We start from the raw sequence: 55,275 nt of genomic DNA on the forward strand, positions 1-55,275 counted from the left end.
CAGCAACCGTGGCGTGTGGTCGGGCGCCAGCAGGCGGCCGCCGAGCGCGGCGGCGAGCGCCAGCGCGAGCAGGCTGCCGGCGAACGCCAGCGCCGACACCCACGGCCAGGCCAGGCCGGCCGCCATGCCAAGCAGCGCGAGCAGGCCGGCGCCGCCGGACACGCCGAGCAGGTAGGGTTCGGCCAGCGGGTTGCGGAACAGCGTCTGCATCAGTGCGCCCGCCAGTGCCAGCAGGCCGCCGCAGGCGAACGCTGCCGCCACGCGCGGGCCGCGCAGTTCGGCGAGGATCTGCATGGCCAACGCGTGATCGGCCGGCAGCGAGCCGGCCATCAGGCCGAGCGCGATGGCGAGCGGCGCGGCCAGCCCGAGCAGCAGCAGTCTGGTGGTGGGGGTCAGGGTTTAGCCGCCTCGGGCAGCACGCTGACGCGCTGCATCACGATGGGCTCAACGGGGACATCGCCATGCGGGCCGCGATTGCCGCGCGGCACCGCGACGATGGCGTCGATCACGTCCATGCCGTCGACCACCTGGCCGAACACGGCGTAGCCCCAGCCCTGGGGCGTTTTTCCGCGATGGTCGAGAAAGGCGTTGTCCGCCACGTTGATGAAGAACTGCGAGCTGGCCGAATGCGGGTCGCCGGTGCGCGCCATCGCCAGGGTGCCGCGCAGGTTTTTCAGGCCGTTGTCGGCCTCGTTCTGGATCGGCGCGTTCTTGGGCTTTTCTGCCATGTCCGCCGTCATGCCGCCGGTCTGGATCATGAAGTTGGGGATGACGCGATGGAACACCAGGCCGTCGTAAAACCCGGTCTTCACGTAGTTGAGGAAGTTGCCGGCCGATTGCGGCGCCTGACTTGGGAACACTTCTACCGTGATGTTGCCCTTGCTGGTTTCGATCAGCACGCGCGGGTTGGCCGGCTGGCTGGCGGCAGGGGCGGTGGAGACGGTCTGCGTGGTGGGTTCGCTGGCGCCGCAGCCGGAGATGCCGAGCATCAGCGTGCCGAGAAAGAAGGTGGAGAGAAACAGGGACAGGCGGGTCATCGGAAAGGCTCCTGGCAAAAGGTGGGGGGATTCTACCGGCGAGCGCGCGGCGGCATAAAAGATTCGAACAGCTGTGCCGCATTGTCGTGCAGCAGATTGTCTTTCAGCGGCTGCGGCAAGGGGTCGACCCAACTGCGGATTTGCGCCACCACGGTTTCATACTGCTGCCAGCGGTTGACGCTGAAGGTGTCGACGGCGACCACGAAGCGCTCGGGATGGCGCTCGAACAGTGCGCGCCATTCTGGCAGAAGGTGTCCGTCCGGGGCGATGCGTTCGTCACGCACCGAGGTGTCGATCCACAGTCCCGGAAAACGTGCCAGCATCGCGGCCAGCAAATCGGGCTGCGGTTCTGTGCCGAGATGCGCCCACAGCACCCGCACCTCGGGCGCGACGGCAAACGCCCGCTCGACCACTGCGGCATTACCGTGAATCATCACGACCAGCTTGCGTGCAGTGGCCAGCCGCAGCAGTTGCTCGAATACCGGCTGACGCGCGTCACGGGCAAAAAGATGCAGCTCGCCGATGCCTGCCCACTCGCCCTCTTCCAACTGCGCAGCGACCCGCGTCGGCAGGCCGGTGTCATGCACCCAGTGGGCTTTATTCAGATCCGAGCCATACACCCCGAGCAGGGGAATCACCCGGTCGGGCGCGTATTGATACAGGCGCTGCGCCAGTTGCGGCGGCGAGCTCGTCAGCACCAGCCGGCGCACCCCTGCGGCATCGAGTTTGGCCAGCATGGCAGCGGGTGACAATGCGGCCGCATCGGGCGCGGCGTAGTGCGCGTGGGCGTCGATCATCGCGGGCAGGGGATTCGCGACAGTGCCAGCGGCGGACAATCCGCCGAGCACGGCAAGCAGGAAGAGGATGGGCGGCCTCATGGGGACAGGGCGGCGTCGATTGCCGCGCGCACCGTGTCCAGTGGCTGGCAGCCGTTGCTGACCGTCTGCAGCCGGGTGTCTTGCTGAAGGATCAGCGCGGGGAAGCCGCGCACGCCGGCCTGGCGCGCCTGCCGGAAATGCGCCTGGGTGTTGGCGCGGGCGGCGTCGCTGTCGAACGCCTGCAGAAACGCGGTGGCATCGACGCCGAGTTCCACCGCCAGATCGGCGAGCACGCCGGACTGGGTGACGTCGCGCCCTGCGGCATAAAAAGCGCTTTGGATCGACTTGAACAGCGGGAAGATCAGCGTGGGATCGAGCCCGCCCACCGTCACCACCGCGCGGCTGGCGGGCTCGGTGTCGTACACGAAGCCTGGCGGAAGCGCATTGTCGAAACGGAAGGGCTGGCCGGTGCGGGCGTGCACCTGATGCCAGTGATGCAGGATGTCCTCGCGCCCGGCTGCCGTCAGCGGCGAGGTTTCGTGCCGCAGGCCGCCCAGCACCAGCGCGATTTTCGTGCGCTCATGGTATTCGTCGCGCAGTGTCTCGATCACCGGCGAAAAACCCCAGCACCACGAACACATCGGGTCGGCGAAATACCAGAGGAGGGGCGCGCTCATGGGAAAACCGGCCGTGACGCGATGGGTAGGCAATTCATCCGCATACGCGATCGGGTTTCAGACCTTGGGCACGTCGTCCCGCTTGGGCGGGTTGTCGTCGTCCATGATGACACTGTGCGCCGGGCCTTCGAGATCGTCGAACTGGCCGCTTCTGGCCGCCCACAGCATGACCCAGGCGATGACGCCGACGAGGACGAGGCTGAGGGGAATCAGCAGAATAAGGATGTCCATTTCAGAGGCTTGCCTCTTGCGACTTGAGTCTTGAATCTTGCGCCTTGAGGCTGCTGCCATCGGCGGGTTGTTTGAAGTCGGACAGCCGCAGCGCGTTCAGCACCACCAGCAACGAACTGGCCGACATGCCGATGCCGGCCATCCACGGCGTGACAAAGCCGAGCGCGGCGGCAGGGATGGCGATGAGGTTGTAGCCGAGCGCCCAGCCCAGATTCTGGCGGATGATCTTCTGCGTTTTGCGGGCGAGCGCAACGCCCTCGGCCAGGGTGCCCAGCCGGCTGCCGAGCATCACCATGTCGGCGGCGGCCTGCGCGACGTCGGCGCCTTCGCCCATGGCGATCGACACCTGGGCACCGGCCAGCACCGGGGCGTCGTTGATGCCGTCGCCCACCATGGCGACGATGCGGCCCTGCTGCTGCAGCGCCTTGACGTAGGCGAGCTTGTCTTCCGGCAGCGCGCCGGCGTGCCACTCGGCGATGCCGAGCTGCTGTGCCACCGCCTTCACCGCAGGCTCGGCGTCACCCGACAGCAGGTGCAGGCGCACGCCCAGTTCTTGCAATGCGATGAGCGCGGCGGGGGCGTCCGCGCGCAGCGTGTCGGCCAGCGCGAACCAGGCGATGGTTTCGCCGCCTTGCGCCAGCGCTACCCAGCTCGCGTGCCCGTTTTCTGGGTGCTCGCCGCCATCGGATTCCGGCGGCGTCTCGCCGGCGGCGGCGTAGCGCGGTGAACCCAGGCGATAGGTCCGGCCGTCGATCGAGCCTTCGACGCCGCGTCCCGGGGTGTTGCGAAGGTCGCTGGCGCTGAGGCTTGCCGAGCCGGCTTCGCGCAGTGCGCGCGCAATGGGATGTTCGGAACCGGCTTCGAGCGCGGCGGCGATCCGGCTCACCTCATCCGCGCTGCGGCCGCCCAGCGGCAGCACGCGGCGCACGGACAGGCGGCCGTGGGTGAGCGTGCCGGTCTTGTCGAACACCAGGTCGGTGGCGCGCGCCAAGGTTTCCAGCGCGTGGCCGCGCGTGGTCAAGAGGCCCAGCCGCGTCAGCCGGCCGGTGCCGGTGGTCAGCGCGGCGGGGGTGGCCAGCCCCAGCGCGCAGGGGCAGGTAACGACCAGGATCGACACCACGATCCACAAGGTGCGGGAAGGCTCGATGAAGTACCACGCCAGTCCGACGAAGAACGTGATCACCAGCAGCAGGCCGACGAACCAGGCGGCGGCGCGATCCGCCAGCTGGCCGATGCGCGGCTTTTCGCTTTGCGCACGGTCGAGCAGGCGCACAATGGAGGCGAGGCGCGTGTCGGCGCCGAGCTTGTCGACCCGCACCACCAACGGGCTGGCCTGGTTGAGGCTGCCGCCGACCACTTTCGAGTGCACGCTTTTCGACACCGGCAGCGATTCGCCGGTCAGCAGCGCCTCGCTCACCGCGCTGTCGCCTTCGATCACTTCGCCGTCGGCCGGCAGCGTCTCGCCCGGGCGCACCAGCACGTGGTCGCCCACCGCCAGCCTTGCCACCGGCACCTGCTCCTCGTCGCGCGCCGGCCAGTGGGGCAGCCGCGTGGTGGCAGCGGGGATGAGCTTCACCAGTTCCTCTACCGCGGCGCCGGCGCGGCGGCGCGCGTTCATTTCGAGAAAGCGGCCGGTGAGCAGCAGGAAGACGAACATGGTGACCGAGTCGTAATACACCTCGCCGTGGCCGGAAAAGGTGCTGTAGACGCTGGCGACGAAGGCGGTGCCCACGCCCAGCGCGACCGGTACGTCCATCCCCAGCATGCGCCGCTTGAAATCGCGCCAGGCGCCGATGAAGAAAGGCCATGCCGAATACCCCACCACCGGGATGGTGAGGATGAGGCTCGCCCAGCTCATCAGCAGCCGGATGTCGTCGGTCATGTCGGTCGCGGTGTAGGCGGGCAGCGCGTACATCATCACCTGCATCATGCCGAGGCCGGCGATCGCCAGCCGCTTGATCGCGGTGTTGCGCTCGCGCCGGTGAATGTCGTCGGAGCGGCCGGGGTCGAACGGATGGGCGATGTAGCCGATGTCGGAGACGGCCTTGAGGATGGCGGAGAGCTGGATGCGGCTGTTGTCCCAGCGCACCCGCGCGCGCCGGGTGGCGTAGTTGATCTCGACCGACAGCACGCCGGGCAGGCCGGCGATGTGGCGCTCGTTGAGCCAGATGCACGCGGCGCAGACGATGTTCTCCAGGATCAGCGCGGCCTCGCGGATGTGCTCCGCTTCTATGCGGACGAAGCTTTCCTGGATTTCAGGCAGGTCATAGAGGCCCATCTGCGCCAGTTCGGCCTCGGCCTGCTGGGGCGTCGCGGGCAAGGCGGTGCGGTGGGTGTAGTAGGCGCCCTGGCCGCTGTCGATGATGGTCTGCGCCACTGCCTGGCAGCCGCGGCAGCACGTCTGTTTGGTTTCGGCTTCGAACTGGATCGGGTAGTGGGCGCCGTCCGGCACCGGCAGGCCGCAGTGAAAGCAGCCCGAAAAAGACGGGGCGTCCGTGAGCCCAGGAGAGTCGCTCATGAATCGCCCCGCAGAAAAACGCGGCAACGCAGGCCCGGGAGAGAGGTCGGGCCGGTTGCCAGCGTCAGGAACAGCTTGTTGTCAGAAACGGAACCCGTAACCGATGCCCCAGACCACGGGGTCGATATCCAGCGTGGTGAGCTTGACGCCACCGGACTTGACGTCGGTGTCGATCCAGATTTTCTTGACGTCGAGGTTGATATAGCCATTTTTGGTGACAGCGATGTCCACGCCTGCCTGCAAGGCGCCGCCGAAGCTGTTTTTGTCGATGCTGAGACCGGGAGCGAGATCGACATTATAGAAGCGGGTGTAGTTCACGCCCGCGCCAACATAAGGTTTGATCGTGGGTGTGGGTTGGAAGTGGTACTGCAGCGTCAGGGTGGGTGGCAGGTGGTTCAGCTTGCCGAGGCTGGCGCCGCCCAGGGTGACTTCATGGCGGGCGGTACCCAGAATCAGTTCCACGCCGATGTTGGGCGTGACGAAATAGGTGAAATCGACTTCCGGCACCCATTCGTTCGACACGTCGAGCCCGGCCAGTGTGGGCGAAGTGGAAACGTCCGGCACGATATCGATGGCGCGCACACGCATCATCCAGTTCTCAGCCAGGGCAGTGGCGGGAAGGGCGGCAATCAATGCCAGGGCAAGCAGGTTTTTTTTCATGTCCGGGTCTCTCTTTAAGTAAAATCAAGATAAGAATATCTTAATTCTATTTTTGTATCGAGCGCAACTGAATTCGAATCCGTTACCATGACGGCATGAGCGAACGTCTCCAAAACGCCACATTCTTCCCCCCGGTCGAGACCGCGCTCGCCGACCCCAACGGTCTGCTGGCAATGGGCGGCGACCTGTCGGTGGAGCGCCTGCTCGACGCCTACCGCCACGGCATTTTCCCCTGGTTCAACCCCGGCGAACCGATCCTGTGGTGGAGCCCGGACCCGCGCATGGTGCTGGTGCCGGACCAGATCCGCGTCAGCCGCTCGCTCGCCAAGCGCATCCGCAATGGCGGCTTCGAGTTGCGCATGGACACCGCGTTCGCCGAGGTGATGCGTGCCTGCGCCGGCCCGCGTGAAGACGCGATCGGCACCTGGATTTCGCCAGCGATGGTCGCCGCCTACACTTGCCTACACCAGCTCGGTTACGCGCATTCGGTCGAAACCTGGCGCGACGGCAAACTGGTTGGCGGCCTCTACGGCGTGGCGATCGGCCGCATGTTTTACGGCGAATCGATGTTCAGCCGCGAATCCGACGCCTCCAAGGTCGCGCTGGTGAGGCTGGCTCAGCAGTTGCAGCGCTGGGACTTCGGCCTCATCGATTGCCAGATGGAAACGTCGCACCTCGCCAGCCTGGGCGCGCGCACGATGCCGCGCGCGGCATTCATCGCGCGGCTGGCGGAGTTGGTAAAATTGCCCCATCACCCCGGGCCGTGGACGTTTAACCCCTAATGCACCCGACTGAACCCCCTTTCCAGCGCATCCAGTTCTACCTGACCGCGCAATACGACTGCAGCTATCTGCCGGGGCGGCAGGCGCGCTCGCAGGTCGCCACCCCCACCCACCTGATTGATGGCGATGCCTACAGCGCGCTGATCCGCGCCGGATTCCGCCGCAGCGGGCAGTTCACCTATCGCCCGCACTGCGAGCAATGCCACGCCTGCGTGCCGGTGCGGGTCGAAGTGGCCGATTTTGTTCCCAACCGCACCCAGCGCCGCTGCTTCAAGCGCAATCAGCACCTCAGCGCCCGCTTTTTGCCGCTCGATTTCAAGGAAGAACACTACGCGCTGTACCGCAACTATCTCGGCAGCCGCCATGCCGGCGGCGGCATGGACCGCGACGGCCCTGACCAGTACACACAGTTCCTGTTGTCGTCCAACGTCGACAGCGTGATGGTCGAATTCCGTGACGGCGACACGCTGATGATGGTGTCGGTGGTCGACCAGGTCGACGATGGCCTCTCTGCTGTCTACACCTTCTTCGACCCCGAGCGCGACCGTGACAGCCTCGGCGTCTACGGCGTGCTGTGGCAGATCGAACTGGCAAAACGGCTGGAACTGCCCTATCTCTATCTCGGCTACTGGATCGCTGAAAGCCGCAAGATGGCGTACAAGAAACAGTACCCGCCGCTGGAAGGGCTGGTCGACGGCCGCTGGCAGCTGATGGAGCCTGCATCGACCGACGGTGCCTGATGGGTTAGCGCCCCGCTTCGATTTTTGAAGCGGTTCACGATATGACCCAACGCGCGGCAAAAAAATGGCCCGTAGCACGCGAGCCGTCGTGTCACCAAGTTGCTCAGTGGCGGATGCCCGGTGCGTTCACTTTCTCTCCCTGATTGAGGGCTGCCAGGGCGAGTTCAATGTCGCCGTATTCAACAGCATCAGGCGGAAGTTCGTTGGCACGGATGGCGACGTTGCACCATTGGAAACGTTTGCGCAAATCCCAGATTTCGCTGCGACTGGTGCGAAAAGTGGGGAAGTGGGCAATCTGTCCCTTGGTTCCGGTCAGCCACTGGCCGCGGACCCACTTGTTGGCGCCCAGGCTGTGGCAGTCCATGCAGGCAAAGTTGAGTTGCCCGATTTTTCGCGTCATCAAGGCGTTGCCGCGCTTGATCGCGGCGGCCGCGTCCTTCGACGTGGTATCGACCTTGATCGGGGTGCCGTTGGCGAGGTGTCGCAGATAAATGGACAGGTCGATATTGTCCATGCTTTGCATCAACAGGTTATCCCTCGTTGTGCTGCGTGCGTGGCGCGTGATGAACTCCTCGACACCGATGACTTTCTTCAGACGCGCTTCATATCGGGGCATGGTGGCGGCCCAGGTCTTGAAGCTTTTTTCCGGCGCGGCATGGCACGAAGCGCAGGATTTGCCGCGGGCACCGACACGCGAATAAATCAACCGGGCGCGCTCCACTGCAGCCATGCCGTCGTTCACAAAGGGGTCCAGGTTGTCACGGGTTTCGACTGGAACGGGGCGCGTGGCAGGGTTTTCCAGCTCATCCTTGAACGTGTGGGGTTCCTTAAGGGTTTTCAGGAACGCCACGATGTCATGGATCTCTTGTACGTTGAAGAGCTTGTGGGTTCCCCAGGGCGGCATCATGGAATTCGGGTTGACCTTGCGCGGGTCGTAGACATAATCGAACAGCCACTGGTCGGTTCGTCCCCAGGTGCCGACCGTGGACAAGTCGGGGCCGATATTGCCGGGCAGCGCGGGGGTGGTCTTGCCCATGATGTGACACGCCACGCAACTGCCGCCTCGCCCCCGATCGTAAGCCAGTTTCTCGCCGTTTTTGGGGTCGCCGGTAATCGGGCCATCCAGTTTCGGCGGCGGGGCATAGACTGGCGATGCGATATTGGCCAGCGTGTTGTAATCTTTCCAGTCGGTGACAGGCCAACCGCTGTAGCGTGACCAGGGTCTGGCGGACGCCGGCTGCTCCAGTTCCATCGGCACGGCTGCCGGCGCGGCTTTCTTCTGCTGGGCATCGCTGTCGAGCGGAAACGCGACAAACGCCATCGCCCCGAGCAGGGTGGATAATGAAAGGCGCGCGGCCTTGGCGGGCGGGAAGGCTGAATTCTCCATTTGAGATTCCTCCTGGGCGACGATTGAATGCGAATTCGGATAAAACGTGCCTGCGTGGCAAATCTAAATATAGACAACTTTCCGGAAGATGAACTACCCGAATTCCAATACGAGAGGGTCGCTTCAAGGCGTGTTTCTGACCGCTGTATGCATGCTGCTTTCAGGCTGCGCCCTGACCGTCAGCCATCCCAGGGCGCTGCATCCGCTTGAAAACTTTGTCCCCCTCCCGGCCGATTCGCGTGTCCAGGTCGAGCCCGGTTACGAGGCGTATGGCGAGCGCGTGGCGGCGGCGCTGCCGGATGCCATCGCCGCGGTCGAGGCGGCGCATTACCTGCCATTTGCCCATGCGCCGCGCGTGCATGTGTGCGGCAGCGACGACTGCTTCAGGCGCTATGTGCTGACCCCAAAACTCTCGGCTGCGGTGGTGCCGGACAACCGCCTGATCCTGTCGCCCAATCTCGACGGCCGCGAAAAGCACCGGCTGTCTGCGCTGCTGACGCACGAACTCGCGCACCTGCATCTGGGCCAGCGCATCGGCCACTATCACAGCACCCTGCCGATCTGGTTCCACGAAGGCTGGGCTTCGCTGACAGCCGACGGCGGCGGCGCCGACTACGCGACCGATGCCCAGGCCTACGCGGCCATCCGCGCCGGCCGCCGGGTCAATCTCGGCGCGCGCGACACCCCCGACAAACGCCACCGCGCGGGCGCATCCCAGCTCAATATCTTCGAGTTCTACCGTCAGTCCATGCTGCTGGTCGGCTGGCTGCGTGCGCAGGACGAATCGCGCTTCAAGGCGCTTGTGCTCGCCGTGCAGGACAACACAGACTTTGAAATTGCCTTCTGGAATGTTTACGGCCAGGGGCACGCCACCCGGCTCGCGGGGTTTTTCGACGGCGTTCAGAGCGACCCCATATTCAACGATAATCAGACGGTCCAGGCCGCGCCCGCAAAACCCTAACCCCAACTCGCCATGAAACCCTACCTCGACCTGATGCGCCACGTGCTCGAGCACGGCACGAAAAAAGACGACCGCACCGGCACCGGCACCCTGTCGGTATTCGGCTGGCAGATGCGCTACAACCTCGCCGAAGGCTTCCCGCTCGTCACCACCAAGAAATGCCACCTGCGTTCCATCCTCCACGAACTGTTGTGGTTCCTGCAGGGCGACACCAACATCAAATACCTGAAGGAAAACGGCGTCTCGATCTGGGACGAATGGGCTGACGAAAACGGCAACCTCGGCCCGGTCTACGGCCACCAGTGGCGCAACTGGCCGAAGCCCGACGGCGGCACCATCGACCAGATCAGCGAAGTGGTGAACACGCTCAAGACCAACCCCGATTCGCGCCGCATCATCGTCTCGGCGTGGAACGTCGCCGACCTCGACAAAATGGCGCTGGCGCCGTGCCACGCCTTCTTCCAGTTCTACGTCGCCGACGGCAAGCTGAGTTGCCAGCTGTATCAGCGCAGCGCCGACATCTTCCTCGGCGTGCCGTTCAACATCGCCTCCTACGCGCTGCTCACATTGATGATGGCGCAGGTCACCGGACTCAAGCCGGGCGATTTCGTCCACACCCTGGGCGATGCCCACCTGTATCTGAATCACCTCGACCAGGCGCGCGAACAACTGAGCCGCGACCCGCGCCCGCTGCCGACGATGACGCTGAATCCCGAGGTAAAAGACATCTTCGCGTTCCGCTTCGAGGACTTCAGCTTGAGCGGCTACGACCCGCACCCGGCGATCAAGGCGCCGGTCGCCGTATGAGCAAACCCTTTAACCACGAAGGCACAAAGATATGTCCCGCAGGGACGGTATCCCTTGGGATACAAAGGAAAAAACCTGTCCCGTTTTTATTGGTGCCTTTGTGTCTTTGTGGTGAGATGTTTTATGACCCCAGCTAAGCACCCCCGCATCAGCGTCATCGCCGCGCTCGCCAAGAACCGCGTCATCGGCATCGAAAACCGCCTGCCGTGGCGGCTGCCGGAAGACCTCGCCCACTTCAAGGCACTCACCCTCGGCCACCCCATCCTCATGGGTCGCAAAACCTTCGAATCGCTCGGTCGCCCGCTGCCCGGGCGCACCAACATCGTCATCACCCGCAACCCAGACTACTGCAAGGATGGTTGTCTGGTCGCCGCTTCCATTTCCGCCGCGCTCGCGCTGTGCAAGGACGCCGACGAAGTCTTCTTCATCGGCGGCGCCGACCTCTACGCCCAGGCCATCCCGCTCGCCGATCGTCTATACCTGACCGAAGTGGATATCGAAGCCGAGGGTGACGCCTGGTTCCCCGACTACGACCGCAGCGTGTTCAGGGAAGTCTCGCGCGATTCGCACACTGGCGAGAAAGGCGATGTGTTGGGGTTTGATTTTGTGGTGTATGGAAGAAGGTCGCGGTGAATTTCGCGAGGGGTGTTGGGCTTGGCAGCCCAACTTATGATGCGGCCCCTCATGCCACGTTAGGTGTTCAAAAGGGAGCAAATGGAACTCTTTTCAAAACAAGATCCCGCAGTCCGGCAGAGCCTCAACGGCCATGTAAATCAGCCCGCGTAGGTTGGGCTGAATGAAATGAAGCCCAACACAACCCCCGCATGACATGCACTATCGGCGAGCGCTGATTCCGGGCAGCACTTATTTCTTCACTGTTGCGCTTGCGGACCGTAAAAGCGCATTGCTGATCGATCAGGCAGACCGGTTGCGCGAAGCCATCCGCGTCGTCAAACTCCGTCACCCGTTCGAGATTGTGGCCATGGTGGTGCTGCCGGATCATCTTCATGCGGTCTGGCGGTTGCCGCCCGGGGACGCGGACTATCCGACGCGCTGGTCGCTGATCAAGGCGGGCTTCTCGCGCAGCATTCAATCAAAAGGATGAGCGCATTCGCCCGAGCCGCACCGCGAAACGGGAGCGCGGTATCTGGCAACGCCGCTATTGGGAGCATCTGATACGGGATGATGAGGATTTGCAGGCGCACGTTGATTACATTCATCACAATCTGGTCAAGCATGGTTATGTGACGCAGGCATCGGCGTGGCAGCATTCGAGTATCCACCGTTATATTCGAATGGGGTGGATGAAGGAAGACTGGGGTGTTGGGATCGAGGTGAGCGGGGGGTATGGCGAGTGAGACGGGAGGCGTTGGGCTTGTCAGCCCAACCTACGAGTTTGATGAGGGGTTAAAGGAACGCATTATGGATCTGAAAGACAGCAACGCAACTTTGCAACGGAGTGCAGCATGAGCGGTTTGCCTAAATGCCCCCAGTGCGGTTCGGAATACGCTTACGAAGACGGCACCATGTATGTGTGCCCGGAATGCGCGCATGAATGGGCCAAGGATGCGCCGGCGGGCGCGGATGACGCACGTGTCGTGCGCGATGCCAACGGCAATGTTCTGCAGGACGGCGATACGGTCACGGTGATCAAGGACCTGAAGGTCAAAGGCTCGTCATCAGTCGTCAAGGTGGGAACCAAGGTGAAGAATATCCGCATCGTCGAAGGCGATCATGACATCGACTGCAAGGTCGATGGCATTGGCGCCATGCAGTTGAAATCGGAATTTGTCAGGAAGGCGTAATGGATGGCGCCGCCGGACCGCTATCGGTCCGGCAAACAAAAACGGGGCCGTGGCCCCGTTTTTGTTTGCCCCCTCAACTGCAATCAGCTCAGTACTTCGGCCCAGATGTTCTTGGCCCAGGACGCGTTGTAGGAAAAGTTGAGTTCGTCGCCCTTGCCGGTGGCGCCGCCTTCGGGCTGGTTGACGTAGCCTTTGCCAGCCTCGAAGCGGTACACGTTGGCGACATAGCCGGAGGTGGTGCCGGAGGTGGCCGAGTAGCAGGTGTTGGCGACGACCGGGATGGGGTCGGGCTGACGGCCTGCCAGCAGTTCGACGATGGCGGCGGCGCAGACCTTGGCCATGTTGGTGGCCATGTGCCCGGACTTCGGCAGGCTGGACAGCACCGAGTCGCCGATGATGTGGACGTTGGGCACAGTGGTCGACTCGAACGTGGCGAAGTTCACCGTGCACCAGTTGCCGGCGCTGTCGTTGCGTGCGCCGGCCAGGGCGCAGAGTTCGCCCGCGCGCTGTTTGGGAACGACGTTCAACACGTCGCCCTTGACCGCGTCGAACTCGGTGGTGACGGTCATCGTGCCGCCGTCCACTGCGAGCGGGGCGTTGTTGGGTCGGTAATCGATCATGCCTGGATAGAAGGTGTTCCAGGCATCCATGAACAGAGCTTTCTTGGAGGCGATGTCGGGGTTGCCGTCGAGCAGGGTGATCTTGGACCTGGGCTTGGCCTGCTTGAAGTAGTGGGCGACCATGCAGGCGCGCTCGTAGGGGCCGGGCGGGCAGCGGTAGGGCGCGGTCGGCACCGACATGACGAAGGTGCCGCCGTCGGGCATGGCTTCGAGCTGCTTGCGCAGTTGCGCGGTCTGTGCGCCGGCTTTCCAGGCGTGGACGACCTTGCCGGCGGCTTCGGCTTCCTTGAAGCCTTTCACCGTGTCGGTGAGGATTTCGATGCCGGGGGCGAGCACCAGGCGGTCGTAGCCGATGCTGGCACCGCCGCGGGTCTTGATGGTGCGCTTGGCGGGGTCGATGGCGACGACGGTGTCCTTCACCATCTTGATGCCGTGCCTAGGCAGCTTGTCGTAGCCGTGGGTGATGTCATCCATGCTGCGCAGGCCGCCGATCACCCAGTTGGAAATCGGGCAGGAGACGAACTTGTCGTTCGGCTCGATCAGGGTGACGTCGATGTTGGGCCCCCACTGGCGCAGGTATTTGGCGCAGGTGGCGCCGCCGAAGCCGGCACCAACCACGACGACGCGGGCACGGGCTGCCGAGGCGCCGGGCTGGGTGGCGCAGCCGGTGAGCGCTGCCGCTGCACCTGCGCCGGAAATTTTCAGAAAACCGCGACGATTCAGAGTCATGTTATCGGTCTCCTAGAGGGGATTACTTCAGGCTGGCGAAATAGGCAGCCATGGCCTCGATTTCGGCGTCGGTGTAGCCGGCTGCGTGGCGTTTCATGATGGTCGCGGCGCGGGTGCCGGCCTTGAAGTCCTTCATGGACTTCACGAAGTAATCCTTGTCCAGTCCGGCCAGGCTGGGGATAGTGCCCAGGCTCTTGCCGCCGGGGCCGTGGCAGGACATGCAGGTGGATGAGATCGATTTAGTATGGATATCCGCAGCGCCGGCGATGCCGGAAAGCGCGAGGCCGACGAAGCCGGCAAGCGCCAGGGTGGTTTTCTTGTACATAGACTCCATCCATGGAATTGAGGGACAGAAACGGGGGGGATGCCCCGGAAGCCTCTAAACTAGCCCGCCTTGGAGGCTGGTAGTTTATATATACTATGCTTGGGTAGTGGGAAAAGCTTGCCAACAAGCAGGCGCTTATATCGCTTATATAGCGCGGTTATCCAGCGTGCTGAATGGGTATTTCTTTAAGACTAGTATATTGACACAATAATTACGAGACATAATGTCGAGCCATTTTCTTGTCTGCGTCCTGCCGGGTGAACGACCATGCGATGCCTCGCTGGTCGGCATTCCTGCGCTGCTGCCAGGCATCGACCTCGGCAACGAGTACGGCGCGGTTGGGCAAGCGCCGATTCAGGCACTGGCGATCCAGAATGCCGATTTCGATTTCCGCCATGTTGAGCCAACTGGCGTGTTTCGGGGTGTAGTGAAAGACGACCCGGCGCAGAAGTGCTTGCGCCTCCTTGACGCCGAGCACTTCCTCGAAGCACTTGCGGAAATGGGTATTGAGGTTGTCCATGACCAGATGGACGCGACGCGCCGTGGCATAGACCTGTTCGAGCAGATACCGGACGAAGGCCACGAAGTCGGGCTTGGCGCGGCGGTCGGTAACCAAGACCGTTCGCCGCCCGCCCTTGGACTCCACTGCCACGAACAGATTGCAGGTGCCGGCGCGCACATATTCGTAATCTTGCCGGACAGGGGTTCCCGGATGGATCGGCAAAGGCGCGCGGGAGTCCCCAAGCAGTTGTTTGCTTTTCTCGTCCAGGCAAACGACAGGCTCTCCCGGCCTGAACGGACGGGCATAGAGATCGAGCAGATCGTACATCCGTTGCCGATATTCCTTCGTCATTCTGCCGATGCACCACATCAGTTTGCGCCACGGCTTGAGGCAGTTTTTTTTAGCAGCCGACGGACGGTTTCGCGGCTGATCGAGTCAATCCCCGGCTGTGCTCGCGCGGCTTGCTCCAGCAATGCAATCGTCCAGCGCCGGGCACCCGCTGGAGGCGTCGAGCAAGCCAGGGCGGAGATTTGCGCTTCGACATCGGTGTCGTACTGCCGGGGCTTGCCCGGGCGCGCAGCATCGCGCAGTGCGTATTCCGCACCGCCCTCCAAGTATGCGGATCGCGTCCGCCAGACAAGCATCCGCCCAACGCCGAGAACCGCCATGATCTGGGCCTCCGGAATGCCGCGATCAAGCGCGGAAAGAACATGCGCCCGATTGACCTCTCGTGCGTGGTGCAAACCCTTGGTCCGGTACGACTCAATCAACTCGCGTTCCTCATCGGTAAGATGCAATTCGGTCTGTCGCATGGCCAACTCCTCAGCTCTGGATGGATATGCAACAGCATAATACATGTATCGTTATTTATGTGTTCTTATACTAGACTATTTAGCGCCGCGCCAGGTTCAGGGCCAGATTTTTGCTGGTCTGGCGCGCCTGTTCGTCGGCGTCGCGATCCCAGGTTTCGCTGACCCAGCCGCCCAGATTGTCCAGCGCGATTTGCCCCAGCGCGGCGATCCATTGCGGATGTTCGTTGAGCGCGGGGATGTAATGAAATTCCTTGCCGCCTGTCGCAAGAAAACCGGCGCGGCCTTCCATCGCCAGTTCTTCCAGGGTTTCCAGGCAGTCGGCGGTGAAGCCGGGCGCGACCACGTCGACGCGGCCCACGCCCTCGCGGCCGAGCGCTTCCAGCGTCTTGTCGGTGTAGGGCTGTAGCCATTCGGCGCGGCCGAAGCGCGACTGGAAGGTGAGGCGGAACTGGCCGGGTTCGAGGCCGAGCGCCTCGCTCAGCAGACGCCCGGTCTTCTGGCATTCGCAGTGGTAGGGGTCGCCCTTGTCGAGCGTGTAGCGCGGCACGCCGTGAAAGCTCATCAAGAGCACATCGGGGCGGCCGTGCATCTGCCAGTAGTCGCGGATGTTGGCAGTCAGCGCGTGGATGTAGGCGGGGTGGTCGTGGTAGTGCTTGAGTGTGCGCAGTGCCGGCTGGTTGCGCGTTTTCAACAGCCAGGCATAGGCGGCATCGAACGCGGTGGCGGTGCTGGAGGCGGCGTACTGCGGGTAGGACGGCAGGATCAGGATGCGGTCACAGCCGGCGGCCTTCATGCGCGCCAGCGTGGCGGACACCGACGGCTTGCCGTAGCGCATGGCATATTCGACCATCAAGGGGCTGGCGACTTTCTCGCCGAGCCAGCCTTTCAACAGCTTGGCCTGTTTCTCGGTGTGGACTCTTAATGGCGAGCCGTCGGTGGTCCAGATCGCGGCGTATTTCGCGGCGGATTTTTTCGGCCGGGTGTTGAGGATGATGCCGTTGAGGATCAGCCACCACACCGCGCGCGGGATTTCCACCACCCGCGGGTCGGACAGGAATTCCTTCAGGTAGGGCCGCAGTGCCTTGGCGGTGGGCGCCTCGGGCGTGCCGAGGTTGACCAGCAGGATGCCGGTTTTGGACTGCTGGCCGTGGCTGTAATCGGGTTCTTTTAAGTATTTCATTAGTGGTGGGACAGCGCGCTCGATAAAAGTTTGGCGGTGATGTCAACAATCGGCACCACGCGTTCGTAGGCCATGCGGGTGGGTCCGACGACGCCGAGGGTGCCGACCACCTGACCGTTGACCGAATAGGGCGCGCTAACCAAGCTGCATTCGTCGAATGGCAGCATGTCGGATTCGCCGCCGATGAAAATTTGCACGCCGGTGGCATTGCGCGAGCGGTCGAGCAGTTGCAGCAGTCCGGTTTTCTGCTCGAAGGCGTCGAACAGACGGCGCAGGCTGCCCATGTTGCTGGAGAGCTCCTGCACGTCGAGCAGCTTACGGCTGCCCGACACCACCACGCTTTCCTGGCTACCGTCGAGCGCCTTGCTGCCGGCGTCGACCGCGGCGGCCATCAGCTGGGTGATGTCGTCGCGCATGCGGCCGAGTTCGTCGCGCAGCTTGCCGCGCACCTGGTCGAAGCTGTGGCCGGCAAAATTCTTGTTGAAAAAGTTGGCGGCCTCGGTCAGCGCGGAGGCGCTGTAGGGCTGGTCGGTGAGGATGACGCGGTTTTCGACCTCGCCTTCCAGCGTGACGATGATGAGCAGGATGCGCTTGTCCGACAGGCTGAGGAATTCGATCTGGCGAAACGCCGGATTGCGGCGCGGCGTCATCACCAGCCCGGTAAACTGGCTGAGGTCGGACAGCAGAGTCGACGCCGCAGTCATCAGCCGCGCCGGGTCGGATGGCGTCAGGCTGCTTTCGAGTTGGCTGACCGCGCTCTGCTCCAACGGGCGCACCGTCAGCAGCGTGTCGACAAAAAAACGGTAGCCGAGCGTCGTCGGCACCCGTCCGGCCGAGGTGTGCGGGCTGGTGACAAAGCCGATTTCCTCGAGGTCGGACATGATGTTGCGGATGCTGGCGGGCGACAGATCCAGCCCGGCGTGCTTCGACAGGGTGCGCGATCCCACCGGTTCGCCGTCGGCGATGTAGCGTTCCACCAGGGCTTTCAGCAGGATTCGGGCGCGGTCGTTGAGCATGTCTGGATTATATAGGGGTCAGGGGGCGCATTGGTTTGATCAAAAAACGCGCAGCACATTCCCTGAATCCCGAATCCTGGCCCCTGACCCCTTTATAATCGTCCCTCATGCAAACCCCTTTCCACACCATCGGCCTCGTTGGCAAATACGATAACCAGGACATGGAAGCATCCGTGCGCGCGCTGGGGGAGTTTCTGCGCGCGCGCGGGCATGCGGTGCTGCTTGCCAGCCAGACTGCGGAGCATCTCGGGATCGAGGATTTTCCCCGGCGCGCCCTGCACGATCTGGCGACCGAAAGCGATGCCGTCGTGGTGCTGGGCGGCGACGGCACCATGCTGTCGATCGCGCGCGAACTGGCGCCCCACGGGGTGCCGCTGATCGGGATCAACCAGGGGCGGCTGGGCTTTCTCACCGACATCATGGTCGATGACATGTTCGACGCCGTCGCCGAAATCCTCAGCGGCCAGTACGTGGCGGAAGAACGCATCCTGCTGAACGGGCAGGTCCGCCGTGGCGGCGAGTGTGTGTTCGAGGCCACCGCGTTCAACGATGTGGTGGTGGGCAAGGGCGGTTCGGGGCGCGTGATCGATCTGGAAATCGCCATCAACAGCGAGTTCGTCTACAGTCAGCGGGCCGACGGCCTGGTGGTCACCAGCCCCACCGGCACCACGGCGTATGCGCTGTCGGCTGGCGGCCCCATCGTGCATCCGACGCTGGAAGCCGTTGCGCTGGTGCCGATCTGCCCGCACACCCTGTCGGCGCGCCCCATCGTGGTCAGCAGCCATTCGCGCATCGAACTGCACCTGACCTATGCCGACGACGCGCGCGTGCATTTCGATGGCCAGCATCATTTCGACCTGATGAGCGGCGACCATGTGTGGATCACCCGCGCCAGCCGCACGGTTACCCTGCTGCATCCGCATTCCTACAGTTACTACGATACCCTGCGGCAGAAGCTGCACTGGGGCAAAAAGCTTTGAAGCGGGAAATCGAAAACCCTTCACCACAGAGATATGTCCCGCAGGGACGGTATCCCTTGGGACACAGAGGCACAGAGAAATCCCCTGTGCAGCGTTTTTCCTTGCCTGCCAATGGGGCTCGACCGGCGCGATCACAATTTGATGTTTCTCCTCTGTGCCTCTGTGCCTCTGTGGTTAAACGGTTTTTTCCAGGTTGAGCAGTTCATGCTCGTTCATCTGTCCATCCGCAATTACCTGCTGGTCGAATCGGTCGAGCTCGATTTCGCGCCGGGGCTCACCGTGCTCACCGGCGAGACCGGCGCCGGCAAGTCGATTCTGATCGACGCGCTGGCGCTGGCGCTGGGCGACCGTGCCGAGGGCGGCGTGGTGCGCCAGGGTGCGCCGCGCGCCGAGATCGCCGCCGAATTCATGATCGACGGCCTGCCGCAACTTGCGGCCTGGCTTGAAGAAGCCGGCTTCGCGTCGGACGACGGCGCGCTGATCCTGCGCCGCGTGATCGACGCCGGCGGCCGTTCGCGCGCCTTCATTAACGGCAGCGCCGCGCCGCTGGCGCAGCTGAAGGATGCCGCCGAATTCCTGCTCGACATCCACGGCCAGCATGCGCATCACGCGCTGCTGCGCCCGCAGACCCAGCGCGAAGTGCTCGATGCCTATGCCGGCGCGCAGCAGTCGGCCGCCGCGGTTAGCGCTGCCTGGTATGCCTGGCAGGTGGCGCGGGCGCAGCGCCAGGACGCCGAATCCCACAGCCAGGCGCGGCAGATCGAACGCGAGGGTCTGAATCTGGCGGTGGAGGAATTGCGCGCGCTCGGCGACGACCTCGCGCGCTGGGACGAAATCCAGATCGAACATGCGCGGCTGGCGCACGTCACCACCCTGCTCGAAGGCAGCCATGCGCTGATTCACGGGCTGGACGAGGGCGAGGCGGCGGTGTTCGGCCGGCTCGGCGAGATGAGCGCGCGGCTCGACGCCATGCAGGCGGTGGACGACAGCTTGAGCGAAGTTTCCACCCTGCTGAATTCGGCCAGCGCCGATCTGGCCGAAGCGGTGCATGCACTACGCCGCTATGCGGGCAACCTGAACCTCGACCCCGAGCGCCTCGGCGAACTCGACCGCAGCTTGAGCGACATGCACCGGATGGCGCGCAAGCACCGGGTGCAGCCGGACGCGCTGGCCGCGTTGCTGCAGCAGTTCGAGACACGGCTGGGCGAACTCGCCGCTAGCGACGACCTCGACGCGCTGCAGGCACATGAAGCCGCCGCCTGGACGCAATATCAGGCCGCCGCCAAACAGCTCAGCGCGCTGCGCCGCAAGGCTGCGACGGCGCTGTCGAAGCAGGTGACGGTGGCGATGCACGAACTCGCGCTGGCCGGCGGCAAGCTCGACATCCAGTTGCAGCCGGTGAGCGAGCCGCGCACGCACGGCCTGGAAGACGTGGGCTTTCTCGTCGCCAGCCATCCCGGTCTGGCGCCGGGGCCGCTTGGAAAGGTGGCCTCGGGCGGCGAGCTGTCGCGCATCAGCCTGGCGATCCAGACCGCGCTGTCCGGCGTGGCCGGGGTGCCGACGCTGATTTTCGACGAGGTCGATGTCGGCATCGGCGGCAGCGTGGCCGAGGCGGTCGGACGGCGCCTGGCGAAGCTGGGGGAAACCCGCCAGGTGCTGGTCATTACCCACCTGCCGCAGGTGGCCGCGCGCGGCACCCAGCACTTGCGGGTCGCCAAGCAGGCCAGCGGTGGCTTCGTGTCGTCCAACATCGAATCACTCGATGCGGACGCGCGGGTGGAAGAGCTCGCGCGCATGCTGGGCGGGCTCAAAATCACCGACACGACGCGCCAGCACGCCGCAGAAATGCTCGCCGGGTGAGCGTCCTGCCCGGGCTGTACCTGCAAGGCGTACGCCGCCAGACACTGCGGAAGGGTCGCTGCGCAGCAGCGGGGAACCCTCCGGCGTACCCCTTGCGGGTGCTGCGCCAAGACCGCCTGCAGGGCGAGTGTCTGGCGGCGTACCCCTTGCGGGTGCTCGCCCTTCGGGCGGTCTTGGCGCTGTGCCTGCTGTTCGCGCTGGCTGCCGCAGCCGGCGCAGCCCCGGTCGCGGGCGTCGTCTTCGTGGTGATCGACGGCGATACCGTACTGTTCAAACCGGACCACTCTTCCCCCGGATCGCGCGCCTTCCTGAAACTCCGCCTGGCCGACATCGACGCGCCGGAACAGGATCAGCCGCATGGCAAGGCTGCCACGCGTGCGCTATCGGCGCTGCTGCTGAATCAGCGGGTTGAGGCCGACACGGTTGCCATCGACACCTACGGCCGCACGATCGCGCGCATTCGGGTGGGGGCGGTTCGGGTCAACCAGGAAATGGTGCGGCGCGGCCTTGCCTGGGCGTCGACACGCGGTGGAGATCACCATGACCTGTTGGCGTTGCAGCGCGAGGCGCGGCGTCAACGGATCGGGCTGTGGCAGGATGCCGCGCCGACGCCGCCGTGGGCGTGGCGGCGCGCACAGTCTGAGCCCGCTTCTTAGCCAGCCGCTTCGCGCGGCGTGCCGTCCGGCAGCGCGATGTGGCATTCGCGGAAAACCCGGACCCTGCAGGTGCGGCAGATCTCGCTGTCCAGCCGCGGGTAGATCGCCTGGATGGCGTCGCCCTTGCGGCGGAAAATCTGTTCCTCGCCGATGGTGTCGACCTGGCCGCTGCGGCGCAGCATCTCGCACAGGTCCGGCTGCACCCCCACCAGATACAGGCCGCCACCCAGCTTGCGCCGCCGTGCGGCCTCCTTGGCCAGCAGCTCGGCGCCGGCCAGGTCGATGAAGCCGATCGCGCGCGAGGTCAGCAGCAGGTGCTTTTTCTGCGGGTCGGATTCGTCGACGTTGCGGAAATGCTTCTGCACGTGCTCGACCGCGCCGAAGAAGATCGATCCTTCCACGCGCAGCATGGTCAGCTGCGGGCAGCCCGGCGTATCAATGTCGGCCGGCACGAACTTGCGGCGCGGGTTGTCGCGGTTGACGTGGGACGGCACCAGTTCACGGATCGACGGCTGCGAAGTGCGATACAGATAGAACATCAGCGACACCAGAATGCCGAGAAAAATGCCTTTTTCCAGGTCGACCAGGGTGCCGATGAAGGTGAGCGCGAGCACGATGCGCTCGCGCTTGTGGCGCTTGATGATTTCGCCGATGTGGTGGAAGTCGATCAGGCTCCACGCCACGATGAACAGGATCGCCGCCATCGACGGCACCGGCAGGTAGGCCGCGAGCGGCGCAACCAGCAGCACGATCAGGAGCAGGAACACCGCCGACATTGCGGCGGCCAGCGGCGTCCTGGCGCCCGAGGCGTAATTCACCCCGCTGCGGTTGAACGAGCCGCTGGCGGCGTAGCCGGAGAAAAAGCTGCCGGCGATATTGGACAAGCCCTGGCCGACGAATTCCTGGTTGCTGTCGATGCGCTGGTCGGACTTGGTGGCGACCGAACGCGCAATCGCCACCGCCTCGGTCAGCGCCAGGATCGCGATGATGGTGGCCGGAAACAGGGTTTGTTTGATTGCGGTGAGCGAGAAATCCGGCAGCGACAACGGCGGGAATGACGCCACCAGCGCGCCGACGGTGCGGATGTTGGTCGCATCGCTGCCGAATTGAGCGTTGAGGATCGCCGCCACGACGCCACCCACCACCATGGCAACGATCATGTACGGCAGCTTCTGCAGATAGCGTTTCGCCAGCACGCCCGACACCAGGGTGACCACGCCGACCGCCAGCACCCAGGGCTGGATGTCCGGGATATGCGAGCCGAACTGGATCAGCACCTCGTGGAAATGCGCGCCGCGCGGCATGTCGAGGCCGAAGAAATTCTTGATCTGGCTGGCCGCGATGAGAATCGCCGCGCCGGCAGTGAAGCCGATGATGACGCTGTGCGAGATGAAATTGACCAGCATGCCCAGCCGCGCCAGGCCCATCGCCAGCTGGATCAGGCCGGCGAGCAGCGTCAGCGTGAGCACCAGGCCGATGAATTGCGGGCTGCCGGGTTCGGCCAGCGGGCTGATCGAGGCAAACACCACGATCGAGATCGCGGTCGTCGGCCCCGACACCAGATGCCAGCTCGACCCCCACAGCGCCGCGACGATGGCGGGTACCATCGCCGCATACAGGCCGTACTCCGGCGGCAGTCCGGCGATGGTGGCAAACGCCACCGCCTGCGGCAGCACGATGAGCGCGCCGGTGAACGCGGCGATCGTGTCGGCCTTGAAGGCCTGCGGGGTGACGTTGGGCAACCAGCGCAAAAAGGGAAACAGGCGGTAGAGCCAGAGCGGGCAGGCCTTGAGATCGATCATGTAAAGTCCAGAAGCATATTAGTGAATAATACTATAACTCGTTGGTATAAAAGGATTTTTACATGGGGGTGCGTTCGTCAATTGGGTCGTCAGGCTTTATAATTGGCCCCAAACCCTGCATTAGACAGGGTCTGACGACAACACAACCAGAGAGAGCGAGGAAGATGAAAACCATCACGATGACGCTGTGCGCGTCCGTGCTGATGGCGTTGGCCGTGCCGGTACAGGCAGCGGGCGACCCGAAGGCCGGACAACTCAAAACTTCGATGTGTGCAGGCTGCCACGGCATTCCCGGCTGGCGCACCGCCTATCCCACTGTATACAGCGTTCCCAAGCTGGGCGGACAGCACGCCGAATACATGGTGGCCGCGCTCAAAGCCTACAAGAGCGGCGAGCGTAGCCATCCCAGCATGGTGGGCATTGCGGGCAGCCTGTCCGAGCAGGACATGGAAGACCTCGCGGCGTACTACGCGTCGTCCTACACCGGCCCTGCCAACTAACCACCGAGGATAACACCATGAAAAAAACATTGTTCATCCTCGCTGCGGTCGCGCTGGGTGCTTCACTGCCGGTTCACGCCAAGGGCAATTATGAAGCGGGCAAGGCCAAGTCGACCACCTGCGCCGCCTGTCACGGCGCGGACGGCAACAGCACCGTGCCCTCTTTTCCCAAGCTGGCGGGTCAGAACCGCGATTATCTTTTTCACTCACTCAAGGACTACAAGTCGGGCAAGCGCAACAACCCGATCATGGCTGGCCAGGTGCAAACCCTGTCCGATGCCGACATGCTTGATCTGGCGCTTTACTTCTCCAAACAGAAAGGCCTGTATCTGAAGTATTGAATTGAGGGTGCGGGAAGAAAACGGGTGCGGCTGAACAGGCGGCGCCCGTTTTTTATTGGGTCTCTTGAACTGGGAGTGGGGGGATGCCTGATTAACGGGTGGCGGCCATCAGTGATGGAATCCGATATAAGCGGCGGTTTTCGACCCTGAAGGGCCGTTCGGCCATCGGTGCCATGAAGGTCAGCAATCTGAGGCGGAGCCGCCGTTCGCCAGTTGGCCGTGGACTTCGGCTCCTCGGCCATTGCGGCCGCTGAAGTACCCTACCGCGAACGACGGTTCAAGATTTGGAGCAGACGTTCAACGCCCGACTTCATTTGCTACCGAGGGCAGCTCACAGGAAATTGGGAATGTTAGAACTTACCAACGTGCCTTGTCTTCGACCAAAGAGTATGGGTCGATCGATTCTGATCTTAGGTAAGTCTGAAAACTCGCGATTGCCCGTTGAAGCAACGATTCAAAGAGAAGCGAGGGATATACCAGATACCATTTCGGATCACCGATGTAGCCATGATAATAGGGATCACTGGAGGACGTAAAAACCTCCATTGCCTCACCGGGCTCACGCAACTCGTGGACTAAGCTGTTTCTGTAGCGATAAAGAAGCGCGTGGTGTTGATAATCGCGAACCGCCTTTTTCTCCTCCTCAACTGAGGCTAACGCCAGTAGGTCAGAGACAGGTTCGTCAATCCTGGAAACTGGGAGCGCCCCACCGTCCTCGGTCGAGAACGAGCTCAGCTTTTCCGTCACGTACTGCCCGAGCGGGCGTTGCAAGAGCTTCAATGCTTCGAGTTCGTCTCGCAGAAATGGAAGACTAACAAGCTCACCTTCTGGCCAGGCGCCATGCTCTTTCACGAAACGCACAAATCGCTCGCGATTCTGTCGTGAAAGTTGTGGGTACGTTGATTTGTGATACCTAATCCCCGCTAGAGTATCAATAGCGGACACGTAAAGTACCTTCCTGTGACGAGATTCACTATCGGCCCTACTGTCTACATCACCAGTCAATGGCGTGATCTTCACGCGTCCAATTTCTGAAACCTGGCGGTAGAAGTATGCGCAGAAGTGTTCGATGCTCGCGGCATTGGTCTGAGTCACTTATTTCTCCGTATCGTGCGCGGCAAGATGCTACCCCCCAGTAAGGCACAAACCATGGCAGCAAATCCGCCTGCCATCGTGCCTCCGTGCAGCATAAACACGAGCGCAAACACAGACACCTCTACAGTAAAGCCGAGAACTTGGCCGTGTGTAATCTTGTGCCACATGCTCCACAACCCAAGGAACATTACAACGCCGTAAAACAAAGGCGTAAAGTCCATGTGTGCCAGCCCGATTCCCATTACGCTCTCCTTGATGGCATCTGATTGCAGATAACAGCTTTGTGGTTCCATCCCAAGCCGTTTATTTGCCGTCTACCACGAATATTTTCGATAACGGAATGGCTTTAGGAAACGGTCTGGATGGTACGCAGTTCATGTTCGACGCATAACTAACGACGTGCAAGAAAAATCGTAGGGGAAAAATGAGAATCTCGCGCAGCACCATGGCAGGATTGCAGTTGGATTCCAACACCCGTCTATCGGAGTTGATTCCAGCGCGCGATTACAGCAATTTGAACCGGCAGGATTGTCAGCTACGAGTCTGGCTTCCAGACCCCGCTAAGCGGGCATTGGAAGAGGTGTGCGAAATAAACGAAACATCGATGACTGTTTATTTGACCGAATACTTCGCAACCTATCTTTTTGGTAGTCACGAACTGCTGCGAATGCGCTCAGGTGGTGTTGGGTTGTACGAGCCAAAGCCTGTGACGCGCTATAACCTGGAATCTGCTGGTGTGCCAGCGGAACCCAACCTTGGCAAAAACATCTTTGCGCTAAAAATTTGGGTGCCCGAGAAAATCAAGGGTGGTCTTCGGTCTCTGGCGGAACGCGCCGGAGTGACTCTCGGTGAATTTACACGTGCTTTGATCTGTGCGCACTTGTTCGGACACGAGTATGGGGAAGGCAAATTAATGAACAACGCAATGTTGAATGAGAATGTGGCGCAGGACTGGGAGAATGCGCTGATTGATAATGAAGCATTTTAGAGCGCAGCTAAATCGGTCATCAATGACAAGATTAACTCGAAAACAAAAATGAAAATCGGAGAGCAAGTCCGCCACCGTAGCCGTCCAGATATGGGGGCAGGAAAAATTGCCGAACTATATCCTGATGGTACTTGCCAAATTGTTTTCCTGCATGGCAGGTTTAGCGGCATCCCGATCGACACAGTTGTTTCAATTGAAGCGGAAATAGCTGCAGCTCAGAGTCGCAAATACCTGCTCGAAGAGATTCATGGAGAGTTTGAGACCGCATTTATGGATGCAGATGCTTTTTTCAACGCATCCTGCGCACACCTAATCGATCAAAATGATTATGAATCAGAGAAAACAACGTTCATTCAATCATGGTTCGCAGCTAACATCACGCGCTCTATAGACGATGAACAGGCCGCAGCCATCGCAGCCGTTCATGGCCATGTTCAGGTGGTGGCCCGCGCTGGCAGCGGAAAAACAGCCACGCTGGTTAATCGCGCCTATTTCCTGCAAAAACACTGTGGTGTCAGACCCAGCGAAATAATGTTGCTCGCCTTCAACAAGAAGGCGGCAGAAGAAATGGAGCATCGGCTTGGAAAGTTGCTTGATGGTCAGCCAACGCCCTATGTCATGACGTTCCATGCGCTGGCACATTCCCTCGTCCATCCCGAGCAAAATCTAATCCACGACAGTTCGGATGGCAGCAGTCTGGCTCTCAGCAGCTTCGTGCAGAAAGTTATTGATGATCGACTGAGGCATCCAGAATTCATGCACCTCATCCGCAAGGTGATGGTGGCCAGCTTTCAGGAAGACTGGGACAAGATTGAGGCGGGGGGCTACCACCTGAGCAAGGACGAAATGCTCGACTATCGCCGTTCGCTTAAACGCGAATCGCTGGACGGGAAATTCGTCAAGTCATTTGGTGAAAAGCTGATCGCGAATTTTTTGTTTGAACATCAGGTTGACTACCTCTATGAGCCGGCCGAACGAGGCTGGCTGAAGAACTATCATCCTGACTTCAAAATCCTACGCGGAGATGGAACCGGTGTTGCCATCGAGTACTTCGGTATGTCTGGTGATCCAGACTACGATGAAATGTCTGAAACAAAGCGGGGCTATTGGCGCAAGAAGCCTGGCTGGACCCTGATCGAATGTTCGCCTGATGGCATCAGGATGTATGGCATAGATGGTTTTTTGCGCATGCTGCAGACAGCCTTGGAAAGAGAGGGATGCGTTTTTCGGCGCATGAGCGAGGATGAAATATGGCACCAGATTTCCAGGCGATCCATCGACCGCTTTTCGACAATGACAAAAAGTTTCATTGCCCGCTGCCGGAAGCTGGAATTAACACCACAGTCGTTGCAAATTCGTATCGATGGGGACAAGGCGCGTTGGCAGGTTGAGGCGGATTTTCTGGGAATCATTCAGCCTATCTACAGCGATTACCTTGAACGCCTCGACGTTGACGACAAGGAAGATTTCGATGGACTGATGCACCGCGCCACAAGAGCAGTGGAAGATGGCAGGACATCTTTCTCACGTCACATAAAAAAACAGCAGGGTGATTTGGCGAATCTACGCTTCATTCTGATCGATGAATATCAGGACTTTTCCAAGCCGTTCCATTCGATGGTCAATGCAATTTTAAGTAAGAACTCTAGTCTGCAGCTATTCTGCGTTGGCGATGATTGGCAGGCCATAAATGGCTATGCCGGTTCAGACCTTAAGTATTACAAAGACTTCAAGACCTATTTCCCGTCTTCCGAGCGATTACATATCTCGACTAATTACCGATCGTCGGCAGGTATCGTCGAGATTGGAAATGCAGTCATGAAGAAACAGGGAGGAAAACCGGCGTCTGCGCATTCGACATCTGCAGGAAGTATCTGGCTTGCGGAAAAAGATAATTTCCAGTCATCCCCATCCGAAGAAGCGCGCCATGGCGACGACAAAATTACACCGATGGTGTTACGTCTCGTTGCCAAGGCCCTGGACCAAGGGAAGAAGGATGTCGTTTTGCTTTCCCGCACCAATAATGCGCCAGGATATATCGACTATGGCGCTCATCAGGGGAGCGACGGCGATGCCCATGAAAAGTACATTGTGCGCTTCGGAAAGTTGATTCGATCTTACTTTCCTGAGCACCAAAGGCCACGCATAAAGGTTTCCACAGCGCATGGATTTAAAGGGCTCCAGGCGGATCTCGTTGTGGTGTTAGATGCTGTGGCAGGCTGCTATCCATTGATTCACCAAGATTGGATTTTTCTGCGTGTTCTAGGGGAAAACATTGCACAAATCACTGAAGAGTCACGCCGGCTCTTTTATGTCGCTCTGACGCGGGCGGTCGATACGTTGGTGATATTTACCGAGAAGAACAAAAAATCTCCGTTCCTTGAGGACATTGAGAAGCAAAAGCCACTCATGCCGATACGCTGGTCGGACTACCCACCCGTTGTTGCGCAGTCCGATCGACTGCTCGTGATGGTCGGGAACCAGCCATATCGGGGCAGCACGCCGACCGTCAGTATCAAAGATTTTCTGAAGCAAGATGGTTATTCACCAGCAAGGCCGGATGGGAAGTGGTTCTGGGTAAAAACCTTCCCATGCGAGGACTTCTCCGTTGAATCAATCAGGGATTCTGCGTGGTCATGCAATGCGGATGGAGTGGAGGTACGGATACTCGACGAGCAAGACAATTTAGTTGAAAAATATTTCATCGACCATAGTGTCTGGATCCTTCAGCCTAGCGAGTGAGAAAGATGAATGAGCCAACGTGGTTCCATTAACAAATTCCTTTCGCTTTTAATACATCATAGCTAGTCACGCAGGTTTGTCCCGAAGGGCAGAAGTCAGTTCTGCCGTTGGCACAGTGAAAGAAAGGAATGTCTGCTCCCGCTGCGAAGCTGTCTTCCCCCAGCAAAACCTGAACGACGGCTTAGGCCGATCAACAGAAGTACGCGCTGGTTCCACGGCCGACCGCTTACTGGCCTACACCGGCCGCCCAGTAACGCATTTTTACCGCTCCGCCAGTGACGGCTGATGGCCGAACCCGGCCTGTCACGTTTGGCTAATACCCACGCCCCATTCAGGATCCTGCTGATTCAGTCCGCGAAGGCCACGAAGCGCGGTTTATAACGCCGCCATTGTCTTGATGTGCGCCGCCACGCTGCGCCCCAGGGCGCTGAGGTCGTAGCCGCCTTCGAGCACCGAGACGATGCGGCCTTCGGCGTGGCGTGCGGCCACATCCATCACCTGCTCGGTGATCCAGACGTAATCCACTTCGACCAGGCCGAACTGCGCCATATCGTCTTCGCGGTGACCGTCGAAGCCGGCGGAGAAAAACAGCATTTGCGGCCGGTGCGCTTCCAGGCGCGGCATGATCTGCGCGCTGAAGGCTTCGCGGTAGGCATTGCCGGTGGTGCCGGCAGGCAGCGGCACGTTGACGATGTGCGCGCTGGCAGTGTCGGCGCCGCAGTGGGGGTAGAAGGGATGCTGGAAGGTGGAGCAGAGCATCACGCGCGGATCGTCCGTGAAGATGTCCTCGGTGCCGTTGCCGTGGTGGACGTCGAAATCGACGATGGCGACCCGTTCGAGGCCGTGTGCTTCCAGCGCGTGCGCGACGGCGACGGCAACATTGTTGAAGAGGCAGAAGCCCATGGCCTGGTTGCGGGTGGCGTGGTGGCCGGGAGGGCGGCAGGCGACGAAGGCGTTGGCCACTTCACCGCGCATCACCCAATCCACCGCCATGACTGCGCCGCCCGCAGCATGCAAGGCGGCGTCCAAGGTATGCGGGTTCATGCGGGTGTCGGGGTCGAGCGCGTGGAAGCCTTCGCTGGGCGAGGCAGCTTCGATGGTGTCGATGTAAGCGGCGTCGTGCACCCGCAGCAGCTGGCTGCGATGCACCAGCTGGGCTTCGAGATGCGTCAGGTAATCGAACAGGTGGGCGGCATGCAGCCGGTCGTCGATGGCGCGCAGCCGCTCGGGACTCTCCGGATGCCAGCTTCCCATGTTGTGCAGGAGATAGCTGGGGTGGGTGATGTAGGCGGTATGCATGGCGCGGGGGAAGCAAGGGAATAACAAACTATACGCCCGGCGTGATGGCGCGGTAACAGGGGATGGCCTAGCATAGGCTGTTCCCGATCCAATTGATTTGCCGTACTCCATCCCAAAGCAAACCATGCCCCAACACTATCTTCACCCCCTGTTCAACGCGCGTTCGGTGGCGGTCTTCGGCGCCAGCGAACGCGCGGACTCGGTCGCCGGCATCCTGTTCAGGAACCTGCGCAATGCCGGCTACCAAGGCGAGGTCTATCCGGTCAATCCCAAGCACGAGACGGTGTTCGGTGCGCGCTGCTACGCCTCGGCCAGCGAATTGCCGGCGGTCCCGGAACTGGCGCTGATCGCCACCCCAGCGCCGACGGTGGCGCAGGTCATGGAGGAATGCGGACAGCGCGGCATCCGCCATGCCATCGTGCTGTCCGCCGGTTTTCGCGAGGTGGGCGAGAAGGGCGCGGCGCTGGAAGACAGCGTGAAGGCAGTTGCCAAAAAACACGGCATCCGCTTCATCGGCCCCAACTGCCTGGGCATCCAGCGGCCTTCCATCGGGCTGAACGCTACCTTCAGCCAGGGTGCGACCCTGTCCGGCGACCTCGCGCTGGTGTCGCAGTCCGGCGCGATCTGCACCGCCATGCTGGACTGGGCGGAAACCAACGGCATCGGCTTTTCCAGCGTGATCTCCACCGGCGCGTCGGCCGACCTGGATTTCGGCGAAATCCTCGACTACCTCGCCTTTGACACGCAGACCCGCGGCGTTCTGCTTTACATCGAGGGCATTCGTGACGCGCGCCGTTTCATGAGCGCGCTGCGTGCGATCTCCCGTTTCAAGCCCGTCGTCATGGTGAAGGTGGGGCGCCACGCGACGGGGGGCCGCGCGGTGCTGTCGCACACCGGCGCGCTGGTCGGCTCGGACGCGGTGTTCGACGCGCTGGTGCGGCGTGCCGGCGTGGTGCGGGTCAACACCATCCTGCAGCTGTTTGCCTCGGCACGCGCGCTGTCCACCCACATCAAGCCCACCGGCAACCGCCTCGCCATCGTCACCAATGGCGGCGGCCCTGGCGTCATGGCGACCGACCTCGCGGTGGACCTGGGGGTGCGCATGACCGAGCTGTCACCGGCGACGATCGCGACGCTCAATGGCGTGTTGCCGCCCAACTGGTCGCAGGCCAATCCGCTCGACATCATCGGCGATGCGACTGCCGAGCGCTATCGTGCGGCGGTCGGCGCCTGCCTCGCCGACGACAACGTCGACGGCGTGCTGGCGATGCTGACGCCGCAGGCGATGACCCGGCCATCCGAGGCGGCGCAGGCCGTGATCGAGGTGGCGAAGACCTCGAGCAAGCCGGTGCTGACCTGCTGGATGGGCGAGGCGCAGGTGCACGAGGGCCGGCGTCTGTTCAAGCAGGCCGGGATTCCCTACTTCACCACGCCGGAACCGGCGGTCGAGGTGTTCTCTTATCTTTCCGCCTTTTACGAGAACCAGCGGCTCTTGATGCAGACGCCGGGGCCACTGTCGCAGCAGGCCGAGCCGGACGTCGAAGGCGCGCGCCTGATCATCGAGAGCGCCCTGGCGCACGGCCGCCACCTGTTGAACGAGGTGGAATCGAAGGCGCTGCTGGCGGCGTTCCACATCCCCATCGCACAGACCCTGATCGCACGCGATCCCATGGAAGCGATGCTAATGGCGCAGCAGATGGGCTTTCCGGTGGCGATGAAAATCAATTCGCCGGACATCACTCACAAGTCCGACGTCAACGGCGTGCGCCTCGGTTTGTCGAGCGGCCAGGCAGTGCGCGCCGCCTTCGGCGAGATGCTCGCCGATGTGAAGCGCCTGCGCCCCGACGCCACCCTTGAAGGCATCGTCATCGAGCCCATGGCGGCCCGCCCGCACGCGCGCGAGGTGCTGTTGGGCATGACCTCGGACCCGGTGCTGGGTCCGGTGATCGTGTTCGGCGCCGGCGGCGTCGATGTCGAAGCCTTCCGGGATCGTGCGGTGACCTTGCCGCCGCTCAACCGCTACCTGGCGCGCGATCTGATCCAGCGTACCCGCGTCGCGACCCTGCTGGGCCCGTTCCGCAATCGCCCGCCGGTCGACATGGATGCGCTGGAGAACGTGCTGCTGCGCCTGTCGGAAATGGTCTGCGAGCTGCCCTGGCTGGCGGAGCTGGACATCAACCCCCTGCTGGTGGACGAACACGGCGCGCTGGCGCTTGATGCGCGCATCGTCATCGCGCCGCGCGTGCCGATGGCCGACCGCTACGGCCACATGGCGATCCACCCCTATCCGGCGCATCTGGTGACGCACTGGCAATTGCCGAGCGGCAACGACGTCGTCATTCGCCCGATCCGCCCCGAGGATGCCGATCTGACCCAGGGCTTCGTGAAGAGCCTGTCCGCGGAAACCAAATATTTCCGTTTCATGGATGCGGTGAGCGAGCTGTCGCCGACCGAGCTGGCGCGCCTGACCCAGATTGACTACACGCGCGAAATGGCGCTGCTGGCGTTGACCGAGGTCGATGGCCGGGAAATGGAGCTCGGCGTGGCGCGCTATGCCATCAATCCGGATGGCGAGACCTGCGAATTTGCCCTGGTGGTCAACGACCAGTGGCAGAAGCAGGGGATCGGCCACAAGCTCATGGACGTGCTGATGGACGTGGCGCGCGGCCGCGGCCTCAAGGTGATGGAAGGCGAAGTGCTGAAAACCAATCGCCCCATGCTGAAGCTGGTGGAAGCCCTGGGGTTTCAGATCGAGCCGCATCCCGAGGATGAGACGGTGCGAAAGATTTCACGCGCGTTGTAGCGCGGTCAGGCGAACTTTACAACCTTAGTCATTCACCACAGAGACACAGAGACACAGAGGAAACAATCGGTTGCAGGAAGACCTGCCACCCCAACCCGTGAATGACGGCCACAGGACTTTTTCCTTGTTTTTCAACTCTGTGTCTCTGTGCCTCTGTGGTGAATGGTTTTTTTTCAGGATCAAGGGAACAGGCTCTGCTGCCGGGTGCAAGTCAGGTTGCGACCAGCCTCCTTGGCCGCATACAGCGCCTGGTCGGCCAGGCTCACCAGCACGTCCATGTCGGCGATGCCGGATTCGCGCGTTGCCACGCCGATGCTGACGGTGAGCGTTTTTTCCGTTTGCCCGATGGCCATCCGTTTGGCGCCCAGGTTCACGCGCAGGCGTTCGGCCGATTGCATCGCGGACTTGAGGTCGGTGTTGGGACAAATGACCAGGAATTCCTCGCCGCCGATGCGGCAGACGCTGTCTTCGCGGCGTGCCGATGCGCGCAGGGTCGCCGCGGCCTCGCGCAGCACCAAATCGCCGGCGGCGTGGCCGTGGCTGTCGTTGATCTGCTTGAAGTGATCGATGTCGATCACCATCACCGAAAGTGGCAGGCCGGAGCGCGAAGCGGCACTCCAGGCCTGTTCGAGTTGATCCATGGCCGAGCGACGGTTGGGCAGCCCGGTCAACTGGTCGGTGAGCGCGGCCGTGGCCAGCCGCCGGTTGGCCACGACCAGCTCGGCCGCAATCTGGCGCAGCTGCATGCGGTCTTTTTCCCAGGCGGCCTGTAACTGCACCAGTCGCTGTGCGGCGCACAGCCGGATGCGCAGACCCTTGGCGCTGATGGCGTTGGGCACATAGCCGTCGGCGCCCGCCTCGAAGGCGTTGATCAACTGTTCTTCGCCGTGCTCGTCGGCCGTCAGCAGGATATGCATGCGACGGCCTTCTTCGGTTGCGCGCAGGGCCTGGCACAACTCCAGGCCGTCGAGCAGCGGCAGGTCGACATGCGCAATGATGACGTGGGGCAGCACTTCCATCGCCAGCGCCAGCGCAGTGTTGCCGTTTTCGGCCGGGTACACGGTGTGCTCGCTGTCCTCGACCAGCAGCGCCATGGTTTTGCGGCGGTTGATGGCGTTGCCATCCGCCACCACGATGCGCAGCGGGATGTCGCTTTCCTTCGTTTCCTCCTTGGTCTCGTGGTAGCCGTGACAGATTTCGGCAAATGACGGCAGCGCTGTCGCCGGAATCTTCAGCAGTTCGCTCCATTCCCGCCAGCTGTCGATGACTTGGTCGATAAAGCGTCCGGCGTCTTCCTGCGGAATGTCGAGCTCGGTTGCCAGCGCCATCCATTCCTTCAACAGCTTCGGGCGCACGTCGGCATTGGCCAGCCCGAGATCGGCCAGACGATGCGACAGACGCAGCATCAGCATCAAGCTGTTGGAGCGCGAATCCTGAGGATAACTCGGGTGCCCCGGATATTCGTATTGGGTGAGCGGCCCGGTGAAGACCTTGGGCATGCCCCAGTCGCACAGCATGACGATGCCCAGTTCCGTGTGGTCGGTTTCCAGGCGGGCACGCTCATGGACGATGATCGCCTGCGCGGGATCGGCGTGTTGCGCCATCAGAACCGCGTTGTACTCATCGGGGTACACCGTCGCCAGCGCCAGCCGGCCCACCTGCGCCAGCAGGCCGCAGACAAACAGTTCGTCCGCAGCCGCCACGTGCAGCCGCATGCCAAGCGCCTGCATGCCCAGGGCCATCAGCAGCGAATGCGACCAGTATTCCTGATAGTCAAATGCCTTGCAGGCGCCATTTCGATACTGGTCCACCAGGGAAAACCCCAATGCTAGCTGGCGCACCGTCGCCATGCCCTGGCGCACCACGGCTTCCTGTACCGACACCACCGGGCGTGCGATGTGCGAAGCGGTGTTGGCCAGCTTGATCAGCCGCCCGGACAGCGCGGGATCGGTCTGCACCACCCGCGCAATTTCACCCAGCGTCGCATTCTCGCGCTGGGAGAGCTCAAGTATCGCCAACGCGACCCCGCGCGGCGTGGGCAGCTGCCCGCTGAGTTTGAGTTGTTCAAGCTGTGCCATCAATCAACCTGTTTCGATGAAGCGAATGCGCCGCTGTTATTTACGGATGGGTGGACCGAATCAGCCCCGATGGCCGCACGACGAGGAATGACTTTGGCTGCGTTTTAGCCGAGTCGATCAAAGACCGTAGGGGGCAGGCAGACAGTGGGTGCTGGGAGGCGCCAAACGTCATGCGTCCATCAGGGATATCGGCAGAATTCCGACAAAATGAAGCCCGCCATGCGCCGACCGGGGCGCTGACCGGCCGCTCAGGTCTCGCCGAGTTTGAGGTCCAGACAGCGCAGATAAGCCGCCGAATCAAACGCCGTCTGGTAGCGCTGAACCTGCCAGATCATCTCGGCCAGGCAGTCCATCACCGCGTGCTGGGCTTCCATCGCATCGCCATGCTGTTTCAGCAGGCGCTGGTAGCGGTCGCGGATGCCCGGCGGCTGGTCGACCGACAGCTGCTCACTGATGGCGAGGTGGATCGACAGGTGCAGAAAGGGGTTGGTCTCGCCGGATTCCGGCTGGTAATCCCGTTCGATATAACGATCAGGCTGATCGAGCAGGTCGTGGTATTCGGGGTGCGCCAGCACGGCGTCGAGCGCCGGCAGTTCAGCGCCCGTCAGCGGCTGCCCGGCACGGTATTTTGCCCACACGTCGAAGAAGAACTGGCGAACCTGGTCGCGGCTTGGATTAAACATTAGCCGGTTTGGGTGGGCGCAGCCCGACGTTTGCTCCCTCCCCCGTTCGGGGGGAGGGTTGGGGAGAGGGAGGCGGAGCCATCGGTTTGGGCCTGGCGTTTGCGCCCGCCTCCGCTTGCGGGAGCAGGAGCGGGCCATGTCTTGCCCTTGTACTCGCACAGGTCCGCAATGAGGCACTCGCCGCATCTGGGCTTTCTGGCCTGGCACACATAGCGCCCGTGCAGGATCAGCCAGTGATGCGCGTCGATGCGGAATTCATCCGGGATGGTCTTGAGCAGCTTCTTTTCCACCTCCAGTACGGTTTTGCCTGGGGCGAGGCCGGTGCGGTTGGCGACGCGGAAGATATGGGTGTCGACCGCCATGGTGGGCTGGCCGAACGCGGTGTTCAGAATGACGTTCGCAGTCTTGCGCCCCACGCCTGGTAGCGCCTCGAGCGCGGCACGGTCGACGGGCACCTGACTGCCGTGCAGCTCGATCAGCATTTTGCAAGCGGCGATAAGGTGGCGGGCCTTGCTCTTGTAGAGGCCGATCGTCTTGATGAACTCGGCAAGACCCGCTTCGTCCAGCGCGTAAATGGCTTCAGGCGTGTTGGCGACCGGAAACAGCCTGCGCGTCGCCAGGTTGACGCCCTTGTCGGTAGCTTGCGCCGACAGCACCACCGCCACCAGCAGCTCGAACGGCGTGCTGTATTCAAGCTCAGTGGTGGGGTGCGGATTGGCGGCGGCGAAGCGGTTGAATATTTCGCGACGTTTGGCGGCGTTCATCGTTCGGCCCGGCGCCTTTTCAGCGGCGGCTTCATGCAGGCATCGGGGCGGCGGCATGGACCCGCCGCTCGGCGCGGGCCTTCTGCCAGTTGTTCACGGCGATCAGCAGGCCCAGCGCGATGAAGGCGCCGGGCGGCAGGATGGCGAGCAGAAAGCCCTGGTAATCGGGCAGCACGTGCAGCACGAACTGTTTGGCCTCTTCGCCAAACACCAGGTCGATGCCGGACAACAGCGTGCCCTGGCCGGCGAGTTCGCGGATGCCGCCCAGCACCACCAGCACCATCGTCAGGCCCAGGCCCATCGCGACGGCGTCGACCACGCTGTGCAGCGGACGGTTCTTCGAGGCGAAGGCGTCGGCGCGCGCCAGCACGATGCAGTTGGTGGTGATGAGCGGAATGAAAATCCCCAGCACCAGATACAGCGGGTGCACGAAAGCATTCATCAGCAGGTCGATCACCGTGACCAGCGCGGCGATGATGAGGACAAACACCGGGATGCGGATTTCGTTCGGCACAAAATTGCGCACGCTCGACACCGCGCCGCTGGAGGCCGCCATCACCAGCGTCGTTGCCAGCCCCAGCGACAGCGCGTTGATGATGTTGTTGCTGATCGCCAGCAGCGGGCACAGGCCGAGCAGCTGCACCAGCCCGGTGTTCTGCTTGACGAGGCCGTTATGGAACAGGCTGCGGAATTCGTTCATCGTCATCATGCGATTTTCTCCTTGGCTGGCGGTGGTGCGACGAATGCCGCGCGATGCCGTGCGAAATAATCGAGCGCGTTCCTGACGGCCTTGACCACCGCGCGCGGGGTGATGGTGGCGCCGGCGCGGGCGTCGAAGGCGCCGCCGTCCTTGGCGACTTTCCAGTGCTTGGGCGCCGGGTTCGTCAGCGACTTGTCGGCAAACTGGTCGATCCACGCGCTCTTGGCGCGATCGATGTAATCGCCCAGGCCCGGCGTTTCGCGGTGGGCGGTGACGCGCACGCCGGTCACGTTGCCGTCGATGCCAATGCCGATCAGCAGGGCGATGTCGCCACTGTAGCCGTCCGGTGCGATCGCTTCCAGCACCACGGCGGTGACCGCGTCGCCGCGGCGGGCGATCCATCTGGCCGAGGGCTGGCGGGTGCCCAGCAGGTCATCCGGCAGCACGCTTTGCTGGCTGGCTAGCAGGTCGTTGTCGTACAGCGCGGCGGGCAGCACCTGGTTGATGAGCGCGAGTTTTTCGGCCTGCTGGCTGCGGGTGATGGTCGGTTCGGTGCGGTCGTGGGTAAACGCCAGCATGGCGGTGCCGAAGAGCGCGAACACGAACAGGATGGTGCCGGTGCGCAGCGCATTCTTCAGGGCAAACTGAATTGGCGATGTCATGCCTGCGGTTCCTTGCCTTTGCGTGCCCCGCCATAAACGCGCGGTTGGGTGTACTGGTCGATCAGCGGCACGGCGAGGTTCAGCAGCAGGATCGCGAAGGCCACGCCGTCCGGGTAGCCGCCCCAGGTGCGGATGACGATGGTGAGGAAGCCTGCGCCGAGGCCGAAAATCAGCTTGCCGCGCGGCGTCGTCGCGCCGGAAACGGGGTCGGTGGCGATGAAGAAGGCGCCCAGCATCACCGACGGCGCGAACAGGTGGAACCACGGCGCGCCGAAGCGCCCGGCGTCGAAGAAATGCAGGAAGCCGGCGGTGAGCCAGACGCCGGCGAGAAACGCCAGCGGCACGTGCCAGCTGATGATGCGCAGCGCCCACAGCACGAGGCCGCCGAGCAGGAACGCCGCCGCCAGCCACTCGAAGCCGGTGCCGCCGTAGTGGCCGAAAATCGGCTGTGTCATCACTTCGTCCACGGTCAACTGCTGCAGCAGGCCGGTTCGCAGCGCATCCAGCGGGGTGGCCATGGTGACGGCGTCGAGCGTGGTTTTGGGGACGTCGCCGCCGAAAATCACCGTTGCGCTCTGCTCCAGCGTGAGGGAGGCCGAGGTCAGTTCGAGCGGCCCCGCCCACTGTGTCATCTGCAGCGGGAACGACACGATCAGCACCGCGTAGCCCACCATCGCCGGGTTGAAGATGTTCTGCCCCAGTCCGCCATACAGGTGCTTGGCGACCACGATGGCGAACAGCGTGCCGGTGACGATCAGCCACCACGGCGCCAGCGCAGGCAGCGACAAGGCCAGCAGCCAGGCGGTGACGATGGCGGAGAGATCGAGGAGGAAGGGCTTGGCCGGATAGCCGCGTGCCTTCAGCATTGCGGCTTCGCCCGCCAGCGCGGTGACGGTGGCGAGCGCAAGCGTCACCAGAATGCCCGGCCCGAACAGCCAGACATACACCGCGATGCCCGGGAGCAGGGCCGCCAGCACCCAGGCCATGACCTGGGTGACGCTACTGCGGTCGAGAATGAAAGGAGCGGGCATGGATTGTTTTCTTTTCTGACGCCTGAAGGAAATTCTGATTAATCCCGTCATCGCGAGGCCCGCAGGGCCGTGGCGATCCAGAGCTGATTGATGCCGCTGGCATTCTGGATTGCTTCGCTACGCTCGCAATGACAAGGAATGAATGGTTATGCATTTCCTTAATTCTTCTCTTGGGTGTCAAGCGGCTGGCGCGCCTGTTCGAGGATTTTAGCCCGGCGTGCCTCGATTTCCTCGATCTCGCGCCGGGTGTCGGGCGACAGTTGGTCGGTGTTCTTTGGGGCAAGCTCGGCCTTTTTCGCCTGCGCGCGCGCCAGCGCAGCCGCGATCAGCGCTTTCTTGGCGTCGGCGTCGCTGGGTGCGGCGCCCTCGGCCGCGGGGGCTGCAGCGAGTTCGGCGCGCCGCGTTTGATCCTGCGCAGCTTGCGCCCGCGCGGCCTGCGCCTTGGCGGCGAGCTTCTCGGCCTTTTCCTTCTTCTCGCGCTCCAGCCGGAACTGGCGGAATTCGTGGCGTTCGCGCGCCAGGTCGGCAGCGCGCTTTTCCTTTTCGCGCGCCCAGATCTCGCTCTTGGCGTAGCGATAGAAATCGACCAGCGGGATATGGCTGGGGCAGACATAGCTGCAGCCGCCGCATTCGATGCAGTCGAACAGGTGATATTCCTGTGCGTGGCCGAAGTCGCCGGCCTTGGCAAAGCGGAACAGTTCCTGCGGCTGCAGTTCGGCCGGGCAGACATCGGCGCAGCGGGTGCAGCGGATGCATGGCAGGGCTTTAGGCAGCGGCGGGAACAGCTCGTTTGACTGCACCAGGATGCAGTTGGTGGCCTTGACCACCGGCACCTCCAGGTTCGGCATCGGCACGCCCATCATCGGGCCGCCCATCAGCACGCCGGTGGTGCCGTCGCGGTCGCCTGCCAGCGTGATCAGCGTGTGCATCGGGGTGCCGATCAGCACCCCGAAATTCTGCCGGCGCAGTACGTGGCCGGTGACCGTGACCAGGCGCGAAATAAGCGGTTCGCCGTGGTGCACCGCACGCGCCAGCGCATGGGCGGTGCCGACGTTGAACACCTGGATGCCGATGTCGGTGGACAGCTTGCCGGAGGGGACTTGCTTGCCGGTGAGCGTCTCGATCATTTGCTTGGCGCCGCCGCCGGGGTAGATCGTCGGCACGGCGACGACTTCCACTGCAAAATCCACTTTTTGTGCGGCGGCCTGCATCGCGGCGATGGCTTCGGGCTTGTTGTCCTCGATGCCGACCAGAATTTCCGTGCTGCCCAGCAGATGCCGCATCACCGCCACGCCCTGCAGGATTTCGTCGGCGTGGTGGCGCATCAGCGCGTCATCGCAGGTGATCCACGGCTCGCATTCGCCGCCGTTGAGGATGAGTGTGGGGCAGTGGTGTGCCGTGCCGGGGTCGAGTTTGACTGCGCTGGGAAACACCGCGCCACCGAGACCGGTCAATCCCATGTCGCGCAGTTGCATGCGCAGCTCGGCCGGCGCCATCGTCCGGTAATCGAGCGGCGCGTGGTCTATCCATTCGTCGCGGCCGTCGGTTTCGAGGGTGATGCACAGGTCGGGCAGGCCGGAGATATGCGGAACCGGCTGCAGGCCGATCGCGGTGACCACGCCCGAACTCGATGCATGGACGGCTGCGGAAATATAACCATCTGCCGCACCGATCATCTGCCCTTTCAGTACCCGATCGCCCACGTTGACCACCGGCTTGGCCGCTTGGCCGATGTGCTGGCGCAGCGGGATGACCAGTTTTCTGGGCAGCGGCGCGGCATGAATCGGGTGGGTGCTCGATTCCGACTTGTGCTCGGGCGGGTGCACGCCGCCCTTGAATCTGAACAATTCTCGGCTCATGCGACTTCCCCCTCCGGCAAGATGGCGAAAGGGCGCTCGCCATCGCGTCGGGGGAGGCGCGCATTCGCAGCCACTCGCACGTTCCGAGGCTCGCTGCTCATGCGACGCGCTTCAACTCGATCACCGGATGCTTCCATTTCCAGTGCGGCAGGTCTTCGGCGAGCGGCACCATCGAGATGCAGTCGACCGGGCACGGCGGCAGGCACAACTCGCAGCCGGTGCATTCGGCGGCGATGATGGTATGCATCTGCTTGGCCGCGCCGGAAATCGCGTCGACCGGGCAGGCCTGGATGCACAGGGTGCAGCCGATGCAGATCTGTTCGTCGATGAAAGCCACCGATTTCGGCTTGGGCGTGCCATGGGTTTCGTCGAGCGACTTGGGTTCCACGCCGAGCAGTTCGGCCAGTTTTTTCACCCCTTCCTCGCCGCCCGGCGGGCACTGGTTGATGTCGGCTTCGCCCTTGGCAATCGCTTCGGCATAGGGCCGGCAGCCGGGGAAGCCGCACTGCCCGCACTGCGTCTGCGGCAGGATGGCGTCGATTTTTTCCGCCAGCGGGTTGCCCTCCACCTTGAAGCGGATCGCCGACCAGCCGAGCACCAGGCCGATCACCACCGCGATGCCGACCATCACCAGAATGGCAGTGAGCATTATTTCACCAGCCCGGAGAAGCCCATGAAGGCGAGCGACATCAGCCCCGCGGTGATCATCGCAATGCTGGTGCCCTTGAACGGCGCAGGGACATCACACGTCTCCAGCCGTTCGCGGATGCCGGCAAACAGGATCAGCACCAGGGTGAAGCCGAGCGCCCCGCCGGCGCCGAAAAATAGAGATTCGACAAAATTGTGCTGCGCCTGCGCGTTCAGCAGCGGAATCCCCAGCACCGCGCAGTTGGTGGTGATCAGCGGCAGATAGATGCCCAGCACCTGGTACAGCACCGGGCTGGTCTTGTGGATGAACATCTCGGTGAACTGCACGATGCCGGCAATCACCACGATGAACGACAGCGTGCGCAGATAGATCAGTTCGGTGCCGAGCAGGTATTCGTTGACGAGATAACTCGCGCCGGACGCCAGCGTCAACACGAAGGCCGTCGCCAGCCCCATGCCGATCGCCGCTTCCAGCTTTTTCGACACGCCCATGAAGGGACACAGGCCGAGAATCTTGGCCATCACGATGTTGTTCACGAACACCGTGGAAATGAGGATGAGGAGGTAGGTTTCCAAAGCAGGCAGCCCGACGCAATGACGCATTATCCGCTGATGTGGTGGTGGGGTTCAACCCTGTCCGCGCAGCGTGTTTAACGAAGATCAAGCCGATACTCGGGGTATCCGTAATCAGCTCGCGAGGTGTCGATGTACATCGAGGGTCAAATCTCGATCTGCGTGCCCAACTCGACCACCCGGTTGACGGGTAGTTTGAAAAACCGCATGGCCGATTCGGCGTTTTGCGCCATGGTCGCGAAAATGTTTTCTCGCCACAGTGCCATGCCAGGCATTTTGGTGGGGATCAGGGTTTCGCGAGACAGGAAGAAACTGGTTTCCATCATTGCGAAATGCAGGCCCAGGGCGTCACACAGTTGGAGCGCCTTGGGAATGTCCGGTTCCTCGCGGAAGCCGAAGCGGATTTCCAGTCGGTAAAAGCCGCTGCCCAGTTCGGTCAGGCGGATACGTTCCGCGTCGGGGATGCTGGGCACTTCTTCGGTGATGGCGCGCAGGATCACCACCCGTTCATGCAGCACCTTGTTATGCGACAGGTTGTGCAGCAGGGCGTGGGGCACGCCTTTGCCGGTGGCGTGAAGAAAAATAGCGGTGCCCGATACACGCTGATGGTCGAAGGCGGTAATCCCCTCGATGAAGCTGGCAAGGTCGATGTCGTCGCTTTGCATGCGCTGTAAGAGCAGTTCGCGGCCGCGCTTCCAGGTGGTGAGCAGGGTAAAGATCACTAGCCCGATGACCAGCGGAAACCAGCCGCCATGAACGACCTTGGGCACGTTGGCACCAAAGAAGGCGAGGTCGATGATGAGGAAAAAAGCCGCGCCGCTGATAACGGTGGGAAGCGACCATTTCCATAAGGCCCATGCCACGGTGAAGGCCAGAATGGTGTCAATCGCCATGGTACCGGTCACGGCGATGCCGTAGGCCGAGGCCAGGTTGCTGGAGGACTGGAAGCCCAGAATCAGCAGCGCAACACCGGCCAGCAGCGTCCAGTTGATGAAGGGAATATAGATTTGCCCTATGGCCTGATCCGAGGTGTGGCGCACCTGCATGCGTGGGAGATAACCGAGCAGGATGGCCTGGCGGGTGACGGAAAACGCGCCGGAGATCACCGCCTGCGAGGCGATGATGGTGGCTAGCGTCGCCAGCAAAATCATGGGGTAAAGCGCCCATTCCGGGGCCAGAAGATAAAAGGGATTTTTGGCGGCGGCGGGGTCGCGTAGCAGCAGGGCGCCCTGGCCCAGATAGTTGAGCGCCAGCGCGGGAAAGACAAATCCCAGCCAGGCATAACGAATGGGGCGTTTGCCGAAGTGGCCCATGTCGGCATACAGCGCTTCGCCGCCGGTGACGGCCAGCACCACCGCGCCAAGGATGACAAGGCCGGTGATGCCATGGGTTTGAAAGTAAGCGAATCCATTGAGCGGGTTGAACGCGGCCAGCACCGCGGGCGTCTCGGCAATGCTGAGCAGCCCCAGCAGGGCCAGCACGATGAACCAGAGAATCATGACCGGGCCGAATAGTTTTCCTACCAACGCGGTGCCCTGACTCTGGATCAGGAACAGCCCCACCAGCACGCTCAATGCAATCGGGATGATATAGTGATGCAAGGCAGGCGCGGCGACTTCCAGGCCTTCCACGGCGGACAGCACCGAGATGGCAGGCGTGATCATGCTGTCGCCATAGAACAGCGCGGCGCCGAACAACCCCAGCGTGAGCAACACCCATTTGCGCCGCGAATTTGCGTGGAATAGCCGCTGGGTCAGCGCGATCAGCGCCATGATGCCGCCTTCGCCCTTGTTGTCGGCGCGCATGATGAAGAGCACGTATTTCAGCGACACCACCAGGATCAGCGCCCACAGCATGAGCGAGAGCACCCCGAGGATATTGGCGGGATTGATGTCCGCGCCGTGTGGGCCATTGAAGGCTTCCTTCAGCGCATACAGCGGGCTGGTGCCGATATCCCCGAAGACCACGCCGACAGCGCCAAGGACCAAGGTGAGCAGTTTATTGTTTTGGGAATCGTTGTTCCGGGAATGGGGGGCGCTCATCGATTCTTGTTGTCGCGGCAGGAAGACCCGGTTGGGCGGTGGGCAATTCTAGACGGAATGGCTGTAAAGAGGGGAACCGTTCGGCAGCATGGACGACTAGGCGCCGAGGGCGCGTGACCTGAGCGCAGGCAATGCAGGAGATCACCAAGTACATCGATATCTTCTATAAACCGGCAGCGGAAACACGTACGCCCCGGCTACTGTCATCCGCCGCTTTCACACAGCGATTCTTTGAAAATCTGCTCGCTGCTTAACTCGTTGGACCCCACTATTTCCAACTGACCCCAGGGGATGAGGATGTGGGTTTTCAAGGCAGGTCGGCCGAGGGTAGCTGACTATCTGCCGTGAAGGGCGCCAAATTCAAGCTGTTGTGGGTAGGGATATTGGAACTCCGGTCCGACTCGGTCAGCCGAGCGCCTTGCCGCTGGCCCAGAAATCGTAGCCCTTGCTGAGGAATTCGTCCCACGGCAGGTAGTGCGAGCCGTCGCACGAGAAGGTGAGGCCGACCATGCCGTTAAAGATGTTGAGCGATCCGGCGCGCAGGTAAAACGTCTCGTCCATGAAGCGCAGCGCGCGCAGGCCGTCGAGCACCGGGCGGATCTTGTCGCGCGGCACCACGGCGTCGGCCGGGTAATCGTGGTGCGGGTAGATCAGGCAGGTGTCGGGGTCGGTCAGCGCGTCGATGTCGAGCAGGCGGTAGCGATAGGGGTCGTCGACCAGCCAGAGGGTGGCGCGGCTGCTGGAAAAATGCAGCTTGCCGTGGAAGATGCCGTGATCGGTCATCAGCTCTGCCATCACCCCCAGCACGGTGTCGAGGTTGAGGTCCATCTGGCTGTCGACGCGGGTCTGGTGGAACACCGCGCCGCGGATTGCCGGGTCGCCCTTGATCTGCCGCCAGTAGGTGGGTTCGTCATACAGCTTGCCGGTGATCGGCAGGTCGCGCAGGTCGAAGTCGGCGCCGACGAAGCCGAGCACCTGGCCGTCGTCGTCGCGCACGATCTGGACCGCGGTGAGCGACGGCCGCTTGGCGCGCAGGCTGATGTAGGCCTGGGTCAGCAGAAAGCCCTGGTTCGGCACCGCCTCGCGCATGTAGGGGCGGTCGGAGCGGTCGCGCCCGTAATCCGTCTCGATCAGGCCCTCGCGGCTGATGTTGTCGGAAAGCTGAATTGCCCGGGTGTCCAGCGCATACAGATATTTGCACGCGGGCATGGTTGACAGCGCATGCATCAGCGCGGCGTTGAGGCCGGCACGGCTCGGCCAGGCCCGGCTGCAGGCCTGGGCGGCCAGCGCCAGCGGTTCGCGCAGCAGATTGGCCAGCGCTTCGCGTTGTTTGGTGACGCTTTCGGCAAGGGTGGTGGAGGGGGACATGGGCGATCGATCTGCGACGGTAGCCTGCATTATCTTCAATATTAATGACGCAATGAAATCACCGGCCAGCCGCGGGCCTCGGCCTGGGCAAGCAGGGTGGGGTCGGGGTCGACGGCGACCGGGTGGCGGACTTTTTCCAGCAGCGGCAGGTCGTTGTGCGAGTCGCTGTAGAACCAGCTGGTATCGAGGCGGTCCAGCCGGGTGCCGTGGGCTTGGAGGAAGTGCTCGATGCGCACGACCTTGCCCTCGCGGAAGCACGGGGTGCCGGCGACTTCGCCGGTGAAACGGCCGTCGATTTCCTCGGGATCGGTGGCGATCAAATGGGGAATGCCGAATTCCCTGGCGATCGGCCCGGTGACGAAGCTGTTGGTGGCGGTGATGACGGCGACCAGGTCGGCTTCGTTCAGGTGCTTGTTGACGAGGTCGCGCGCGGCCTGGGGGATCATCGGCTTGATGCGTGTTTCCATGTATTCGGCATGCCAGGCGTCGAGCTGTTCGCGGGTGTGGGTGGCGAGCGGGCGCAGGGCAAACGCGAGGAAGGCGTAGATGTCGAGTTCACCGGCCTTGTAGTCCTCGTAGAACGCCTTGTTCTTGGCTTCGTAATGCGGGCCGTTGACCGCGCCCTTGGCGATGAGGAATTGCCCCCATTCATAGTCGGAGTCGCCGGCGAGCAGGGTGTTGTCGAGATCGAAGAGGACGAGTTTCATCAGATTCAGCTTACAGGATTCACGTTACAAGTATTCAGCTGCGCGGTCCCTGGCCGCGGTCGAGCCAGAATTCGCGCAGTTCGTAGGCGCCCCAGAGGGCGAGGGCGAGGTGATCTTCGCGGCGGACGGCCAGCTCTTCGGGGCTGAGTTCGTCGAGCGGCGCCGCCAGCACATAGAACGGATCGAGCACTTCGTCGACGAAGGCTTCGTCCTTGCTGCCGACGGGCAGGGTCCAGTCGTCCTCCCAGTGCTCCACTGCCAGCAGGAAGCCGCCGGCCCACAACTGGGCATAGGGCGGAATACCGGCGGCCTGCAGGCATTTGGCCTCGTCCGGCGGCAGTTCGGCCAGCAGGCCGTCCCAGTCCATCACCAGCGGCGATAGCGCCTTGGGGTCGGCCAGGTTCTCGATCGGCGCACCGAGCGCGCGGTCGATCTCCTTGCGGCGGCGATTGAACAGCATCAGAAAGCGCGCCTCGTCGGCTGCGTCCTCGAACAACGTGGCGAGGCCGTCGGCGCGGTCGAGCAGCACCGGGAAATATTCTTCGGGCGGGATCGCGCGCGGGCTGCAGGCCAGCGCGGTGATGAAGCCGTCGAGGCCTTCCAGCGAGAGCGGCACGTCGGTGCGCTCGTCGATCAGGTCGACCAGGTCGGCCAGCGCGTCGATCTCGTCGTCGCCGAGCGGGGCATTGGGGGATTTTGATACAGGGCTGGCGGACATGGCTGGGACTCGAAGAAAGGGGGCGGCGCATCGCGTAAAATCGACTCATGAATTTTACCGCGCTGGGCTTATCTGCAACGGTATTGCCCGAATCCTTTTATCTGATCGGTTGGCTGGGGCTGGCTTTGCTGGCCTGGCGCTGGCTGATGTCGGGCGACTGGCGCCGCCTGGCTGAGCCGCCGCGGCTGAACCTGTTTCTGGCCGCCACAGTGGCGGTGCTGGCGCTGTGGCAGATCCGCACCGGCATCAAGCCGGGTCTGACATTTCACTTTTATGGCGTGGCGGCGCTGACACTGATGTTCGGGTTCTGGCGCGCCACCTTTGCCGGCGTGCTGATCCTGCTGGCGAACGCGGCCTTCGGGCGCGGCAGCTGGACCGCGCTGGGTTTCGATGCGCTGTTGACGGCGGCGCTGCCCGCGGCGGTGAGCTGGGGCGTTTTTCGTCTGCTGGAACGCCGCCTGCCGAACCATTTCTTCGTTTACGTGATGGGCAACGGCTTTTTCGGCGCGGCGCTGTCGGTGGCGGCAATCGGCCTTGCCACCACCGCGCTGATGACCGTTGCCGACGCGTATTCGCTCGACTATCTGCTCACCCACTACACGCCTTATGCCACGCTGATGCTCAGCTGGGCGGAGGCCTTTTCCACCGGCATGGCGATCACCGTGATGGCGGTGTATCGGCCGGCTTGGCTGGAAACCTTCGATGACGCCCAATACATTCAGAACAAGTAGCCCCTTGCACATCACCTATCCCGACCTGCCGGTCAGCGCGCGCCGCGACGACATCCTCGCCGCGCTGCAGGCCAACCGCGTGCTGATCCTGTGCGGCGAGACTGGCTCCGGCAAGACCACGCAGATTCCCAAGATGTGTCTTGAAGCTGGCGTTCGTCCGGGGAAACTGATCGGCTGCACTCAGCCGCGCCGCATCGCCGCGCGTTCGGTGGCGGCGCGCATTGCGCAGGAACTGGGCGGCGAGCTCGGCGGCGTGGTCGGCTACAAGGTGCGTTTCACCGACAAGGTGCGCTTTGATACCGCGATCAAGGTGATGACAGACGGCATCCTCCTGGCCGAAAGCCAGGGCGACCCGCTGCTCTCGCGCTACGACACCATCATCATCGACGAGGCGCACGAGCGCAGCCTCAACATCGATTTCCTGCTCGGTTATCTGAAAACGCTGGTGGAAAAGCGCAGCGATCTGCGCGTGGTGATCACGTCGGCCACCATCGACGCCGAGCGCTTCTCCAAGCACTTCAACGACGCGCCGGTGATCGAGGTGTCGGGGCGCACCTACCCGGTGGAAATCCGCTGGCGGCCGATCGAACGCGAGGAGCCCGCGCCGTCCCCAAAAGGCGAGAAAAAGGACAAGGACGCCCCCGACCAGATCGCGGCCATCCTCGACGCCACTGACGAACTGGCGCGGCTCGGCGCCGGCGACATTCTGGTGTTTCTGCCGGGCGAGCGCGAGATCCGCGACACTGCCGAGGCGCTGCGCAAGCACCATCCGCCCGGCACCGAAATCCTGCCGTTGTTTTCCCGGCTGTCGGTCGCCGAGCAGGACGCGATCTTCAAGCCCACGAATGCGCTGCGCCGCATCGTGCTGGCGACCAACGTGGCGGAGACCTCGCTCACCGTGCCGGGCATCCGCTACGTGATCGACCCCGGCAGCGCGCGGGTGAAGCGCTATTCGGCGCGGAACAAGGTCGAGCAGCTCCTGATCGAGAAGGTGTCGCAGGCGTCGGCCAACCAGCGCGCCGGGCGCTGCGGCCGGGTCGCCGACGGCATCTGCATCCGCCTCTACGACGAGGCCGATTTCGGCAGCCGCCCACGCTTCACCGACCCCGAACTGCTGCGCTCGTCGCTGGCCGGCGTCATCCTGCGCATGAAGTCGCTCGGCCTGGGCGACGTAGTGGGCTTTCCCTTCATCGATCCGCCGAGTTCAAGACTCGTCACTGACGGCTACCAGCTGCTGGCCGAGCTGCACGCGTTGGACGAAGCCGGGCAGCTCACCGCGGTCGGCAAGAAACTCGGCAAGCTGCCGCTTGACCCGCGCATCGCAAGAATGCTGCTGGCGGCGGAACAGCAGCGCTGCGTGCGAGAAGTGCTGATCATCGCCAGCGCGCTGTCGGTGCAGGACCCGCGCGACCGCCCGATGGAGCGCGCGCAGGCAGCCGACGAGAAGCACAAGCTGTTCGCCGACGAGCGTTCCGACTTCATGGGCTGGCTGAAACTGTGGCGCTGGTACGAGGAGCAGGTGCAGCACAAGAAGACCAACCGCCAGCTGCAGACGCTGCTGCAGGACCATTTCCTGTCGCCGCGCCGGATGCGCGAATGGCGCGACATCCACGGCCAGCTGCACGCGCAGACGAGCGAGCTGGGTTTGCGGGAAAACGAGAAGGACGCCGGCTACGACACGATCCACCAGGCGCTGCTGACGGGGCTCCTGGGCAACATCGGCTTCAAGTCGGACGACGCGAAGGGCCGCGTCAGGTTGGGTGAAGGCGCGGGCCGCGCCAGGCCCGGCGAGGGAAATTACCAGGGCGCGCGCGGCATCAAGCTGTCGATCCACCCCGGCTCGGCGCTGGCGAAAAAAGGCCCGAAGTGGGTCATGGCGGCCGAGCTCACCGACACCGGCCGCCTGCTCGCGCGCACCGTCGCCGAGGTGCGCCCGGAATGGATCGAGGCGGCGGGGCGTCATTTATTGACGCGCATGTTCATCGAGCCGCACTGGGAGCAGGACGGCGCGCGCGTGGTGGCGTTCGAGCGGGTGAGCCTGTACGGCATCACCCTGGTGCCGCGGCGCAAGATCCACTACGGCCCCATCGACCCGGTGCTGTCGCGCGAGCTGTTCATTCGCGGCGCGCTGGTGGCCGGGGAATACGACACGAGTGCGCCGTGGTTCGCGCACAATCGCGCGCTGATCCAGGAAATCGAGGACCTCGAACACAAGGCGCGCAAGTCAGGCGTGTGGCTGGACGAGGAACGAATCTTTCGCCTGTTCGACGCGCGCGTGCCGCAAGACCTCCACAACGGCGCAGCGTTCGAGGCCTGGCGGAGTGAGGCCGAAGCCGCCAACCCGAACATCCTGTTCCTGCAGCGCGAGGACATCCTCGGCGAGGCGCTCGGCGCCGACCACGCGCTGTTTCCCGAAACGATGCAGGTCGACGGCGTCGCGTGCAAGCTCAAGTATCGCTTCGAGCCCGGCCACCCGCTCGACGGCGTGACGCTGCACCTGCCGCTGTATCTGCTCAACCGCATCGAGCCGGCGCAGGTCGACTGGCTGGTGCCCGGCCTCATCCGCGAAAAACTCACCCTGCTCCTGAAGTCGCTGCCCAAGGACCGCCGCCGCCCGCTGATTCCCCTGCCCGACACGGTGACGGCGTTTCTCTCGGTGGCGAAGCCGGGCGAGCAGACACTGACCGCCGCGCTCGCGGCCTTCATCCACAGGAAAATCGGCGCCGACATCCATCCCGACGAATGGAAGGGCGAGCTGCCGGCGCACCTGCAAATGAACCTCAGCGTGATCGACGACAGCGGGCAGGAGCTCGCCAGCGGGCGCGATCTTGCCAGCCTGCGCCAGCAGCTCGGGGGGGCTGCGCGCATCACCTACGGCGGCGGCGCCGAGGACAGCGAATTCGAGCGCACCGGTCTCGTCGAATGGAATTTCGGCGACCTGCCGGAGCAGGTGAAATTCAAACGCGGCGGACGCGAACTGGTCGGCTATCCGGCGCTGGTCGACAACGGCGAGAGCGTCGACCTGCGCCTGCTCGACGCCGCCGACGTGGCAGAGGCCGAAACCCGCCGTGGCGTGGTGCGGCTGCTGCGGATTGCGCTCGCCGCGCAGTTCAAGCAGCTCGACAAGGACCTCGCCCGCGAAACCGCGCTGGCACTGAAATACCGTAGCTTCGGCAGCCCCGAGCAGCTGCGCGCCGCGCTCATCGATGCCATCGCTACACGCGCGCTGCTGGGCGACGACGACACCCCGCGCGACGCGAAGACCTTCAACAAGCAGAAGGAACGCGCCAAACCAAAAATTTCAGTGGTGAAACAGGCGCTGTTGCGCGACGTCGCGGAGATTCTCGATCTGCATGCGCAGGTGGCGGCGCGCCTTGCCGCCAAGCCGCAGTTCACCGCCGCGATGCGCGACGAAACCGCGCACCTGGCGGCGCTGGTGCCCCCCGACTTCATCACCGCCACGCCGTGGACGCACCTGAAGGACTTACCGCGCTATTTGAGGGGCATCCTCAAGCGGCTGGAAAAGCTGTCCGCGTCCGAGCAGCGCGACTCACGCGGCATGGCCGGCGTGCTGACGCTGCAGAACAAGTATCTGGCGCGGCGCGCGCAGATGAAGGGCGAGGCACCCGCAAGGGGTACGCCGCCAGACACTCGCCTTTCAGGCGGTCTTGGCGCAGTGCCTGCGGCGCTGGAGGATTTCCGCTGGCAGCTGGAAGAACTGCGCATTTCCCTGTTCGCCCAGGAACTGAAAACGCCGTACCCGGTGTCGGCCAAGCGGCTCGACAAGCTGTGGGGCGAGCTTGCCAGACAGCCCTTGTACTGAGTAGCGTTTCGGTGTCTGTTTGAGCAAGCCTTGCTATATTCGGCCAGTCTTTGACACGCCTGGCTTTGTCGGCAATCTTCGCCATAGAATGACTATGGCTGCGGTTGCCTTCGCGCCAGACACGCCAAATCCTTGGCCTCTATATTGACGCAGACTTACTCAACCAGATACCCGCATGAGCGAACGCGTATTCAACCTGCCGAACATCATCACCCTGCTGCGGATCGCCGCCGTGCCGGTGGTGGGGTGGTTGATCCTGCAGCAGCGCTGGGAAGCGGCCTGCTGGCTGTTCCTCGCCGCCGCGGTCTCGGACGGCATCGACGGCCTGCTGGCGCGCTGGCTCAATCAGATGACCCAGCTCGGCGCCGCGCTCGACACCGTCGCCGACAAGGCGCTGGGCGTGGTAACGCTGGTGATGCTGACGCAGGCGGGCGCGATCCCGCTGTGGGTGACGCTGGCGATCCTGCTACGCGACAGCGTCATCGTGCTGGGTGCGCTGAGCTACCGCGGGCTGGCCGGGCATCTTGAGATTCACCCGACCTGGCTCGGCAAGACGCACATGTTTGCCGAGTTTTCGCTGCTGGCGCTGGTACTGGGCGGACTGGCCGGTCTGCTGGCGCTCGACGACTGGCGGTTGCCGTTATTTGTGACGGTATTCGTCATCGCCGTGGCCTCCGGCATGCAGTATGTGTGGATATGGGGTGCCAAGGCGCGCCGCGAGCGCGGGGCGGCTCGCCTCAGCCACACTGACGGGCTTCACTGAAACGGCAGGCGGTGCTGCTGCGCCGACTCGCTGCCGGATTTGACCCGGTACATGGCGGCGTCGGCGGCGCGAATCAGGGCGTCTTCGTCGGTGCCGTCGTCGGGGTATAGCGCATGGCCGATGCTCGCAGCGATTTCCACATCGAGTCCGTAGAAACTCGTTTCCCCGTTCAGCGACTGCTCGATCTTGCGCGCGGCGGCAAGGCAGTCCTGCCGCCCCTGCACCGCTTCCAGCAACATCACGAACTCGTCACCCCCCAGGCGCGCAACCGAATCGGAGTCGCGAATGTTGGTGGTGAGGCGTTTCGCCACTTCGGTCAGCACGGTGTCGCCCACATGGTGGCCAAGCCGGTCATTGATGTCCTTGAAGCGGTCCAGGTCCACATACAGAATGCCCACCTTGCCGCCGTAGCGATGGGCGTGGCGGATCGCCTGGTGCAGCCGGTCATAAAACAGCCGCCGGTTGGCCAGCCCGGTGAGCGGATCGTGCGTGGCCTCCTCACGCAGCGCCGCGCGCGAGCGCTCAAGCTCTCCCATCTGTTCGCGTATCAGCTGTGACCTCAGTCGCGCTCCCCGTAGCGTGTGCCGGGCGATCAGCAGCGCCAGGACAACCGCCGCGATGCCGAGTGCCAACGTGAATAAAAAGGTGTTCTGGTAAGTTTGCTGCGCCTGCTGCTGGGCGGTCAGGTTAACCTGTTGATACAGATTGCGCATGTCGGCTAGCTGCTGGTTGAAGGCTTCCTGGAGCGGGATGGCTTCCTGCACCAATACCCGGCGCGCGTCTGCACTGCGTTCTGCATTGAGCAGATCGATCACCTGTTTCTGCACCGATTCAATGTCGTTGACCAGACGGGTCTGCGTATCGAAGCTGCGCTGCTCGGCCGCGGAGAGTCCCATCTGGCGCAGGAGGTTGCGTCCGCTTCCGACCAGGAAGCCGGCGCGATTAAATTCATGAAAATAGGCATCGTGCTCAAATGGATCGTTGGCCAGCGCCATGCGGAACAGGCTGTCGGTGCGAAGGTGCGCCGCCACCTGGATTTTGGTGATGAGATCGATCTTGCGGTTGTGAATCTCGAGCACCGTGCGTATCTGCGAGCCCAGCGTTTGCAACTGCAGCAAACCGTTTAAAGTGAGCCCGCAAATCAAGGCGATCAACACGGCGAAGGCCATGCTGGTGGTGAGGGAAAATCCGCGCTGCAGGGGCATATACGCTCGCGATCAGACCATCATTGAAATTTAGTTCATTATTGGCGGGATAGCTGGGCTGCATGCGCCGTCCCGGCATGTTGCAAGGCCCGCAGGGTGCGGGCCACTTCCTGCACGTGGCTTGCCGGATCGACCTTGTCAAAGCGTGCCGCGATACGGCCGTCCGGCGCAATGATGAGGGTATGGCGGCGCGCAAAGCGCACCACACCCAGATTCAGCAGGCTGTCGTAGGCGGCAGCCGTTTGCCCGTCGGGGTCCGACAGCAGCGGAAACGGCAGTTGGTATTTGCGGGCGAAAACGGCATGTGAGCGGGTGTCGTTGAGGCTGACCCCGACCACCGCCGCGTCGAGATCGCCCAGGACGCCGATGTCATCGCGAAAGCGGCATGCCTCCTGGGTGCAAATTGGCGTGTCGTCCCGGGGGTAGAAATACAGCACCAGCCAGCGCCCGGCATAATCGCCCAGGCGATGGGTTTGGCCATTCTGGTCCGGCAAGGCGAAGTCCGGCGCGGCGCTGCCCCCCAGTCGCTGCGCGCCCGGCCGCAGCATCCACAGAACCGCGCTCGCCACCAGCAACAGCGCTGCCAATCCACCCAGCACCAGTTTCAGCATGTGTTCCTCCAACCCGCATCATATAGCGGGATCGAAACAAGCGGCGGGCTTCGGTAATCCATGCGGGATTCGGTACAATGCGCGCCACGCCCCGGTAGCTCAGTGGATAGAGCAACCCCCTCCTAAGGGGTAGGTCGGACGTTCGATTCGTCTTCGGGGCGCCACATTCGATCGGTGCGCGACGCACAAACACAAATGAAAATAGCGGCCTTGGCCGCTATGATTATTTCCACATCTGCTTTGTGTCACAACCCGGGAAGGGCTGGATATTGAGCACCTTACAGGGTGTAAGGTGGCGTCCCCACGGGGATTCGAACCCCGGTACCTACCGTGAAAGGGTAGTGTCCTAGGCCTCTAGACGATGGGGACCCGGACGGCAGTGTGAACCGCCAATTTTTACTACACGACTTGCGTCGCTACTGCTTGTTGGAAAGCTGGGTCAAGGTAACGCCGAGCAACAATCCGACGAACCCCAATGGTACCAGCGAGATCCAGACTTCGGCATTCTCACTGCCATTCAGCATTTTCCAAAACCCAACAACCAATCCTACAACGCTCAGCATCAACCCCAGCAGCGTGGTGATGACGCCAAGCTTGTGCATCGTACTTCCTTGTTAGTTGGTGGAGGTAAGCGGGATCGAACCGCTGACCTCTTGCATGCCATGCAAGCGCTCTCCCAGCTGAGCTATACCCCCAACGAAGCCGCGCATTCTATAGAGGACCCGCGCGCTTGTAAAGTCTCCGCGCCATCTCAATCAGGAAAAAGTTTGCCGGGGTTGAGCAGGCCGTGCGGATCGAACTGCAGCTTGATCGCGCGCATCAGGTCCAGCGTGGGAGGATCGATTTCGCGGTCGACAAAGCGGCGTTTTTCGGTGCCGATGCCGTGTTCGCCCGACAGGGTGCCGCCCAGTGCCAGCACGCGCAACAGGATGGCGTCGTGCGCCAGGTGGGCGCGTTCCATTTCATCGGCATCGTCGGGGTGCACCATGAGGTTGACGTGCAGGTTGCCGTTGCCGGCGTGGCCGAACGACACCACAGCCAGCCGATGCGCATGCGCGGTGTGGTCGATGAAGTCGACGAGGTCGGCAAGCTGCGACACCGGCACCACGACATCCTCGTTGATCTTGAGCGGGGCGATCTGCTTGACCGCGTGCGACAGCGATTTGCGCGCGGTCCACAGTAGCGTGATTTCGTCGCGCTCGAAGCCGCTCTTCATGCCGAGCAGGCCGTCGCCTGCGAGCGCTTGTTCCAGCGCGGCGATCTGGCGCGGCACGTCCTCGGCGGCGCCGTCGGCTTCGACCATCAGCAATGCCCGCGTGCCGGGCGGCAGGTCGTCCGCCGCGCCGGTCGGGCGGATGGCGTCGATGGCGCGGTGATCCATGAATTCGAGCGCGCAGGGCACGACGGCCTGCTGCATGACGCGGCTGACCGCGTCGAGCGCGGCGCGGTTGCTGTTAAAGCACACGCGCAGGGTGGCGACGGCTTCGGGCGCGGGCAGCAGTTTCAGCGTGGCTTCGGTGATGAGGGCGAGGGTGCCGCCGGAGCCGACCAGCAGGCGGCTGAGGTCGTAGCCGGTGACACCCTTGGTGGTGCGGCAGCCGGTGCGGATTTCCTGCCCGCTGCCGGTGACGGCGCG

General features: G+C 62.8%; 52 protein-coding genes, 3 tRNA genes and 1 pseudogene (1 of these 56 only partly in view). 19 read left to right on the plus strand and 37 right to left on the minus strand.

The features are described 5' to 3' along the window. The 7 genes from ABW22_RS02450 to ABW22_RS02480 form a co-directional block, all read right to left on the minus strand. A partial coding sequence (locus ABW22_RS02450; protein WP_269083890.1) for an iron chelate uptake ABC transporter family permease subunit occupies positions 1 to 396 on the minus strand: 396 nt, incomplete at its 3' end. Then, the gene (locus tag ABW22_RS02455) at positions 393 to 1,037 is read right to left on the minus strand and encodes a peptidylprolyl isomerase (protein ID WP_059751657.1); all 645 of its coding nucleotides are present in this window, start codon (positions 1,035 to 1,037) and stop codon (positions 393 to 395) included. The genes ABW22_RS02455 and ABW22_RS02450, both read right to left, overlap by 4 nt. A gap of 32 nt (positions 1,038 to 1,069) precedes the next feature. Next, positions 1,070 to 1,915, minus strand: coding sequence for an amidohydrolase family protein (locus ABW22_RS02460; RefSeq protein ID WP_059751659.1), 846 nt, complete (start codon positions 1,913 to 1,915; stop codon positions 1,070 to 1,072). Continuing rightward, complete coding sequence (locus ABW22_RS02465) at positions 1,912 to 2,532, minus strand: DsbA family protein (protein WP_059751661.1); 621 nt, start codon at positions 2,530 to 2,532, stop codon at positions 1,912 to 1,914. Before ABW22_RS02465 ends, ABW22_RS02460 begins: the two co-directional genes overlap by 4 nt. Positions 2,533 to 2,589: 57 nt before the next feature. Continuing rightward, positions 2,590 to 2,763 (minus strand): cbb3-type cytochrome oxidase assembly protein CcoS, encoded by a 174-nt coding sequence (ccoS, locus tag ABW22_RS02470; RefSeq protein WP_059751663.1) that lies wholly within the window; start codon positions 2,761 to 2,763, stop codon positions 2,590 to 2,592. Position 2,764: 1 nt separating this feature from the next. Further along, positions 2,765 to 5,281 carry a heavy metal translocating P-type ATPase gene (locus ABW22_RS02475; protein WP_059751665.1) on the minus strand — a complete coding sequence of 839 codons (2,517 nt, stop codon included), beginning with the start codon at positions 5,279 to 5,281 and terminating at the stop codon, positions 2,765 to 2,767. A gap of 81 nt (positions 5,282 to 5,362) precedes the next feature. Next, positions 5,363 to 5,941 carry an OmpW/AlkL family protein gene (locus tag ABW22_RS02480; protein ID WP_059751667.1) on the minus strand — a complete coding sequence of 193 codons (579 nt, stop codon included), beginning with the start codon at positions 5,939 to 5,941 and terminating at the stop codon, positions 5,363 to 5,365. A 95-nt stretch (positions 5,942 to 6,036) separates the two neighbouring features. On the opposite strand from ABW22_RS02480, the gene aat reads away from it, so the two are divergent. Further along, positions 6,037 to 6,723: a leucyl/phenylalanyl-tRNA--protein transferase gene (gene aat, locus ABW22_RS02485; RefSeq protein ID WP_059751668.1), complete on the plus strand. Its 687-nt coding sequence runs from the start codon at positions 6,037 to 6,039 to the stop codon at positions 6,721 to 6,723. Continuing rightward, entirely contained in the window at positions 6,723 to 7,463 is a 741-nt protein-coding gene (locus ABW22_RS02490; protein ID WP_059751670.1) for an arginyltransferase, read from the plus strand. The genes aat and ABW22_RS02490 overlap by 1 nt, the downstream gene beginning before the upstream one ends. Before the next feature lie 103 nt (positions 7,464 to 7,566). Here the strand turns inward: ABW22_RS02490 and soxA are convergent, their stop codons facing one another. Beyond that, a complete protein-coding gene (soxA, locus tag ABW22_RS02495) occupies positions 7,567 to 8,850 on the minus strand; it encodes a sulfur oxidation c-type cytochrome SoxA (RefSeq protein ID WP_082708441.1) in 1,284 nt (427 codons plus the stop codon). A gap of 151 nt (positions 8,851 to 9,001) precedes the next feature. Between soxA and ABW22_RS02500 the strand changes: the two genes are divergently transcribed. The 5 genes from ABW22_RS02500 to ABW22_RS02520 all read left to right on the plus strand — a co-directional run bounded on the left by ABW22_RS02500 (position 9,002) and on the right by ABW22_RS02520 (position 12,423). Beyond that, positions 9,002 to 9,811 (plus strand): hypothetical protein, encoded by an 810-nt coding sequence (locus ABW22_RS02500; protein ID WP_059751672.1) that lies wholly within the window; start codon positions 9,002 to 9,004, stop codon positions 9,809 to 9,811. A 12-nt stretch (positions 9,812 to 9,823) separates the two neighbouring features. Then, positions 9,824 to 10,618: a thymidylate synthase gene (locus ABW22_RS02505; protein ID WP_059751673.1), complete on the plus strand. Its 795-nt coding sequence runs from the start codon at positions 9,824 to 9,826 to the stop codon at positions 10,616 to 10,618. 123 nt (positions 10,619 to 10,741) lie between these two features. Next, a complete protein-coding gene (locus ABW22_RS02510; protein ID WP_059751675.1) occupies positions 10,742 to 11,251 on the plus strand; it encodes a dihydrofolate reductase in 510 nt (169 codons plus the stop codon). 196 nt (positions 11,252 to 11,447) lie between these two features. Continuing rightward, positions 11,448 to 11,723 carry an REP-associated tyrosine transposase gene (locus ABW22_RS17910; protein ID WP_237763201.1) on the plus strand — a complete coding sequence of 92 codons (276 nt, stop codon included), beginning with the start codon at positions 11,448 to 11,450 and terminating at the stop codon, positions 11,721 to 11,723. 361 nt (positions 11,724 to 12,084) lie between these two features. Then, complete coding sequence (locus tag ABW22_RS02520; protein ID WP_059751677.1) at positions 12,085 to 12,423, plus strand: zinc ribbon domain-containing protein YjdM; 339 nt, start codon at positions 12,085 to 12,087, stop codon at positions 12,421 to 12,423. An 83-nt stretch (positions 12,424 to 12,506) separates the two neighbouring features. On the opposite strand, the gene ABW22_RS02525 is transcribed toward ABW22_RS02520, so the two are convergent. The 6 genes from ABW22_RS02525 to hrcA form a co-directional block, all read right to left on the minus strand. Continuing rightward, a complete protein-coding gene (locus ABW22_RS02525; RefSeq protein ID WP_059751678.1) occupies positions 12,507 to 13,772 on the minus strand; it encodes an FAD-dependent oxidoreductase in 1,266 nt (421 codons plus the stop codon). 22 nt (positions 13,773 to 13,794) lie between these two features. Further along, positions 13,795 to 14,097, minus strand: coding sequence for a c-type cytochrome (locus ABW22_RS02530; RefSeq protein WP_059751680.1), 303 nt, complete (start codon positions 14,095 to 14,097; stop codon positions 13,795 to 13,797). 211 nt (positions 14,098 to 14,308) lie between these two features. Further along, positions 14,309 to 14,968 (minus strand): IS630 family transposase, encoded by a 660-nt coding sequence (locus ABW22_RS02535; protein ID WP_059751682.1) that lies wholly within the window; start codon positions 14,966 to 14,968, stop codon positions 14,309 to 14,311. Continuing rightward, positions 14,968 to 15,411: a helix-turn-helix domain-containing protein gene (locus ABW22_RS02540; RefSeq protein ID WP_059751782.1), complete on the minus strand. Its 444-nt coding sequence runs from the start codon at positions 15,409 to 15,411 to the stop codon at positions 14,968 to 14,970. Before ABW22_RS02540 ends, ABW22_RS02535 begins: the two co-directional genes overlap by 1 nt. Before the next feature lie 79 nt (positions 15,412 to 15,490). Next, positions 15,491 to 16,591: a ferrochelatase gene (hemH, locus tag ABW22_RS02545; protein ID WP_059751683.1), complete on the minus strand. Its 1,101-nt coding sequence runs from the start codon at positions 16,589 to 16,591 to the stop codon at positions 15,491 to 15,493. Further along, positions 16,591 to 17,607: a heat-inducible transcriptional repressor HrcA gene (gene hrcA / locus ABW22_RS02550; protein ID WP_059751685.1), complete on the minus strand. Its 1,017-nt coding sequence runs from the start codon at positions 17,605 to 17,607 to the stop codon at positions 16,591 to 16,593. Before hrcA ends, hemH begins: the two co-directional genes overlap by 1 nt. A gap of 107 nt (positions 17,608 to 17,714) precedes the next feature. On the opposite strand from hrcA, the gene ABW22_RS02555 reads away from it, so the two are divergent. The 3 genes from ABW22_RS02555 (at position 17,715) to ABW22_RS02565 (ending at position 21,103) form a co-directional block, all read left to right on the plus strand. Further along, positions 17,715 to 18,587: an NAD kinase gene (locus ABW22_RS02555; protein ID WP_059751687.1), complete on the plus strand. Its 873-nt coding sequence runs from the start codon at positions 17,715 to 17,717 to the stop codon at positions 18,585 to 18,587. Between the two features lie 204 nt (positions 18,588 to 18,791). Further along, complete coding sequence (gene recN, locus ABW22_RS02560; protein WP_059751784.1) at positions 18,792 to 20,447, plus strand: DNA repair protein RecN; 1,656 nt, start codon at positions 18,792 to 18,794, stop codon at positions 20,445 to 20,447. Between the two features lie 98 nt (positions 20,448 to 20,545). Next, positions 20,546 to 21,103 (plus strand): thermonuclease family protein, encoded by a 558-nt coding sequence (locus ABW22_RS02565; protein ID WP_237763205.1) that lies wholly within the window; start codon positions 20,546 to 20,548, stop codon positions 21,101 to 21,103. On the opposite strand, the gene ABW22_RS02570 is transcribed toward ABW22_RS02565, so the two are convergent. Continuing rightward, positions 21,100 to 22,905, minus strand: a complete 1,806-nt coding sequence (locus ABW22_RS02570; protein ID WP_059751689.1) for a SulP family inorganic anion transporter — start codon at positions 22,903 to 22,905, stop codon at positions 21,100 to 21,102. The two genes, ABW22_RS02565 and ABW22_RS02570, sit on opposite strands and share 4 nt — an antisense overlap. A gap of 164 nt (positions 22,906 to 23,069) precedes the next feature. Here ABW22_RS02570 and ABW22_RS02575 point away from each other — a divergent pair, with 164 nt between their 5' ends. Both ABW22_RS02575 and ABW22_RS02580 read left to right on the plus strand, forming a co-directional pair. Further along, the gene (locus ABW22_RS02575) at positions 23,070 to 23,405 is read left to right on the plus strand and encodes a c-type cytochrome (RefSeq protein WP_059751690.1); all 336 of its coding nucleotides are present in this window, start codon (positions 23,070 to 23,072) and stop codon (positions 23,403 to 23,405) included. A gap of 17 nt (positions 23,406 to 23,422) precedes the next feature. Continuing rightward, complete coding sequence (locus tag ABW22_RS02580) at positions 23,423 to 23,746, plus strand: c-type cytochrome (protein WP_059751692.1); 324 nt, start codon at positions 23,423 to 23,425, stop codon at positions 23,744 to 23,746. A 357-nt stretch (positions 23,747 to 24,103) separates the two neighbouring features. Here ABW22_RS02580 and ABW22_RS17145 read toward each other — a convergent pair whose 3' ends face one another. Together ABW22_RS17145 and ABW22_RS17915 are read right to left on the minus strand one after the other, a co-directional pair. Beyond that, entirely contained in the window at positions 24,104 to 24,841 is a 738-nt protein-coding gene (locus tag ABW22_RS17145; protein ID WP_157648516.1) for a hypothetical protein, read from the minus strand. After that, on the minus strand, positions 24,838 to 25,083 hold the full coding sequence (locus ABW22_RS17915; RefSeq protein WP_162264464.1) for a hypothetical protein: 246 nt from the start codon (positions 25,081 to 25,083) through the stop codon (positions 24,838 to 24,840). Before ABW22_RS17915 ends, ABW22_RS17145 begins: the two co-directional genes overlap by 4 nt. A 218-nt stretch (positions 25,084 to 25,301) precedes the next feature. Here ABW22_RS17915 and ABW22_RS02595 point away from each other — a divergent pair, with 218 nt between their 5' ends. Further along, complete coding sequence (locus ABW22_RS02595; RefSeq protein ID WP_157648518.1) at positions 25,302 to 25,829, plus strand: hypothetical protein; 528 nt, start codon at positions 25,302 to 25,304, stop codon at positions 25,827 to 25,829. 48 nt (positions 25,830 to 25,877) lie between these two features. Then, positions 25,878 to 28,571: a UvrD-helicase domain-containing protein gene (locus tag ABW22_RS02600; protein WP_059751699.1), complete on the plus strand. Its 2,694-nt coding sequence runs from the start codon at positions 25,878 to 25,880 to the stop codon at positions 28,569 to 28,571. A gap of 375 nt (positions 28,572 to 28,946) precedes the next feature. Here the strand turns inward: ABW22_RS02600 and ABW22_RS02605 are convergent, their stop codons facing one another. Beyond that, positions 28,947 to 29,870, minus strand: a complete 924-nt coding sequence (locus ABW22_RS02605) for a histone deacetylase family protein (protein ID WP_059751700.1) — start codon at positions 29,868 to 29,870, stop codon at positions 28,947 to 28,949. Between the two features lie 124 nt (positions 29,871 to 29,994). Between ABW22_RS02605 and ABW22_RS02610 the strand changes: the two genes are divergently transcribed. Then, positions 29,995 to 32,673, plus strand: coding sequence for a bifunctional acetate--CoA ligase family protein/GNAT family N-acetyltransferase (locus ABW22_RS02610; protein WP_059751702.1), 2,679 nt, complete (start codon positions 29,995 to 29,997; stop codon positions 32,671 to 32,673). Positions 32,674 to 32,852: 179 nt separating this feature from the next. Here ABW22_RS02610 and ABW22_RS02615 read toward each other — a convergent pair whose 3' ends face one another. From ABW22_RS02615 to ABW22_RS02675, 13 genes and pseudogenes are all read right to left on the minus strand, one after another. Further along, entirely contained in the window at positions 32,853 to 34,751 is a 1,899-nt protein-coding gene (locus ABW22_RS02615) for a diguanylate cyclase (RefSeq protein ID WP_059751703.1), read from the minus strand. A gap of 248 nt (positions 34,752 to 34,999) precedes the next feature. Further along, positions 35,000 to 35,434 (minus strand): DUF1841 family protein, encoded by a 435-nt coding sequence (locus ABW22_RS02620; protein ID WP_059751705.1) that lies wholly within the window; start codon positions 35,432 to 35,434, stop codon positions 35,000 to 35,002. Positions 35,435 to 35,568: 134 nt separating this feature from the next. Beyond that, positions 35,569 to 36,198 (minus strand): annotated as a pseudogene (gene nth, locus ABW22_RS02625) (endonuclease III); the annotation flags it as partial. A 31-nt stretch (positions 36,199 to 36,229) separates the two neighbouring features. Next, positions 36,230 to 36,907 (minus strand): electron transport complex subunit E, encoded by a 678-nt coding sequence (locus tag ABW22_RS02630; RefSeq protein ID WP_059751707.1) that lies wholly within the window; start codon positions 36,905 to 36,907, stop codon positions 36,230 to 36,232. Further along, complete coding sequence (rsxG, locus tag ABW22_RS02635) at positions 36,904 to 37,560, minus strand: electron transport complex subunit RsxG (protein ID WP_059751709.1); 657 nt, start codon at positions 37,558 to 37,560, stop codon at positions 36,904 to 36,906. Before rsxG ends, ABW22_RS02630 begins: the two co-directional genes overlap by 4 nt. After that, the gene (locus tag ABW22_RS02640) at positions 37,557 to 38,591 is read right to left on the minus strand and encodes an RnfABCDGE type electron transport complex subunit D (RefSeq protein ID WP_059751711.1); all 1,035 of its coding nucleotides are present in this window, start codon (positions 38,589 to 38,591) and stop codon (positions 37,557 to 37,559) included. Before ABW22_RS02640 ends, rsxG begins: the two co-directional genes overlap by 4 nt. Before the next feature lie 158 nt (positions 38,592 to 38,749). Beyond that, on the minus strand, positions 38,750 to 40,450 hold the full coding sequence (gene rsxC / locus ABW22_RS02645) for an electron transport complex subunit RsxC (protein WP_059751713.1): 1,701 nt from the start codon (positions 40,448 to 40,450) through the stop codon (positions 38,750 to 38,752). A 97-nt stretch (positions 40,451 to 40,547) separates the two neighbouring features. Continuing rightward, positions 40,548 to 41,099 (minus strand): electron transport complex subunit RsxB, encoded by a 552-nt coding sequence (gene rsxB, locus ABW22_RS02650; protein ID WP_059751715.1) that lies wholly within the window; start codon positions 41,097 to 41,099, stop codon positions 40,548 to 40,550. Further along, positions 41,099 to 41,674: an electron transport complex subunit RsxA gene (gene rsxA, locus ABW22_RS02655; protein WP_059751787.1), complete on the minus strand. Its 576-nt coding sequence runs from the start codon at positions 41,672 to 41,674 to the stop codon at positions 41,099 to 41,101. The genes rsxB and rsxA overlap by 1 nt, the downstream gene beginning before the upstream one ends. Before the next feature lie 143 nt (positions 41,675 to 41,817). Beyond that, positions 41,818 to 43,713 (minus strand): potassium transporter Kup, encoded by a 1,896-nt coding sequence (locus tag ABW22_RS02660; RefSeq protein ID WP_059751718.1) that lies wholly within the window; start codon positions 43,711 to 43,713, stop codon positions 41,818 to 41,820. Between the two features lie 405 nt (positions 43,714 to 44,118). Then, a complete protein-coding gene (locus tag ABW22_RS02665; protein ID WP_059751721.1) occupies positions 44,119 to 45,081 on the minus strand; it encodes a PDC sensor domain-containing protein in 963 nt (320 codons plus the stop codon). 41 nt (positions 45,082 to 45,122) lie between these two features. Then, positions 45,123 to 45,788, minus strand: coding sequence for an HAD family hydrolase (locus tag ABW22_RS02670; protein ID WP_059751723.1), 666 nt, complete (start codon positions 45,786 to 45,788; stop codon positions 45,123 to 45,125). A gap of 34 nt (positions 45,789 to 45,822) precedes the next feature. Continuing rightward, entirely contained in the window at positions 45,823 to 46,506 is a 684-nt protein-coding gene (locus tag ABW22_RS02675; protein WP_059751725.1) for a YecA family protein, read from the minus strand. A gap of 47 nt (positions 46,507 to 46,553) precedes the next feature. Here ABW22_RS02675 and ABW22_RS02680 point away from each other — a divergent pair, with 47 nt between their 5' ends. From ABW22_RS02680 to ABW22_RS02690, 3 genes are all read left to right on the plus strand, one after another. Then, positions 46,554 to 47,237, plus strand: a complete 684-nt coding sequence (locus tag ABW22_RS02680) for an energy-coupling factor ABC transporter permease (protein WP_059751726.1) — start codon at positions 46,554 to 46,556, stop codon at positions 47,235 to 47,237. After that, on the plus strand, positions 47,209 to 51,060 hold the full coding sequence (gene hrpA / locus ABW22_RS02685; RefSeq protein ID WP_059751729.1) for an ATP-dependent RNA helicase HrpA: 3,852 nt from the start codon (positions 47,209 to 47,211) through the stop codon (positions 51,058 to 51,060). The genes ABW22_RS02680 and hrpA overlap by 29 nt, the downstream gene beginning before the upstream one ends. A gap of 175 nt (positions 51,061 to 51,235) precedes the next feature. Further along, a complete protein-coding gene (locus tag ABW22_RS02690; protein WP_059751730.1) occupies positions 51,236 to 51,823 on the plus strand; it encodes a CDP-alcohol phosphatidyltransferase family protein in 588 nt (195 codons plus the stop codon). On the opposite strand, the gene ABW22_RS02695 is transcribed toward ABW22_RS02690, so the two are convergent. After that, positions 51,817 to 53,028 (minus strand): diguanylate cyclase domain-containing protein, encoded by a 1,212-nt coding sequence (locus ABW22_RS02695; RefSeq protein WP_237763204.1) that lies wholly within the window; start codon positions 53,026 to 53,028, stop codon positions 51,817 to 51,819. The two genes, ABW22_RS02690 and ABW22_RS02695, sit on opposite strands and share 7 nt — an antisense overlap. A gap of 38 nt (positions 53,029 to 53,066) precedes the next feature. Continuing rightward, positions 53,067 to 53,639 (minus strand): peroxiredoxin, encoded by a 573-nt coding sequence (locus tag ABW22_RS02700; protein WP_059751733.1) that lies wholly within the window; start codon positions 53,637 to 53,639, stop codon positions 53,067 to 53,069. 88 nt (positions 53,640 to 53,727) lie between these two features. Between ABW22_RS02700 and ABW22_RS02705 the strand changes: the two genes are divergently transcribed. Next, a tRNA-Arg gene (locus ABW22_RS02705) sits at positions 53,728 to 53,803 on the plus strand. A gap of 129 nt (positions 53,804 to 53,932) precedes the next feature. Here the strand turns inward: ABW22_RS02705 and ABW22_RS02710 are convergent. The 4 genes from ABW22_RS02710 to ABW22_RS02725 form a co-directional block, all read right to left on the minus strand. After that, positions 53,933 to 54,008: transfer RNA gene (locus ABW22_RS02710), tRNA-Glu, on the minus strand. A gap of 47 nt (positions 54,009 to 54,055) precedes the next feature. Beyond that, a complete protein-coding gene (locus tag ABW22_RS02715) occupies positions 54,056 to 54,241 on the minus strand; it encodes a hypothetical protein (protein ID WP_059751734.1) in 186 nt (61 codons plus the stop codon). A gap of 17 nt (positions 54,242 to 54,258) precedes the next feature. Continuing rightward, positions 54,259 to 54,334 (minus strand) — tRNA-Ala (locus ABW22_RS02720). Positions 54,335 to 54,390: 56 nt separating this feature from the next. Then, positions 54,391 to 55,275, minus strand: partial view of an FAD-binding oxidoreductase gene (locus ABW22_RS02725; RefSeq protein WP_059751736.1) — the 3' portion only. 498 nt of this gene lie beyond the right edge of the window; 885 of the gene's 1,383 nt are visible here — the last part of the coding sequence; the start codon falls outside the window, past its right edge; it ends in the stop codon at positions 54,391 to 54,393.

Source organism: Thiobacillus denitrificans, assembly GCF_001530125.1.
In the GTDB taxonomy this organism is placed as follows: Bacteria; Pseudomonadota; Gammaproteobacteria; order Burkholderiales; family Thiobacillaceae; genus Thiobacillus; species Thiobacillus denitrificans_C.

What these genes read in the sequence shown, in the direction of transcription:
- ABW22_RS02455 (WP_059751657.1), bottom strand. Translation starts at nt 1,037, where the DNA reads ATGACCCGCCTGTCCCTGTTTCTCTCCACCTTCTTTCTCGGCACGCTG.
- ABW22_RS02460 (WP_059751659.1), bottom strand. Translation starts at nt 1,915, where the DNA reads ATGAGGCCGCCCATCCTCTTCCTGCTTGCCGTGCTCGGCGGATTGTCC.
- ABW22_RS02465 (WP_059751661.1), bottom strand. Translation starts at nt 2,532, where the DNA reads ATGAGCGCGCCCCTCCTCTGGTATTTCGCCGACCCGATGTGTTCGTGG.
- ccoS (WP_059751663.1), bottom strand. Translation starts at nt 2,763, where the DNA reads ATGGACATCCTTATTCTGCTGATTCCCCTCAGCCTCGTCCTCGTCGGC.
- ABW22_RS02475 (WP_059751665.1), bottom strand. Translation starts at nt 5,281, where the DNA reads ATGAGCGACTCTCCTGGGCTCACGGACGCCCCGTCTTTTTCGGGCTGC.
- ABW22_RS02480 (WP_059751667.1), bottom strand. Translation starts at nt 5,941, where the DNA reads ATGAAAAAAAACCTGCTTGCCCTGGCATTGATTGCCGCCCTTCCCGCC.
- aat (WP_059751668.1), top strand. Translation starts at nt 6,037, where the DNA reads ATGAGCGAACGTCTCCAAAACGCCACATTCTTCCCCCCGGTCGAGACC.
- ABW22_RS02490 (WP_059751670.1), top strand. Translation starts at nt 6,723, where the DNA reads ATGCACCCGACTGAACCCCCTTTCCAGCGCATCCAGTTCTACCTGACC.
- soxA (WP_082708441.1), bottom strand. Translation starts at nt 8,850, where the DNA reads ATGGAGAATTCAGCCTTCCCGCCCGCCAAGGCCGCGCGCCTTTCATTA.
- ABW22_RS02500 (WP_059751672.1), top strand. Translation starts at nt 9,002, where the DNA reads ATGCTGCTTTCAGGCTGCGCCCTGACCGTCAGCCATCCCAGGGCGCTG.
- ABW22_RS02505 (WP_059751673.1), top strand. Translation starts at nt 9,824, where the DNA reads ATGAAACCCTACCTCGACCTGATGCGCCACGTGCTCGAGCACGGCACG.
- ABW22_RS02510 (WP_059751675.1), top strand. Translation starts at nt 10,742, where the DNA reads ATGACCCCAGCTAAGCACCCCCGCATCAGCGTCATCGCCGCGCTCGCC.
- ABW22_RS17910 (WP_237763201.1), top strand. Translation starts at nt 11,448, where the DNA reads ATGCACTATCGGCGAGCGCTGATTCCGGGCAGCACTTATTTCTTCACT.
- ABW22_RS02520 (WP_059751677.1), top strand. Translation starts at nt 12,085, where the DNA reads ATGAGCGGTTTGCCTAAATGCCCCCAGTGCGGTTCGGAATACGCTTAC.
- ABW22_RS02525 (WP_059751678.1), bottom strand. Translation starts at nt 13,772, where the DNA reads ATGACTCTGAATCGTCGCGGTTTTCTGAAAATTTCCGGCGCAGGTGCA.
- ABW22_RS02530 (WP_059751680.1), bottom strand. Translation starts at nt 14,097, where the DNA reads ATGTACAAGAAAACCACCCTGGCGCTTGCCGGCTTCGTCGGCCTCGCG.
- ABW22_RS02535 (WP_059751682.1), bottom strand. Translation starts at nt 14,968, where the DNA reads ATGTGGTGCATCGGCAGAATGACGAAGGAATATCGGCAACGGATGTAC.
- ABW22_RS02540 (WP_059751782.1), bottom strand. Translation starts at nt 15,411, where the DNA reads ATGCGACAGACCGAATTGCATCTTACCGATGAGGAACGCGAGTTGATT.
- hemH (WP_059751683.1), bottom strand. Translation starts at nt 16,591, where the DNA reads ATGAAATACTTAAAAGAACCCGATTACAGCCACGGCCAGCAGTCCAAA.
- hrcA (WP_059751685.1), bottom strand. Translation starts at nt 17,607, where the DNA reads ATGCTCAACGACCGCGCCCGAATCCTGCTGAAAGCCCTGGTGGAACGC.
- ABW22_RS02555 (WP_059751687.1), top strand. Translation starts at nt 17,715, where the DNA reads ATGCAAACCCCTTTCCACACCATCGGCCTCGTTGGCAAATACGATAAC.
- recN (WP_059751784.1), top strand. Translation starts at nt 18,792, where the DNA reads ATGCTCGTTCATCTGTCCATCCGCAATTACCTGCTGGTCGAATCGGTC.
- ABW22_RS02570 (WP_059751689.1), bottom strand. Translation starts at nt 22,905, where the DNA reads ATGATCGATCTCAAGGCCTGCCCGCTCTGGCTCTACCGCCTGTTTCCC.
- ABW22_RS02575 (WP_059751690.1), top strand. Translation starts at nt 23,070, where the DNA reads ATGAAAACCATCACGATGACGCTGTGCGCGTCCGTGCTGATGGCGTTG.
- ABW22_RS02580 (WP_059751692.1), top strand. Translation starts at nt 23,423, where the DNA reads ATGAAAAAAACATTGTTCATCCTCGCTGCGGTCGCGCTGGGTGCTTCA.
- ABW22_RS17915 (WP_162264464.1), bottom strand. Translation starts at nt 25,083, where the DNA reads ATGGGAATCGGGCTGGCACACATGGACTTTACGCCTTTGTTTTACGGC.
- ABW22_RS02600 (WP_059751699.1), top strand. Translation starts at nt 25,878, where the DNA reads ATGAAAATCGGAGAGCAAGTCCGCCACCGTAGCCGTCCAGATATGGGG.
- ABW22_RS02605 (WP_059751700.1), bottom strand. Translation starts at nt 29,870, where the DNA reads ATGCATACCGCCTACATCACCCACCCCAGCTATCTCCTGCACAACATG.
- ABW22_RS02610 (WP_059751702.1), top strand. Translation starts at nt 29,995, where the DNA reads ATGCCCCAACACTATCTTCACCCCCTGTTCAACGCGCGTTCGGTGGCG.
- ABW22_RS02615 (WP_059751703.1), bottom strand. Translation starts at nt 34,751, where the DNA reads ATGGCACAGCTTGAACAACTCAAACTCAGCGGGCAGCTGCCCACGCCG.
- ABW22_RS02620 (WP_059751705.1), bottom strand. Translation starts at nt 35,434, where the DNA reads ATGTTTAATCCAAGCCGCGACCAGGTTCGCCAGTTCTTCTTCGACGTG.
- ABW22_RS02630 (WP_059751707.1), bottom strand. Translation starts at nt 36,907, where the DNA reads ATGATGACGATGAACGAATTCCGCAGCCTGTTCCATAACGGCCTCGTC.
- rsxG (WP_059751709.1), bottom strand. Translation starts at nt 37,560, where the DNA reads ATGACATCGCCAATTCAGTTTGCCCTGAAGAATGCGCTGCGCACCGGC.
- ABW22_RS02640 (WP_059751711.1), bottom strand. Translation starts at nt 38,591, where the DNA reads ATGCCCGCTCCTTTCATTCTCGACCGCAGTAGCGTCACCCAGGTCATG.
- rsxC (WP_059751713.1), bottom strand. Translation starts at nt 40,450, where the DNA reads ATGAGCCGAGAATTGTTCAGATTCAAGGGCGGCGTGCACCCGCCCGAG.
- rsxB (WP_059751715.1), bottom strand. Translation starts at nt 41,099, where the DNA reads ATGCTCACTGCCATTCTGGTGATGGTCGGCATCGCGGTGGTGATCGGC.
- ABW22_RS02660 (WP_059751718.1), bottom strand. Translation starts at nt 43,713, where the DNA reads ATGAGCGCCCCCCATTCCCGGAACAACGATTCCCAAAACAATAAACTG.
- ABW22_RS02665 (WP_059751721.1), bottom strand. Translation starts at nt 45,081, where the DNA reads ATGTCCCCCTCCACCACCCTTGCCGAAAGCGTCACCAAACAACGCGAA.
- ABW22_RS02670 (WP_059751723.1), bottom strand. Translation starts at nt 45,788, where the DNA reads ATGAAACTCGTCCTCTTCGATCTCGACAACACCCTGCTCGCCGGCGAC.
- ABW22_RS02675 (WP_059751725.1), bottom strand. Translation starts at nt 46,506, where the DNA reads ATGTCCGCCAGCCCTGTATCAAAATCCCCCAATGCCCCGCTCGGCGAC.
- ABW22_RS02680 (WP_059751726.1), top strand. Translation starts at nt 46,554, where the DNA reads ATGAATTTTACCGCGCTGGGCTTATCTGCAACGGTATTGCCCGAATCC.
- hrpA (WP_059751729.1), top strand. Translation starts at nt 47,209, where the DNA reads ATGACGCCCAATACATTCAGAACAAGTAGCCCCTTGCACATCACCTAT.
- ABW22_RS02690 (WP_059751730.1), top strand. Translation starts at nt 51,236, where the DNA reads ATGAGCGAACGCGTATTCAACCTGCCGAACATCATCACCCTGCTGCGG.
- ABW22_RS02695 (WP_237763204.1), bottom strand. Translation starts at nt 53,028, where the DNA reads ATGCCCCTGCAGCGCGGATTTTCCCTCACCACCAGCATGGCCTTCGCC.
- ABW22_RS02700 (WP_059751733.1), bottom strand. Translation starts at nt 53,639, where the DNA reads ATGCTGAAACTGGTGCTGGGTGGATTGGCAGCGCTGTTGCTGGTGGCG.
- ABW22_RS02715 (WP_059751734.1), bottom strand. Translation starts at nt 54,241, where the DNA reads ATGCACAAGCTTGGCGTCATCACCACGCTGCTGGGGTTGATGCTGAGC.